This window comes from Cellulomonas sp. ICMP 17802, assembly GCF_041295535.1.
Taxonomy (GTDB): Bacteria; Actinomycetota; Actinomycetes; order Actinomycetales; family Cellulomonadaceae; genus Cellulomonas.
Window position 1 is genome coordinate 1 of sequence record NZ_JBGFQZ010000017.1, and the last position, 56453, is coordinate 56453.

Consider the following 56453-nt stretch of genomic DNA (forward strand, 5'->3'; position numbering starts at 1 on the left):
GCCGATCACACCGGCCGAGCCGGCCGCCGACGACGACCGCCTGTTCCCCGACCCGAACGCGCCGCGCACCACGTCGGTGGGCTCGCACATCCTCGGCATCCTCGTCGGCCTGATCCTGGGACCGGTCGGCGCCGGCGTGCTCCTGCTGGGCGAGTCGCGGATCCTGGCGGCCCAGGTGGACGGCTGGGACGCGTCGACCGAGGTGCTCGGCATCGTGCTGGTCTCGCTCGGCCTGCTGCTGCTCGGTTGCGTGCTGCTGCTCGCCCTGTGGACGCCGGCCGTGCCGATCACCGCGGGGGCCGCGCTGTCGCTCGCCGGGCTGGTCTACCTGTACGCCCCGTCGATCGCGCGCGAGCAGACGCTCAACATCCTCACGTCGTCGGGCTGGCGGCTCACGGTCACGCAGGTGACCGTCGCGGGCACGTCGGGCATGGTGCTGGCGGTCGGCTTCCTGCTGCTGCTCGCCGGACTCGTGGCCGCGTCGGCCCGTCGGCGCGGCGTCCACCTCGGGGAGTTCCGCGAGCGTCACCGCGCCTGAACGCAGGAGCGTGGGGGTGCCGGTCTGCGGCTAGAGTGCGGAACCGGGCCCCCGGGCTCCACCTGCACCGACGTCGCTGCACAGGAGGTCGTCAGTTGACCGACACCACGCCCGAGCCTCACGAGCCGGGCCTCGAGAACCTGCTCACGGAGGACCGGCGCTTCCCGCCGAGCCCCGAGTTCGCCGCCCAGGCGAACGCCCAGCACGACCTGTACGCGTGGGCCAACGCCGACCGCCCGAGCTTCTGGGCGGACCAGGCGCGCGAGCTGCTCAGCTGGGAGAAGCCGTTCGACGAGGTCCTCGACTGGTCGAAGGCCCCGTTCGCCCGCTGGTTCGCCGACGGCACGCTCAACGCGGCGTACAACGCGGTGGACCGGCACGTCGAGGCGGGCAACGGCGACCGGGTCGCGCTGCACTTCGAGGGCGAGGGCGGCGACACGCGCACGGTCACGTACGCGGACCTGCAGCGCGAGGTGTCCCAGGCGGCGAACGCCTTCACGGCGCTCGGAGTCGGCACCGGCGACCGAGTCGCCATCTACCTGCCCCTGATCCCCGAGGCCGTCGTCACCATGCTCGCGTGCGCGCGGATCGGCGCCCCGCACTCGGTCGTCTTCGGCGGCTTCTCGGCCGAGGCGCTGAGCAGCCGGATCAACGACGCCCAGGCCAAGCTCGTGGTCACCGCCGACGGCGGCTACCGCCGCGGGGCGCCCAGCGCGCTCAAGCCGGCGGTCGACGAGGCGCTCGCCAAGGGCACGCCGTCGGTCGAGCACGTGCTCGTCGTGAAGCGCACGGGACAGGACGTGGCCTGGAACGCCGACGTCGACGTCTGGTGGTCCGACGCGGTCGACACCGCGAGCGACCAGCACGAGCCGGTCGCGGTCGAGGCCGAGCACCCGCTGTTCATCCTGTACACCTCGGGCACCACCGGGAAGCCCAAGGGCATCTTCCACACCACGGGCGGCTACCTCACGCAGGCGGCGTACACCCACCGCAACGTCTTCGACCTCAAGCCCGAGACCGACGTGTACTGGTGCACGGCCGACATCGGCTGGATCACGGGCCACACGTACGTCGTCTACGGGCCGCTGATCAACGGCGCCACGCAGGTGATCTACGAGGGCACCCCGGACACGCCGCACCGCGGTCGCTGGTGGGAGATCATCCAGAAGTACAAGGTCTCCATCCTGTACACGGCCCCCACCGCGATCCGTACGTGCATGAAGTGGGGCGAGGAGATCCCGGCCCAGTTCGACCTGTCGAGCCTGCGGGTGCTCGGGTCGGTGGGCGAGCCCATCAACCCCGAGGCGTGGATGTGGTACCGCCGCGTGATCGGCGGGGACAGCGCGCCCATCGTCGACACGTGGTGGCAGACCGAGACGGGCGCGATCATGATCAGCCCGCTGCCGGGCGTGACCGAGACCAAGCCGGGGTCGGCGCAGGTGCCGCTGCCGGGCATCGGGGCGGACGTCGTCGACGACGAGGCGCACTCCGTGCCCAACGGCGCCGGCGGCTACCTGGTGCTCACCGAGCCGTGGCCGTCCATGCTGCGCGGCATCTGGGGCGACCCCGACCGCTACGTCGACACGTACTGGTCCCGGTTCCAGGGCCTGTACTTCGCGGGCGACGGCGCCAAGAAGGACGACGACGGCGACATCTGGCTGCTCGGCCGCGTCGACGACGTGATGAACGTGTCGGGTCACCGCCTGTCCACCACCGAGATCGAGTCGGCGCTGGTGTCCCACCCGTGGGTCGCCGAGGCGGCGGTCGTGGGGGCCGCCGACGAGACCACCGGGCAGGCCGTCGTCGCCTTCGTCATCCTGCGGGGCGACGCCGGCGGCGGCGACCAGGACGCCGACGCGGTGCAGACCGAGCTGCGCAACCACGTGGCCAAGGAGATCGGGCCGATCGCGAAGCCCCGGCAGATCCTCGTGGTCGCGGAGCTGCCCAAGACGCGGTCCGGCAAGATCATGCGCCGCCTGCTGCGGGACGTCGCCGAGAACCGTCAGGTGGGCGACGCCACGACGCTGGCGGACTCGTCGGTCATGGACCTGATCGCTCGGGGGCTGTCCGCCCCGGGCGCGAAGCAGGAGGACTGAGCCGGAGCGGAGCCCGACATCAGGACCTGAGGACTGAGCCGGAGCGCGGCACCCGCCCTCTCACGTCCGCGGACTGACCGCCTCCGCCGCGGCGTTCGCCGGGCTCGTCGCGAGAGCGATGCACCCGGCGAGCGCCGCGGCGATGCCGACGACGGCGGCGACGTCCCAGCCGTGGCGCACGACGTCGCCCAGCACGACCATGCCGACGATCCCGGGCACGACGACCTCGAGCACCGAGACCGTCGCGGCGGCGGCCCCCACGGGCCCGCGCTCGAGCGCCCGCAGGTAGGCGAGCGCGGCCACGACACCCGTCACGACGATGACGAGCACGAGGGGCTGCAGGACGGTGTCGACCAGGCCGCCGGAGGCGTGCGCGGCGCGGGCGGCGATCGCGGCGGCCGAGTACCCGAGCCCGGCGATCGTCGCCAGGAGCAGCGGGGGCCCGTGCCGGTAGGCCGCCGCGAAGGCCCCCGCGAGCACGACTGAGACCACCAGCATTGTCGGCACGAAGCCGTCCGGCGGGGTTACCGCGGGCTGGTCGCCGCCCGCCAGGGACAGGACGACCAGCGCGGCCACCACGACCACGACGGCGACCCGGTCGACCGGCCGCATCCGGGTGCCCAGCACGACCCGCGCCAGGACCACGACCACCACCAGCGACGACGCGATGATCGCCTGCACGACGAACAGCGGCAGCCGGTGCAGCGCGACGAGCGAGAGCAGCCACGCCAGCACGTCGACGGCGAACGCGGCGATGACCAGCGGCTGCCGGACCACGGCGAGCCCGGCGGTCCGGCGCGTCGCCACGGCCTGCATGATCGTGCTGACGCCGTAGGCGATCGAGGCGACGACCGCCGCCAGGACCGCGAGCGTCACGGCGCTGCGCCGATGGTGCCCAGGAACCGTCCGATCACGGGGATCTCGGTCACGCCCTCGGCCCCCGCCAGCACCAGGGCCTGCGTGGCGACGAACTCGACCGAGTCGAGCACCACGTACCGCGGCACCCAGCCGGGGTCGAACTTCTCGTTGAAGGTGCTGAGCGTGCCCATCTGGGTGCCCTGCGAGAGTCGCTGCAGGATCGGTCGGGCCAGCGCGTCCATCCGGGAGCCGCTCTCGGGGTCGCCCTCGAGCACCTCGCGCATCATCGCGAAGTTGAGCCCGAGCCCCCGCTCGCCGCGGCTCGCGAGGTGGGCGATCGTCGCGACGATCGTGGCGTCGATGAGCCCGTTCGGCAGGCCCTCGGTGTCGGTCCGCCGGCGCATCACGTCGAGCGACCAGCCGCCGATGTCGGTCGCGGGGACCCACTGGCAGAACGCGTCGACGCGGCCGGCGGGGTCGCGCGTGACGGAGAGCAGGAGGCCCGTGTCGGCGGGCTCGAACAGCCGGGAGAGCGTCATCGAGAAGCCCCGCTCGACGTCCCCCTGCCGGGACTCCTCGCTCATCGCCTGGATCTGCGCCCGCAGCTGCGGGTCGATCGTCGCCGGGTCGTGGAACGTCGTGACGTACCCGGCCCGGGTGATCCGGTTGACGGCCTGCCGCAGCGACTTGTGCGAGCGCCCCTCGAGCGTGAAGGTCGGGCAGTCGACGATCGCCTCGTCGCCCAGGTAGACCGTGCGCAGGCCGCTGGACTCGTACTCGGGCAGCCAGTCGGCGGCGGCCCCGATGACGGCGACCGACCAGCCGTAGTCGTCGGCGTAGTCGAGGAACTCGGCCCAGGCCAGGATCTTCTCCTCGGGCGGGCCGATCGGGTCGGGCGACACCAGGCAGACGCCGCCGCGGACCGAGTGCGCGACGACGGACGACCCGCTGAAGAACCAGTCCTTGTCGTCGCGCAGCGCGAAGTAGTCGAGCGTGCCCCCGCCGTGCGCCTGCACCACGAGCCGCGCGCGCTCGCGCTCCTCCCGGTGGTCCGCAGGGCTCAGCGGGTGCGGGCGGCGCGGCGAGAGCAGGGACCACAGCAGCGCCGCCAGCGACCCGACGGCCAGCAGGTAGGTCACCGGCGCCAGGATCCGGCCGAGGTGGTCGATCTCGCTGTCGGAGGGCTCCGCGACCACCACCCAGACGACGAGGGCGACGAGCAGGGCGACGGCGAGCACCACGGCCACGACCGCCCCGAGGATCGCCTGCCGGACCGCGTGCCGCGTCGGGAGCACCGGGAACGCCTTGCCGCGCGTCGCCAGCCAGCCGGCGCTGACCGCCACGAGCACCGCGGAGACGATGTCGGGCCCCTTCACCAGGTGCAGCACCGCGGACAGCACGAGGGCCACGATCGTGGCGATCCACGCGAGCCGGTGCCCGCGCCGCAGCCCGCGGGCCGTGAGCAGCAGCACCACCGAGACCAGGACGAGGGTGGGTCGGGCCGTGTGCTCGACCAGGCCGGGCACCAGGTCGCGCACGAAGCCCATCCGCTTCCAGAGCGGGTGCACCACCGCCGACAGCAGCCCGAGGAACGCCAGGACGAGCACGACGCGCGAGGCGATCGCGCGGACCCGGGCGCGGCGTCGTTGTTCCTCGATCGCGGCCCGTGCCGAGTGGATCGACAGGGCGGGGGCTGCCGTCATGCGCCCAGTGTGCCGGTCCGGCCGGTCCCGGCGGGAGGGTGCAGGCTGGTCCCCGAGCTGTGCGGAGCGCGAGGAGGGCACCGATGGTCCGAGCGGACGACCCGCCCGGCAGCCACCTGCCCGCCTCCGTCCTGCGGGAGCTGGGCGGCGGCGGGGACTGGATCAGCTCGTGGTGGACGGTGCTCGCGCTGGTGGTGCTCGCGGGCCTGGGGGTGCTGTGGGCGGTCCGGCGCCGGGCCGGGCACCGGGCCGCGTGGCCCCAGTGGACCGCCGCGGCCCTCGCCGTGGCGCTGACCGCGGGGTTCGTCGCCAACATCGTCGTGGGTTACGTGCCGAACGTTGCCGGCGCGCGCGTGACCCTCTCCAGCTGGGGGATCGGCCCGGCACCGGCGGCGCTGCGGCACGGGACCGCGTCGGCGCACACCGGGGACGCGCACGCCGGCCGCGTCGAGTCCGCGCACGTGCCGGCGCCCGGTGCCGACCGCATGCCGCAGGACAGCCTGACCTGGGTCTACACGCCGCCGGGGTACCAGAGCGGGACGACCCGGTACCCCGTGGTCTACCTCGTCCACGGCACGCCGGGCGCGAGCGGCGACTGGTTCGCGGCGGGCGACGTCCCGCACGTCATGGACGTCCTGCTCGCCCACCACCTGGTGCAGCCCATGATCGTCGTCGGCGTGGACGTCAACGGCACGGGCCGCGGCGCCGCGGACACCGAGTGCCTCGACTCCACCACGGGCGGCTCCCAGGTGCAGACCTACCTGTCGGACACCGTGATCCCCTGGGTCGACCGGGAGTTCCGGACCGAGGCGGACTGGCAGCACCGGACGATCGGCGGCTTCTCGTCGGGCGGGTTCTGCGCCCTCGACCAGGGCTTGCGGCACCCGGACCTGTACGGCACGATCCTCGCGATCGAGCCCTACGGGAATCCCGGCGCGGGCGGGCGGGTCATGCTCGCCACCCAGGCCGAGTGGGACGAGCACGACGTCGTCCGCTACGCCCCGACGGTTCCGCTCCCCCACGACGTCGCCCTGTTCGTCGACATCGGCGGCCTCGACCACGGCGACCCCCGGCGCCACGGGACGGCCATCGCCGAGGACCTCGCAGCGCGCGGGCAGGACGTGCTGCAGCGCGAGGAGCCCGGGCAGCGGCACACGTGGAACATGGCCCGGGCGGCGATCCCCTACGGGCTGGTGTTCGCGTCCTCGCACATGGGGTGAGCCCGGGGCGGCCGGGCTGTGGGCGCTCGAGAGGGCGGCCTGTGGGTCAGGCCTCCCAGAGCCCCCGGAGGTTGCGGGCTGCCTCGCGGCCGGCCCGGTTGGCACCGACGGTGGAGGCGCTCGGGCCGTAACCCACCAGCTGGACCCGGGGGTCGGCGACCACCTGGGTGCCGTCCATGACGATGCCGCCGCCGGGCGCGCGCAGGCCGAGCGGAGCGAGATGGTCGAGGGAGGCCCGGAACCCGGTGCACCACAGCAGCGTGCGCGCCTCGACGCGGGCCGGTCCGCCCACCCAGCCGTCGCCGGGGGCGTCGGGGGCGTCCCACTCGACGGCGTCGGGCGTGATCCGGTCGAACACGGGCCGTGCGCGCAGCACGCCGGCGGTGATGCCGGCCCGGTACGCGGGGGTCAGCGGCAACCCGGTGACGCTCACGATGCTCTGCGGGGGCAAGCCGGCGCGGGTGCGCTCGTCGACCCGCGCCACCGCGTCGCGGCCGACCTCCGGGGTGAACGCCTCGTCGCGCCACTGGGGCGGTCGGCGGGTGACCCAGGTCGTCGTCGTCACGCGGGCGAGCAGGAGGGTGAGCTGCACGGCCGACGTGCCGCCGCCGATCACCACGACGTGGCCGTCGGCGAGGTCCTCGGGGAGCCGGAAGTCGTGCGAGTGCAGCTGGCGGCCGCGGAACCCGCCGCGCCCGGGGTAGGCGGGCCAGAACGGCTTCTGCCAGGTCCCCGACGCGTTGATCAGGCCCCGCGCGCGCCAGACGACGGCCTCGTCGGGCCGCTCGACGCTGCGGGACCGCACGAGGAGGCGGTCCCCGGCGGGCTCGGGCTCGACGCGCTCGACCCGGACGGGCCGCTGCACGTGCAGGTCGAAGGCCTCCTCGTACTGCGCGAAGTAGTACGGCACCGCGAACGCGGCCGGCTCGTCGAGGTCGGGCACGAGCAGCGGCATGCCGGGCAGGTCGTGCACGCCGTGCGCGTCGGCCATGGTCAGGCCCGGCCACCGGTGCTGCCACGCGCCGCCCGCCTGCGGGGCGTCGTCGAGCACGACGAACGTCGCGCCCGCGCGCTCCCAGCCGGCCTCACCGACCGCGACGAGGCCCGCGCGACGCAGGTGGTAGGCCGCGGACAGGCCGGCCTGGCCGGCGCCGACGACCACGACGGTCACGTCCACCGGCTCCTGGTCGGCAGCGGACCTGCGCGCCCGCCGGGACCGGCGCGTGTCCGGGGTCCCGTCGGTCGCGATCGGGGAGCTCGGGGAGGGGTCCATGGCCCGACCAACGTACCCGCTCGGCCCGCCAGGGCTCCCGGCGACCGCGACGCTCACCCGACGGGGAGCCCCGCACCGGAGCCGCCGCGTGGTGGGATGGGGCCCATGGTCGACGAGGTGTCCACGCGGGTCGTCGTGAGCGGGACGGCGGGGCCGCTCACCGCGGATACCGCCGCCTCGGTCCGTGCCCTGGCCGAGCGGGCCGCGGCCGCCGACGGGGTGGCGCCGCTGTCCGAGCAGCCGTTGCTGTGGCTGACCGAGCCGGAGGCGCCGGTGATCCACCTGCGCGCCGAGGGACCGGACGGCCTGGTCGGGTACGCGCAGCTCGACGTCGGCTCCCAGTCCTCGGTCCGGGCGGAGCTGGTGGTCGACCCCGCGCACCGCCGGGCGGGAGTCGGCCGGGCCCTGCTGGCCCGCGCGCACGCCGAGGCCGCCTCGGTGCGGGACCGGACGCTGCGGGTCTGGGCGCACGGCGACCTTCCGCCGGCCCGGGCGTTCGCCGAGGACGCGGGGATGCCGGTGGTGCGCGAGCTGCTGCAGATGCGGCTCGACCTCACCGCCCGACCGGTCGTGGCGCCGGTGCTGCCACCGGGCGTGACCGTGCGCGCCTTCGTCCCGGGTCACGACGAGGACGCGTGGCGCCGTGTGAACTCGCGCGCGTTCGCCCACCACCCCGAGCAGGGCCGCATGACGTCGGCGGACCTGCGCGCCCGGGAGGCGGAGCCGTGGTTCGACCCGGCGGGCTTCCTGCTGGCCGAGCGGGACGGGATCCTGCTGGGCTCGGTGTGGACCAAGGTGCACCCGGCGGGCGAGCACGGCGACCATCCGGTCGGCGAGATCTACGTGGTCGGCGTCGACCCGGACGCGCAGGGCCTCGGGCTGGGTCGCGCGCTCACGGCGCTGGGGCTCGACCACCTGGCGGCGCGCGGCCTGGCGACGGCGATCCTCTACACGGGGGCCGAGAACACGGTCGCCGTGCACACCTACGAGCGGGCGGGATTCGTGCGGTCCGCGGTCGACGTCATGTTCGGTTCAGATACCAAGAGTTCACCTGCGGGTGTCACGATGGGCGCATGACGGACGCCACTGCCATCGACCCGTCCCTGGCGGCTCACATCGCCGAGCACGTGCACCCGGCCCCGGTCCTCGAGCTCGACGAGGCGGTGATCGAGGCCGAGCCCCTGCCCGACGACCGGTTCCTCGACCGGGAGCTCTCGTGGCTCGCGTTCAACCAGCGCGTGCTCGAGCTGGCGGAGGACCAGGACATCCCCTTGCTGGAGCGGGTGCGCTTCCTGGCGATCTTCGCGTCCAACCTCGACGAGTTCTTCATGGTGCGCGTGGCCGGCCTCAAGCGCCGCATCGCCACGGGGATCGCCGTGACGGCCGCGTCGGGCCAGTCCCCGCGCCAGGTGCTCGAGTCGATCAGCGAGGAGGCGCACCGGCTGATGGCCCGGCACGCCGCCGTGTTCTCCGAGCAGGTGCAGCCCGCGCTGGCGAACGAGGGGATCACGCTGGTCCGCTGGGACGAGCTGGGCGAGAGCGAGCAGGACCGCCTGCGCAAGTTCTTCCGCCGGCAGATCTTCCCGGTGCTCACGCCGCTCGCGGTGGACCCGGCGCACCCCTTCCCGTACATCTCGGGGCTCTCGCTCAACCTCGCGGTCGTGGTCACCAACCCCGCCACGGGCAAGGAGCACTTCGCGCGCGTGAAGGTGCCGCCGCTGCTCCCCCGGTTCATCGCCGTCGACGCCTCGGGCCGCCCGAGCGCCCCGGACGTGCAGGCCGCGTCGCCCGAGAAGGGGCCGATGTCGTTCGTCCCGGTCGAGGACGTCATCTCCGAGCACCTCGAGCAGCTGTTCCCCGGCATGGTCGTCCAGGAGCACCACACGTTCCGGGTCACCCGCAACGAGGACGTGGAGGTCGAGGAGGACGACGCCGAGAACCTCCTCAAGGCCATGGAGAAGGAGCTGCTGCGCCGCCGCTTCGGCCCGCCGGTGCGGCTCGAGATCGCGGACAGCATCAGCCCGCGCATCCGGCACCTGCTCATCCGCGAGCTGGGCATGGCGGAGGACGAGGTCTACCAGCTGCCCGCTCCGCTGGACCAGACGGGCCTCAACCTCATCGCGGACCTCGACCGCGCGGCGCTGCAGTTCCCGCGCTTCGTGCCGTCGACGCCCCGCCAGCTGGCCGAGGTCGAGAGCGCGACGCCGGCGGACATGTTCGCCAAGATCCGCGAGCGCGACATCCTGCTGCACCACCCGTACGACTCGTTCTCCACGTCGGTGCAGACGTTCCTGCAGCAGGCCGCGGCCGACCCGCAGGTGCTCGCCATCAAGCAGACGCTCTACCGGACGTCGGGCGACTCCCCCATCGTCGACGCCCTGATCGACGCCGCCGAGGCGGGCAAGCAGGTGCTGGCGCTGGTCGAGATCAAGGCGCGGTTCGACGAGCAGAACAACATCTCGTGGGCACGCAAGCTCGAGCAGGCCGGCGTGCACGTGGTCTACGGGATCGTCGGGCTCAAGACGCACTGCAAGCTGTCGCTGATCGTGCGCCAGGAGGCCGACGGGCTGCGCCGCTACTGCCACATCGGCACGGGCAACTACAACCCGAAGACGGCCCGGCTCTACACGGACCTCGGGCTGCTCACCAGCGACCCGGAGGTCGGCCAGGACCTCACCCGCCTGTTCAACCAGCTGTCCGGGTACGCGCCGAAGTCGCGGTTCCACCGCTTGCTCGTCGCCCCCCGCTCGGTGCGGGCCGGCCTGATCGAGCGCATCGACCGGGAGGCGGCCGCCGCACGCGCCGGCCACCCCGCGTGGATCAAGATCAAGGTCAACTCGATGGTCGACGAGGCGACGATCGACGCGCTCTACCGCGCGTCGCGGGCGGGCGTGCCGGTGGACCTGGTGGTCCGCGGCATCTGCGCGCTGCGCCCGGGGGTGCCGGGCCTGTCCGAGACCATCCGGGTCCGCTCGATCCTCGGCCGGTTCCTCGAGCACTCGCGCATCTTCGCTTTCGCGGCGTCGACCCTGCCCGAGGAGGCGACGTTCGAGGGGCCGGAGGTCTACATCGGCTCGGCGGACCTCATGCACCGCAACCTCGACCGCCGCGTGGAGGCCCTGGTCCGCGTGTCGGACCCGGACCAGGTGGGCGAGCTCGTCGAGCTGCTGGACGACTCGATGGACGTCGGCACGTCGTCGTGGCGCCTCGAGCAGGACGGCACCTGGGAGCGGCACCACGTCGGCCCCGACGGACCGCTGGCGGACCTGCAGGCCGTGCTGATCAACCGGCAGCGTCGCCGGCCGGGCACCGGACGGTGAGCCCGATCCAGGCACCGGCCCTCGTCGAGGCGGCCGGGGCCCTCGTGTGGCGCGTCCGGCTCGGGCGGCTGCAGGTGGCGCTGGTCCACCGGCCCCGCTACGACGACTGGTCTTGGCCCAAGGGCAAGGTCGACCCCGGTGAGACCCTCCTGTCCGCGGCGACGCGCGAGGTGGCCGAGGAGACCGGGCACGACGTGGTCCTCGGCATCCCGCTGCCCGGGCTGGAGTACCCGCTGTCCGACGGCCGCCGCAAGCGCGTGCACTACTGGGCCGCGCAGGTGGCCGGCCGACCCGACGCCGCGGCCCTGCGCGCCCGGCCGCCGGTGCCCCCGGCGTCGACCAAGGAGATCGACCAGCTCCGGTGGTTCGACGTGGCGACGGCGGCCAAGCGGCTGACGCGCGACGACGACCGGGAACCGCTGGCCACGCTGGTCGAGGCCTACGACAAGGGCCGCCTGGACACGCGCGCGCTCGTCGTAGCCCGCCACGGCACGGCACGTCGGCGCGCGGACTGGAAGGGCACCGAGCTGGACCGGCCCCTCACGCCCGAGGGCGCGCGGCAGGCGCGGGCGCTGGTCTCCGTGCTGTCGACGTTCGGCGTGGGCCGCGTGGTCACCAGCGCGTGGGCGCGCTGCGTCTCGACGATCGCGCCGTACGCCGAGGCCGCCCAGGTCATGCCCGAGGTGTCGCAGATCCTCACGGAGGCGCAGCACTCGACGTCGCCCGCGCGCGTGGCCGCCGAGGTGCTGGGGCTGCTGCAGTCGGCCGGCGACGTCGTCCTGTGCACGCACCGCCCGGTGCTGCCCACGGTCGTCGACGTGCTGGCCCAGCACGCCACCCGCCCGGTCGCCGACGCGCTCCCCGCCGCCGACCCGTTCCTGCACCCGGCCCAGGTGCTGGTCGCGCACGTGGCCCAGACGCCGAAGGGGCCGCGCGTGGTGGCCACGGAGACCCACCGGCCGCACGAGCTCTGACCGAGGCGTCAGCCGAGGATCGGGTTGAGCACCCAGTAGACGCAGGCGGCCGTGAGCGCGGACGCGGGGATGGTCAGCACCCACGCCGTGCCGATGTTCTTGGCGACGCCCCAGCGGACCGCGGACAGCCGCTTGGTGGCGCCGACGCCCATGATCGCGGACGTGATGGTGTGCGTGGTCGAGATGGGCGCGTGCAGCCAGTAGGCGCTGGTGTAGAGCACGGAGGCGGCGACCGACTCGGCGACGAAGCCGCGCGCGGGGTCGAGCTCGATGATCTTGCGGCCGAGCGTGCGCATGATGCGCCACCCGCCCGAGTAGGTGCCCAGCGAGATCGCGAGCGCGGACGAGAGCTTGACCCACAGCGGGATCGTGGTGCCGGTGGCGTACCCGCCGGCGACGAGGGCCAGGACGATGACGCCCATGGTCTTCTGCGCGTCCTGGAGGCCGTGCCCGAGGGCCATGGCCGCCGCCGACGCCGTCTGCGCGAGCCGGAACCGCCGCATGGTGCGGGCGGGCGCGGAGTTCCGCACGAGCCACAGCACGCCCACCATCAGCAGGAACGCCAGCAGGAACCCGACGAACGGCGAGAGCACCATCGGGATGACGACCTTGTCCAGGATCGCGTCCCAGTGCACGGTCACGCCCGACGCGATGCCGACCCCGGTGAGCCCGCCGATGAGGGCGTGGGTCGACGACGACGGCAGGCCGAGCCGCCACGTGATGAGGTTCCAGGTGATCGCACCGATCAGCCCGGACAGCACGATGACCAGCGCCTCCTGGGAGCTGACGTCGCCGATGCTGATGATGTCCTCGGCGATCGTGGTGGCCACCTGCGTGCCCAGCAGCGCGCCGAGCAGGTTGAACACGGCCGCCATGATGAGCGCGGCGCGGGGCGTGAGCGCCCGGGTCGACACGGACGTCGCGATCGCGTTGGCCGCGTCGTGGAACCCGTTGGTGTAGTCGAAACCGAGCGCGAACGCGACGACGATGATGACGAGCGCGAGCTCCACCTGCTCAGGACTCCTTGAGCGCGATGGTCTCGACGGTGTTCGCCACCTTCTCGAACGCGTCCGCGGCGTCCTCGAGCTTCTCGACGATCTCCTTGACCTTCATCAGCTGGATGGGGTCGGTGACCTCGTCGAACAGCTGCGCGAGCAGCTTGCGGTGGATCTTGTCGGCCTGGTTCTCCAGGCGGTTGACCTCGACCCAGTACTCGGACAGGGAGTCCATCGAGCGCAGCCGCGGCATGGCCTCGGCGGTGAGCTCGGCGGCGCGCTGCAGCACCTGGACCTGGTCGGACACGCGCGCGGGCAGCGCGTCGACCTTGTACAGGACGATGAGGTCCGCGGCCTCCTCCATGAAGTCCATGCAGTCGTCGAGGCTCGAGGCCAGCATGTAGATGTCGTCCCGGTCGAACGGGGTGACGAACGTCTGGTTGAGCCGACGCATGATCGAGTGGGTCGCGTCGTCGGCCTCGTGCTCGGCGTCGGCGATCCTCTTGCCGATCTCCTTGCGGGTGGAGCGGTCGGCCCCGAGCATCTCGCCCAGCAGGTTCGCGCCGGTGACGAGGTGGACCGCCTGAGCGGCGAAGAGGTCGAAGAACGTGGTGTCGCGCGGGGTGAGGCGCAGGCGCACGGCAGGCTCCGGAGGGCAGGGCGGGAGGTGGGAGAGACCAGGGTGGGAGGACGGGAATCAGGCTAGGTCACGGTCGGGGTAATCCCTAACGCACGCCGACGTGCGCATGGACACATGGTGACAGCCGGATGACCTCCGCGGGACGCACTCCAGCCGGGGAGCGCGTGCGACGCCGGACCGCGGAGCGCCTCTCGGCGCGTGGCCGCTCGAAGCGGCTTGAGATGGAGCCCGGGGCTACCGCGGCCCGACGTCGAGAGCGATCGTACGCCCGGCGACGGCCCCGCGAGCGGCGGTCGGCGGCCGACGCGCGGCCCAGCCGCGCCCCACCTGCAGGTTCACCCCTGCGCGATCACTCGAGCCGGTCCGCCCGCCACAGGGACGCCGCGTGCTCGAGCTCCTCGGCGGTCCGCACCAGCGACGCCGCGCCGCGCGTGAGCCGCACGGCCCCGGTCGGGTCGACGTCGTCGAGGTGGTCGGCGTCGAAGGCGGCGCCCGTGGCCAGCACCCGGCAGAAGGCCGCCGCGCGCTCGAGGGCCACGTCGAGATCACCCGTGTAGACGCCGGACAGCACCGCGTCCGCGACCGCCCGCACGTCCGCGGGGCCGGCCATGTCCGCGACGCCCGCCACGACGTCGTGCACCGGCGCGGCCGTCACGCCGAGCCGGTACCGGTCGGCGATGGTCGCCGGGTCGCGCCGCACCCACTCGCGCAGCACGTACAGCCGCCAGAGCGCGCCGGGCAGCGTGTCGGCCGGGCTCTCGGACCACAGCGCGGCGACGACGTCGAGGCCCTCGGTCTCGACGAGCGACACGAGCCGGGCGACGACCTCCGGGTCGGTGTTCGCGCGACCCCCGTGCACCAGCGCCGCGGCGGTGGTGTGCGCGGCCTCGTTGCGCAGCGCGGGGTCGTACCCGCCCGGCAGCTCGTCGGCCTGCGCGGGGTCGAGCATCGCCGGTCGCCGGGGTCGGCGTGCCCCGCCGTCGCCTGTGCCGCTCATCGCACGATGATCCCCCGGACCCCCGCCGTCGGCCAGCACGCCGCACCGGTCGGCCTCCCGACGTGCGCGCCCCCCGTGGCAGGGCCAAGGTGGGAATCGATCCCCGGGAGCGGCCCGGGGCGACGGAGGTGCAGGTCATGTCCCACGCGTCTGGGTCGCCGCAGGGGGCGGCCGGAGGGTCGGCCGTCCCGCCGCATCCCTACAAGAACAAGGCCATCGGGCTCGCGGTCGCGGCCGCGGTCGGCGGCTTCCTCTTCGGCTTCGACAGCTCGGTCATCAACGGCGCGGTCAACGCGATCCAGGACCAGTTCGAGATCGACCCCGCCGTGACGGGCCTCGTCGTCGCGATCGCCCTGCTGGGCTGCGCGTTCGGCGCGTGGCTCGGCGGCAAGCTCGCCGACCGCTGGGGTCGCACCCGGGTGATGTTCCTCGGCGCGGTCCTCTTCTTCGTGTCCTCGATCCTGTCCGGCCTCGCGTTCAGCGCCTGGGACCTGGTCCTGTGGCGCGTGATGGCCGGCATCGGCATCGGCATCGCGTCCGTCATCGCGCCGGCGTACATCGCCGAGATCGCGCCGGCCGCGATGCGCGGTCGGCTCGGCTCGCTCCAGCAGCTCGCCATCACGCTCGGTATCTTCGCGGCGCTGCTCTCCGACCAGCTGCTGCAGACGGCCGCGGGCAGCGCGGCGAGCGAGCTGTGGCTGGGCCTCGAGGCCTGGCGCTGGATGTTCATCGTCGCGGTCATCCCGGCCGCGGTGTACGGCATCCTCGCGCTGCGCATCCCCGAGTCGCCTCGCTACCTCATCGCGACCGGCAAGCGCGAGGAGGCCAAGGCCGTGCTCGCGACCACGCTGGCGGAGGGCGACGACGTCGAGGCGCACGTGGTGCAGATCGAGCACACCATCGCCTCGGACAAGAAGCTCGCGTCGCAGGCCAGCCTCAAGGGTCCGCGGTTCGGCCTGCTGCCCGTGGTGTGGATCGGCATCCTGCTGTCGGTGTTCCAGCAGTTCGTCGGCATCAACGTGATCTTCTACTACTCGACCACGCTGTGGCAGGCCGTCGGGTTCGAGGAGAGCCAGTCGTTCATGGTCTCCACCATCACGTCGATCACCAACGTGCTGGTCACGTTCATCGCCATCGCGCTCATCGACAAGGTCGGCCGGCGCCCGCTGCTTCTCACCGGTTCGGCGGGCATGGCGGTGACCCTCGGCATCATGGCGGTCGCGTTCACGCAGTCGTCGGGCTCCGGCAGCGACGTGACGCTCAACGGCTCCTGGGGCGTCATCGCCCTGATCGCCGCGAACCTGTTCGTCGTCTTCTTCGGCGCGACCTGGGGCCCGCTCGTCTGGGTGCTGCTGGGCGAGATGTTCCCCAACCGCATCCGCGCGGCCGCACTCGGCGTGGCCGCCGCGGCGCAGTGGGTGGCCAACTTCCTCATCACGATCTCGTTCCCGCCCATGCTGGCCGCGTTCGGCGCGTCCATCCCCTACCTGATGTACGCGATCTTCGCGGCGCTGTCCTTCTTCTTCACGCTCTGGAAGGTGCCCGAGACGAAGGGCATCGAGCTGGAGGACATGGAGGGCGTCAAGGTCGACCGCACCCGCCGAGGTGCCACGCCGGCGGTCTGATCCGCCTCTGGTCCAGCAACGACGCGGTCGGGCCCCTCCACGGGCCCGGCCGCGTCGGCGTCCGTCCGGGGGAATAGTCGGCGCCCTCAGTTGCTTGAAGCAAACATCAGACGTATGGTTGCGCTGAGCAACAAAAGGAGTCCCAATGCCGTCCGTCCAGCCCGAGACGCCCCCGCAGACGCTGCTGCGGTCGGTCGAGGCCTTCAACCGCGCCCTGCGCGAGTCCTCGCTGGGGGTGGCCCGCGACCTGGGCTGCTCCAAGGGCACGCTCGCGATCGTCCGGATCCTCCAGCGCCGCGGCACCCTCCAGGTGGGCGACCTCGCCCACGTGCTGCGGGTCGACATCTCGGTGGCCAGCCGCCAGGTGAGCCAGCTGGTCGACGACGGCCTGGTCGAGCGCGCGGTCGACGACGAGGACCGCCGGGCCCGCACCATCCGCCTCTCCGCGGACGGCCGTGCGCTCGCGGACGAGATCGGGTCGGCCCTGGACCGGCGCATGGGCGAGATCTTCAGCGACTGGTCGGCCGCCGAGATCGAGGCGGCGACCGTCACGCTCGACCGCCTCACCACGACCATCGCCCGGTTCCCGGAGCCGGTCCCCACGGAGCCCGCCGCGCGCGAGCTCACCCACGCCTGACCCGCCACCCCCGACCTGCCGACGACGCCGGGCCACCCTGCCAGCACCACGAGAGCGAGACCATGTCCAGCGCCACCACCGCCCCCGAACCCACCAGCACCGCTGAGAGCGCCGCCGTCCCCAAGATGTCCCGCCGCGAGGTGCTCGAGTCCCTCTCGGGCATCCTGCTCGGGATGTTCGTCTCGATCCTCGCGACGAGCGTCGTCTCCTCGTCGCTGCCGCGGATCATCTCCGACCTGAACGGCACGCAGTCGGCCTTCACCTGGGTGGTCACGGCCACCCTGCTGACCACCACGATCTCCACGCCGATCTGGGGCAAGCTGGCCGACCTGGTCGACCGCAAGCTGCTCATCCAGCTGGCGCTCGCCATCTCCGTGGTCTCCTCGGCGCTCGCCGGCTTCTCCCACAACACCGGCACGCTCATCGGCATGCGCGCGCTGCAGGGCATCGGCGCCGGCGGCCTGACCGCGCTGGGCACCGTCCTGATCGCCGACATCATCAGCCCGCGCGAGCGCGGCAAGTACATGGGCCTCATGGGCGCCGTGATGGGCATCGGCATGGTCGGCGGCCCGCTCCTGGGCGGCGTCATCACCGACGGCCCGGGCTGGCGCTACAACTTCTTCATCGGCCTGCCGTTCGCGATCGCCGCGATCATCGTGCTGCAGCGCACCCTGCACCTGCCGCACCGCACCGCGCGCAAGGTCAAGATCGACTACGCCGGCGCCACGCTGCTCTCGCTCGGCATCGCGACCCTGCTGCTCTGGATCACGTTCGCCGGCACGTCGTTCGACTGGGCGTCGTGGCAGACCGCCGCGATGGTCGGGGGCTCGGTCCTGCTGCTCGCCCTCGCCGTGTGGGTGGAGTCGCGCGCCGCGGAGCCGATCATCCCGCTGCACCTGTTCAAGAACCGCACGCTGGTCCTCGCGGTCGTCGCGAGCATCGCGGTCGGCGTCGCCCTGTTCGGCACCTCGGTCTTCCTCAGCCAGTACATGCAGCTCGCCCGCGGCAAGACGCCGACGCAGTCCGGCCTGCTGACCATCCCGATGATCGTCGGCCTGCTGGTCTCGTCGACCATCTCCGGGCAGATCATCAGCCGCACGGGCCGGTACAAGAAGTTCATGATCGCCGGCGCCGTGCTGCTCACCGCGGGCCTCGGCCTCATGGGCACCATCCACTTCGACACGAGCTTCGCGCTGGTCGGCCTCTACCTGGTCGTCATCGGCGCGGGCGTGGGCATGCTCATGCAGAACCTCGTGCTCGCGGTGCAGAACACCCTGGACGTCAAGGAGATCGGGTCCGGCACCTCGACGGTCGCGTTCTTCCGCACCCTCGGCGGCGCGCTCGGCGTGTCCGCGCTCGGGGTCGTCCTCTCGCACCGCGTGACCTCGCTGATCGCGAGCGGGCTCTCGGGCATCGGCATCGACCCGTCCGCCATGGGCTCGAGCGGCGCGATCCCCGACCTCTCGACCCTCCCGGACGCCGTCCGCACCGTGGTCGAGCAGGCCTTCGGCAACGCGATCGCGGACCTGTTCCTCGTCGCCGCGCCCGTCGCGCTGGTGTCGCTGATCGCCGTGCTGTTCCTCAAGGAGGTCCCGCTGGGCAACCGCTCCGGCATCGAGCAGCTGCTCGAGCAGGAGGGCGCGATGCTCGCGCCGGCCACCGCGGAGGAGTCCGTGTCGGCCGTCGACGCCGAGCTGGACGCCCTCACCGAGCAGGAGCGGGTCGCCTCGCGCGACTGACCTCCACCAGCACGAGCCAGACGCGCCGCCCGGCCCCTCCGACCGGGCGGCGCGTCTGTGCTCGGGGGCCGCAGGCCCGTCAGTGCGACGCGCGGCGCGCGGCGGCGAGGTCCTCGTTGAGGCGGCCCAGCTGCGAGGCCAGCGCCGCGATGTCGGAGTCGCTCCACCCGGTCAGCGCGCGGTGCAGGAACACGCGGCGGGCCTGCTGGGCGGTCTCGTAGCGGTGCCGGCCCTCGTCGGTGAGCTCGAGCAGCTGACCGCGGTAGTCGTCCGGGTCGGGCCGGCGGGACACCAGGCCGAGCGAGCCGAGCCGCGCGAGCTGCCGCGACATGGTGCCGCGCCCGACGCCGATGTGGGTGGCGAGGTCGCTCGCCCGGATGCCCGGGGTCGCGGCGATGAGCGCGAGGAGCGAGTACGCGGCGGGCTCGAGGTCGGGGTGCACGTCGCGCGAGATGGACGCCGAGGAGGCCTGCGCGCGCCGCAGGAGGAGGCCGAGCTCGCGCTCGAGCTGCCGGAACTGTTCGTCGACCACGGTCACATCCTGACGGCACCAGCACGGAAACGGCAGCATCGCCACCCCACGAACTGGGAGCGTTTCAGCAGATCACCGCGGAGAGAGGGGTGTCAACACCCAGCGCTCTCAGTGCGACCAGGTCGCGCGCTGCCGGGCCACGTGCGCGATGGCCGCGATGCGGCCCGGGTCGAGTCGCTCGGGCATGGCGCGGAAGACGGCCTGCACGTCCTGGCGCGTGATCGCGAACGCGTCGTGCTGCGGCTGCACGGTCCGCACCTCGAGGTCGCCGTGCACGACGACGACGCCGCGGACGGTGATCGCCGCGCAGGCCGCCGCGAGGAGCGCGCCCTGCACGCGGGTGGCCTCGAGCCGCGCGTCGCGCAGGTAGGACACGGACCGCCCGTCGACCGCGATGGTCCGGCCCTCGACCACGACGTGCTGGCCGGGGAGCAGGCGCTCGGCGATCGTGAAGATGCCCGCGGGCCCGATGAGCAGGTGCTCGACCGTGCTGCCCTGCCGGCCCAGCGGCACGTCGTGCACCACCTGCCAGCCCTCGTCGCCCAGGCGCTCGAGGCGCGTGCGCAGGGAGCTGCCCCGCTCGCTCCGGATGGCCGCGAGGTCGATGGTGTCCCAGTCCGCGCCGCCGAGCCACGCCTGCAGGGCCGCCTCGTCCGCAGGGGCCAGCGAACCGGTGCTCTGCGTCGGCAGGCTCATGGCCAGCTCGGCCACGTCGGCCCGCAGGTAGGCCTGGGCCGCGCGCCGCAGGCCGCTCTCGAAGTGGGGGTCGTCGACGACGACCTCGCCGGACTGCAGGTCGACGGATCCGACCCGGGCGCCGGTCTCCTGCGTGACGTAGAGACGGTCGGCGCCATAGCGTCGCCATCGCCGCACTGTCAGGACGTCTTCCACGTACGCATTATCGGCACGGCACCCCGCGGACTTCAGCCGTGTCGACCAGATGGACGTCACCCGTCCGGGGTGTCGGGTCCGGCGCGCCGGAGGACACCCCGAACGGGTGCGTGTCAGACCCCGCTGGTCCCGTCGGCCTCGAAGGTCAGGCTCACCGAGTTCATGCAGAACCGGTCGCCCGTCGGGGTCTGCGGGGCGTCGTCGAACACGTGCCCGAGGTGCGAGCCGCACCTCGCGCAGCGCACCTCGGTGCGGACCATGCCGAGGCTGCGGTCGCTGATCAGCTCGACCCGGTCGCCGGCGAGCGGCGAGAAGAAGCTGGGCCAGCCGCAGTGCGAGTCGAACTTCGTGTCGGAGCGGAACAGCTCGTTGCCGCACGCGCGACAGCGGTACACGCCCTCACGCTTCTCGTCGAGCAGCTCTCCGGTCCACGCGCGCTCGGTCCCGGCGCGGCGCAGCACCGCGAACTCCTGGGGCTCGAGCTCCAGGGCCCACTGCTCGTCGGTCTTGGTCACCTCGTACGTCATCAGATCCTCCTGAAAGATGTGGCGTCCCCTGCAACCCCGCCGCCCTCGCGGACGTTCCCGACGCGCCGGGACAATCCTCTGACCTCGGGTGTCGCTCCGGAGCGGGACGACCGCATACTCTCGGCTCAGCGCGGACCCCCTCCCGACCCGCGCTCGCCCAGCCCGTGAGGTCCCGCGTGCCAAGAGGAACCCGCCGTCGGTGGCCGCTGACCCGCTCGTTCGCGGTCATCAGCAGCGTGGCCATGGCCGTGCTCGGCTGTGCCCTGGTGTTCGTCACGTGGAGCGTGATGGGGCAGCAGTCGATCCGGGACGGGGTCGCCACCGCGCAGACCGCGCAGGAGTACGCGACAGCCTCCGTGCCGACCACCTCCTTCCTGGCGCCGGACGTGCTGACGCCGGCCCAGGCGCAGGAGGTGACGGCCGCAACGTCGGGGTTCGGCGACCGGCTGGTCGAGCTGCGCCTGTGGGGGGTCGACGGGTCACTGATCTACAGCTCGGCCGCGGCCACCACGACCGGGTTCCCCGACGGCGACCGGCTGGACCTGGTGACCACCCAGGGCAAGCCCGACGCGCAGGTCATCACCGACGTGCGCGGCGAGAAGGGGCAGGACACCGGCGGCACCGAGCGGCAGGTGCTGGACGTCTACGTGCCCGTGCGCGCCGACAAGACGGCCGACGCCGATCCGTCGGAGCCCGGCTCGCGGATCGTCGGCGCAGCCGAGGTCATGCTCGACCACACGGCGGCGAGCACCGCGCTGACGCACGCCGTCCAGACGGTGTCGCTGGTGGTCGCCGTCGGCCTGCTCGCCCTGTGGCTCGTGCTGTTCCGGACGGTGTTCACGGCGTCGCACCGGCTGCGGGCCACCGCGCTGGAGAACGCACGGCTGGCGCTGCTCGACTCGCTGACCGGGCTGCCCAACCGCCGCATGCTCGCCGAACGGATGCGCCGCACCATCCTCGAGGCCGAGGAGACCGGCTCGCGGGTCGGGCTGATGCTCCTCGACATCGACCGGTTCAAGGACATCAACGACTCGCTCGGCCACGACCGCGGCGACGAGCTGCTCGAGCAGGTGGCCGAGCGGCTGCGCGGCGCGCTGCGGGACGACGACATCGTCGCGCGGCTGGGCGGCGACGAGTTCGCGATCCTGCTGCCCGACGTGCGCTCCGTGGCCAACGCCGAGCGCCTGGCCCGGCGGGTGCGCGGGCTCTTCGTGCCGCCGTTCATGCTCGGCGAGCTGCCGCTGCACGTGGACACGTCCGTCGGGGTCGCGTGCCTGCCCGACCACGCCACCGACCCCTCGTCGCTCATGCGCACCGCCGACGTCGCGATGTACGCCGCCAAGCACCACCGCACCGGCGTCTCGGTCTACTCCGCCGACGAGGACGACTCGTCGCCCGCGCGGCTCGTGCTGCTGGGCGACCTGCACCGCGCCCTGACGCCCGCGCCGGACGGGCCGCGCGAGCTGCGGATGCACTACCAGCCGAAGATCGAGCTCGACACGGGCCGGACGGTCGGGCTCGAGGCCCTCATGCGCTGGGTGCACCCCACGCGCGGCGTCCTGCCGCCCACCACCTTCATCCCGCTGGCCGAGCAGTCCGGCCTCATCCACGACGTCACGCGGTACGCGCTCACGGAGTGCGTCGTGCAGCTCGCGGCGTGGCGTGCGGAGGGCCGGGCGACGCCCGTCGCCGTGAACCTCTCCGCGCACGACGTCACCACGGTCGCGGTGGTCGACCTCATCGAGGCGCTGCTCGAGGAGCACGCCGTGCCGCCCGACCTGCTCGAGGTCGAGATCACGGAGACGGCGCTGGTGGCCGACCCGTCGCGCGTGGTGCCGGTGCTCGAGCGCCTGGGCGCCCTCGGCATCCGGGTGGCCATCGACGACTTCGGCATCGGCAACACGTCGATCTCCCAGCTGCGGGACCTGCCGGTGGACGAGCTGAAGATCGACCGGCTGTTCGTCGCGGACCTCGGCGTCGACGGGCGGGAAGGCTCGGAGGTCGTCGTCCAGGCGATGGTCGACCTGGCCCACTCGTTCGACCTGCGGGTGGTCGCGGAGGGCGTCGAGGACGAGGCGACGGCCGTGATCCTGCGCCGGCTCGGCGTGGACCAGGCCCAGGGCTTCCTCTACTCGCAGGCCGTCCCCGCGGGCGATCTCCCGCTGACCCAGTCGGGGCCGCGGCCGCGGCGGGGCCGCACCAGCCGGGTCGGCGCGGCGGTGGCCGGGCCGCGGCCGAGCACCCGGCACGCGCGGCCGCCACGGACGCCGAGCGCCGATCCCACGAACGAGTGAGTATCATTCGCTCGGCTCAAGTCGGACCCAGGGGTGCCGATGCAGTAATGCGTACTCCAGGCCCAAGGAGGGTTTCGCCATGATGGACGACCTGCTGCAGGAAATGATCGACCCGGCTCCGGTGCACCGCGACGCGCCTCGTCGTCGGCGACTCTGGACGACGGTGACGATCGTGGGCCTCGCGGCCATCGGCGCCACCACCCTCACGACGTCGGCCATCTTCACGGACAACGACTCGACGTCGGCCAAGATCGAGACGGGCACCGTCGACCTCGCGATCGGCCAGTCCGTGCCGTTCGCCTTCACGCCCCAGAACCTGGCGCCCGGCGACTCGACGTACGTCCCCCTCCAGGTGCAGAGCAACGGCTCGCTGGCCCTGCGCTACTCGATCTCCTTCGACGCCACGACGGCCGTCGGCAGCACGACCGACCCGACCCTGAGCCCGGCGGCGACGACAGGCGACCTGCGGGACGTGCTCGTGCTGAGCGCCTACGACCTGCCCCAGGCGCAGTGCTCCGCCACGACGTTCCCCGCGACCGCACCGACCGCGCTGGGCACAGCGACGAGCTGGACCTCCGCGGTCACCCCGTTGGTCGGCAGCGTCGCCCAGGGCCAGGACGCCGGCGACCGGCCGCTCGCCGCCGGCGGCAGCGAGTGGCTCTGCTTCAAGGTCGACTTCCCGCTCTCCGCGGACAACTCGTACCAGGACACCGCGGTGACGCTCGGCCTGACGTTCAACGCCGAGCAGACGGCCAACAACGGATGAGTTGATGGCCTGGTCGGACGGGCAACGAGAGGCCCCCGCCGTCGATCGGCGCGCACCGCGCGTGCCCGGTCGGCGGCGCTCCCGTGCCCCGAAGCCGACGTGGCGCCGGCTCGTCGGCGTCGCGCTCTGGACGATCGTCGTCGTCTGCGGGGCCACCTACGCGGTGTCCCTCGCCGTGCCGCTGTGGTTCCAGGCGCACCACCAGCGCCTGCTCATCGTGACGTCCGGCTCGATGGCGCCCAAGTTCGACGCCGGCGACGCCGTCGTGCTGCGCGCGATCTCCGACGAGTCCGACCTCAAGGTCGGTCAGATCATCTCGTTCTGGCCCATGGGCTCCAGCGAGCTGGTGACGCACCGGATCGTCGCGCTGCGCAAGCTGCCGGACCTCCGGCAGGACGAGGCGACCGGCAAGATGGTGCCCAAGCTCGACCCGAACGGCAAGGAGCTGACGAAGTCGTACGTCATCACGAAGGGCGACGCGAACGACGAGCCCGACGTGAACGCCACGCCGATCACACGCATCCGCGGCGTGCAGCTGGCCGTCCACCGGGGCTGGGGCTGGGTGCTGCAGTGGGCGGGATCCGCGCAAGGACGCGCGACGATGCTGGTCCCTCCCCTGCTCGCACTCGCTACGCTCGAGCTGCTGGCGATGGGCGACGGCCGACGGGGCCGCCGCGAGCGCCCCGCGCCCGACGGGACCGACAGGAGGGTCGATGAGCTCCTCCTCGACTGAGCCTGCCGAGGACCTCGACGACGTCGACCGGCCCCGCGGGTTCTTCTCCATCGACCGCGGCGGGCTCATCCGCCTCGGCGTGGTGCTCGCGTTCGCTGTCGCGGCGCTGCTGAGCCCGCTCGTCGGCTCGACGTCCGCGATGTTCACCGACACCGCCGACGTCGAGATCACCTTCTCGGTGGCGCCGACGCCCTGACGCACGAGGACCGCGCCGACCCCGCGAGGAGCCGGCGCGGCCGGTGTCGGTGCCTCAGGAGCGCACGCCCCGGGCGGAGAGCAGCACCGCATCGGGGTCGTAGACCATCGAGAGAGCCTGCAGGCGGCGCGCCACCTCGGGGGTGAACACCCGCTCGGCCCACTGCGGCCCCGCGGTGTCGGTGAAGTTGGGCAGGCCGCCCTCGCGCAGCCAGGGCGTCATGCCGGTGTGCACCCGCGCGGTGTCCCGCGTCACGATCTGCGCGATCTCCGGGATCATCACGCCGAGCGTGAAGAGGGAGAACGCCGCGTCCCGGTGCGCGAACGCGCTGGGCACCCCGCGGTCGTCGCGGACCTTGCCGCCCAGCTGCCGCACCTCGACCATGGCCTGCGCGCACTGCGCGTCGGGTCCCACCAGCTCGAGCAGCCGGTCGGCGGCGTCGAGGCCGAACGAGTGCAGCAGGCTGTGCTGCTCGTGCAGCGGCATCGGGTCGATGGGGTCGGTGTGCACCGCACCGAGCGCCGCGTACGGCATGACCTGCACGGTGTCGATCAGCGGCGACGCCAGGCAGCGGATCGCCCGGATCATCTCCTCGCCGACGGCCGGGTCGCCGGTCCACGCGAAGCGCACCGAGACGGAGGTCTTCCCCCGCAGCGGCTCGGGGAAGATCGGCATGTCGGGCAGGCGCATGACGGCGATCGACGTGGTGCCCTCCTCCGGTAGCAGCTCGCACCACTGGCTCCACGTGCGGACGACCGCGGCGGCGTCGGACCCGTCGAACCACAGGGCGCCGGCGTACAGCGTGGCCTGCTCGACCAGGTCGATCTCGACCGCCGTGACGATGCCGAGCGTGCCCTTGCCCCCGCGCAGGCCCCAGAACAGGTCCGGGTGGCTCGTCGCGGTGACGCGGCGGGCGACGCCGTCGCCGGTGACGACCTCGAACGCGCGGACCGTGTCCGACGCGAGCCCGTGGGTCCGGGCCACCGGGCCCAGGCCGCCGCCCGTGAGGTAGCCGACGACGCCGACGTCCGGCGACGAGCCGGCCAGGCCCGCGAGCCCGTACGGCGCGCACGCCTCGAGGACGGCGGCCCACTTCACGCCGGCGCCGATGCGCGCCCAGCGCCGGTCGGCGTGGACGGTGACCTCGTCGAGCGCGACGGTGCTCACCAGGATCGCGTCCTGCATGGTCTCGGTGGCGCCGTGGCCGGTGCCCTGGACGGCGACGCGGAGGCCGGCGGTCGCGGCGAGGCGCAGGGTGCTGCTGATGTCGTCGGCCCCCCGGGCGGCGACGACGGCCGCGGGGCGGATGGCCTTGGTGAGGTTGCTGGTGCCCGTGAGGGCGGCGTACGCCTCGGTGCCGGGCAGGTGCACCGGGACGCCGGAGTCGGCGAGCGCGTGCACGGCTGCGGCGGTGGCCGGACGGTAGTCGGCACCGGTCGGCGAGCTGAGGATGGTCATGGTCGAGCCCTTTCCTGTCCGCGCCGTCTCTCGGCGCACGGGCAGAAGGGGTCACGGCACCACGGGCCAGATACATCCCGAGATGTCCGATGTGACGGACCGGTACGTCAGCCCGGCGGCGTGGCCGGCAGGGTGATCGTGAACGTGGTGCCCTCGCCGAGGGTGCTCGCGATCTCCAGGGTGCCGCCGTGGGCGTCGACCACCGCCTTGGTGATCGACAGGCCGAGGCCGACGCCGGGGATGGCGCGGCGGGTGGCCGAGGACGCCCGGAAGAACCGCGTGGTCAGCTGGGACAGCTCGTCGGGCGGGATGCCGATCCCGCTGTCGGCGACGACGATCACCGCTCCCCCGGTCGCCTGCCCGTCGCGCGGGGCGACGCCGACGCGGACCCGGCCGCCGGACGGCGTGAACTTGATCGCGTTCGAGACGAGGTTGTCGACGGCCTGCGCCAGGCGGACCGGGTCGGCGTCGAGCACCGCCGACGACGTCTCGGGGACCAGGGTGACGCCCGCCGCCTCAGCCGCCGGCATCGCCGCCTCGATCGCCGCCCGGACCACGACGCCGGCGTCCGTGCGCTGGGGCGAGATGGCGAAGCGACCGGCGTCCACCTGCGCGGTCAGCAGCAGGTCGCCCACCAGCCGCAGCTGGCGGCGGGCGTTGCGCTCGATCACCGTGAGGTACTCGCGCTGCTCGTCGGTCAGGGGGTCCGTGCCGTCGGTCAGCAGCTCGAGGTAGCCCAGCACCGAGGTCAGCGGCGTGCGCAGCTCGTGGCTGACCAGGCTGACGAACTCGTCCTGCAGGCGCGAGGCCTCGCGCTCGGAGGTCACGTCCGTGGCCACCACGACGTACCCGGTGGTCGGGCCCTCGAGCTCGGCGCGCCGGGTCACCGCGAGCCGGACCGTCATCCGCACCCCGTCACGCGCGATGTAGGTCCAGTCGCGCACCTCCGGCCGCCCGGCCAGCGCGGGCGCCACGAGGGCGTCGACCAGCGCCTGGGGGTTGTCGACCGGCGACTCGTCGTTGAAGAGGAGCTTGCGGCGCGCCTCCAGCTCGTCGCGGTCGTGGAACTCGGTCAGGCGCATCCGGCCGACGACCTCGCCCTGCCCGTAGCCGAGCAGCCGCTCCGCCCCGGCGTTGAAGACCTCGACCAGGCCGGTGGCGTCGGTGGCGATGATCGCCTGCTCGGTGGCGGAGTCGATCACGGAGATCAGCTGGTCGCGCGCGGCCCGGCGCGCGTTGGCCACGCGCGCGAGCTCCGCGGCGTCGGCCCGGGCGCGGTCGAGCAGCACGGCCTGGTCCATCTGCAGTGCGAGCAGCGCGCTGCTGCGGGCCCGCAGCCGGTCGGTGATCTCGTGCACGGTGATCGCGATGACCGTCGCGGCGAGCGTGACGAAGAACGTGCGGATGCCGGTGTCCGCGGTGTACTCCTGGTCGCCGATCAGCACCGGCGAGATCACGACGCCCGCGACGCCGGCCGACGCGAGGACGACCCGGCGCCGGCCGGGCAGCGAGGCCAGCGCGATGACCGGCAGGAACACCATCGTCGTGTAGGGCGAGCCGGGCCCGCCGGTGCCCGCGCGCATGAGGGCCACGGCCACCAGCTGGAGCAGCGGCAGCACGTCCTGCGCGCCGTCGGGCCAGCGGCTCCACGGCAGCAGCCGGGCGGCGGCCAGCTGCCCCGCCACGAGCGCGGCCGCCAGACCCACCTCGAGGGCGCTGGTCATGCGGGCGCCCGGGACCAGCAGGGTGAGCATGGCGGCGGCGAACACCCCGACGAACGGCAGCTGCCGCTCGACCACGCCGGCGTCGGGGCCCAGGTGGCGGACCACCCGGCGCAGGTAGCGCGAGCTCGAGGACAGCAGGTTCTCCGGCTCGGTGGCCCACAGGCTCGTCATCAGGCCGTCACGGTGTCGCGCCGAGCGCCCGCGCCAGCGCGGCCTGCACGCCCTCGCCCGTGAACGGCTTCGGCAGGGACGCCTCGACGGTCGGGTAGTCGTCGGCGTCGAGCACGGACGTCACGATGATCGGGAGGCTCGGGCGGCGGGCACGGAGCACGTCGACCAGCTCCCAGCCGCCCATGCCCGGCAGCCGCAGGTCGACGATCGCGACGTCCACCTCGAGGTGGTGCGCGTCCGCCAGCGCCTCCTCGGCGCTCTTCACCGCGACGACGTCGTGGCCGAGCCGCACGAGGTGCCGGGCGACCAGCGCGAGCTCGTCGGGCTCGTCGTCGACGACCAGCACGCGCGGGCTCACGCGAGACCCCCGTGCAGCAGCAGCACGGCGACCGTGATCGCCGCGGCGACCAGGACGACCACGAGCAGCAGCCGTCGCTCCGACCGCGCGTTCGACCGGATCTCGTCCTGGAGCGCGTCGTGCGACAGCGTGGCCCACCACCGGACCTCGTCGCCGGCGCCCGCACGGTGCGAGCCGCTCATCCCATCACCCGTCCCGTCTTCTCCGTCTTGTCCCACACGGCCGCGGCACCCCGCCACTGCTTGACGTACGCGTCCAGTGTGATCGCGCACAGCACCGGACCGAAGCCCACCACGTAGAGCAGGGGCAGCGCGAGCCACCGCACCGGCCGGGTGCGCTCGAGCTGCTTGACCACCCAGGCGAGCAGCATCGCCAGCACCGACCACGAGTAGAGCGTCAGCGTCCACACCTCGCGGCCGACGTCGCTCATCTCCAGGCCGAGCAGGTGCGGGATGCGCACCTCCCAGAGGTTCGGGAACCAGGCCGCGCTCATGACGACGAGCGCGCCGAGACCGGGGAACACCAGGCCCTGGAACCACGACCGGCGGGCGGTCTCGCGGTCCAGCAGCAGGGTCGTGGCGGTGATGAAGACGTAGGCGGTGACCGCCACCCACCAGAACCCCTGGAACACCGAGGTCGCCGTCACGCTGGCGACGAAGTACAGCCCGACCAGGCCCACGGCGGCGAGCGTCATGGCGACCGGGAGCAGGTAGATGGCGAACCAGATGATCCCGAAGTCGAGGTTGCCCAGGTGGTGCTGGCGCGACGGCCGGAACCAGACCCGGCGGAAGTTGCGCGTGATCTGGACGTTCCCGCGGGCCCAGCGCACCCGCTGCTTCCAGAGCGCCGTGATGGTGTCGGGCTCCTCCGCCAGCACCACCGACGCCGGCTCGAACACCACGCGACGGCCGTTCAGCTGCGTGAGGAAGGTGGTGTACGTGTCCTCCGCGAGCGTCGAGGTGTCCACCTGACCGCCCACGGCCAGCAGGTTCTCGCGCGAGTGCAGCTGCGCCCCGCCCGCGAGGCACGCCATGGCACCCATGACGTTCTGCGCCCGCCGCGCCGCCGCCTGAGCGGTCACGTACTCGTAGCCGATGAACCGCGCGACGCTGCCCGGCCGGCCGCTGCCCTCCCGGATGAACGCGGTCACGGCGCCGACCTTCGGGTCGGCCAGGTGGCGCGTCATCCGGCGCAGCGAGTCCGGGCGGTAGATGACGTCGGCGTCCATGATGAGCAGCGCCTGCATCCAGTCGTCCGCGAGCGCGTGCCGGATGCCGTGGTTGAGCGTGTGGGCCTTGCCCTGGCCGCCCTGCTCGCGGCGCAGGTGCACGATCCGGTCGTCGTACTGGGCCGCCTTGGCGCGGACGACGTCCGGGGTGTCGTCGGTGCTCGCGTCGTCGACCACGTAGACACGCAGCCGGTCCGGCGGGTACTCGAGGCGCATGAGCCGGTCCAGCGACGCGGCCAGGACGGCCCCCTCGTTCCACGCGGGCACGATGACGACGACGTTCGGCAGGTGGGGTCCCGCGAGCCGGAGGTGGTTGCGGAAGGCGTGCACCGGGACGAGCACGTACTGGTACAGCCCGGCCAGCACGGGGATCACGCCGATGCCGACGAACGCGACGAAGAGGGCGACCAGCGCGTCGTGCCCGACCCCGCTCACGCGCCCACCCAGTCGTACACGCCGACGTCCGAGGCCACGTGCGCGTCCGTCGACGCCACCAGCAGCACGCCCGCCGCGCGCAGCCGGTCGGTGGTGCGGGGGCCGGGGCAGCGCCACTTCTCGTTGACCTCGACCGGGGTGCCCGTGGCCACCGCCGCGGCGGCCAGCGCGTCGAGCAGGTCGTCCGGGACGTCGTCCTCGGTGAGCCCGATCTTCGGCAGGACCGAGAACGGGTGCGCCAGCTGCGCCCGGCCGACCGCGTGCATCGCGCGGATCGTCGCCGTGACGAGCATCTCGACGACGTCGGCGGGCTCCAGTCCGGCGTCGATCCGCTCGCGCGTGGCCCGCGGGCTCCACGGGCCGTCCGGCCCGGGCACCTGGTGGTCGGCCAGGAGCACGCGGTCCGCGCCCCGGGCCGAGCCGAGCGCGGCGAGCACCTCGGGCGGGGCGTCGACCGCGCCGGACGCGTCGAGGATCTTGGCCTCGACTCCGCTGAGGACCGTCAGCCCCTCCAGGCGGGGCAGCGCGCGCACCACCGAGAGGAACTCGGGCACGTAGGTGGTGGCGACCCGGACGTGGTCGACCATGCGGACCTCGCGCAGGCCCGCGCGCTGGGCGGCCGCCAGGTTCTCGGCGGGCGTGCTGACGGCGTCGTCCGAGAAGGTCGAGTGGACGTGGTGGTCGCCGTCCCTCGACGGACCCGCGCTCATCGTGGCGGCAGCACGTCGGCGATCGGCAGGAAGACGTCCTCGAGGTAGCGCACGTTCGCGATCTCCTGGAAGTCGACGTGGTCCGGGACCGGTCGGCCGAGCACCGCGTCGAGCGTGAGCGAGGGCATGTCGACGCCGGCCGCGATGGTCAGCGGCATCGCGCCCGGGAACCGGGGGTTGACCTCGAGCAGCGCGGGCCGACCGTCGGCGTCCCGCTTGAGCTGCACGTTCGCCACGGTGGTCAGCCCGACGGCGCGGGCGACCGCCGACGCCGTCTCGATGAGCTCGTCGTCGTGCACCGTGACGCCCGCGACGGCCACCCCGGAGTCCACGCGCAGCCGCGCGCGGGGCACGGCCGCGATCACGGTGCCGTCGAGGCCGGCCAGCACGTCGACCGAGTACTCGTCGCCCGGCAGCAGCTCCTGGACCAGCAGGTCCTCCTCGTCGTCGTGCACCGCGTCGAGCTCCGCCTGCGTGCCGACCAGCCGGACGCCGCGCGAGCCCGCGCCGCGGCGGGGCTTGACGATGACCGGGAAGTCCCAGCCGGAGACGGCCTGGGGCGTGCCGACGAGCTCCGTGCGCGGCACCCGGACGGTCCGCTCGCAGGCCCGGGCCAGCGTCAGCTTGTCCAGGCAGGTCTCGAGCGTGCTCAGCGCCGGCGAGGCCAGGACCGTGCCGTCGGCCAGCAGCTCGTCGCGCGCGGCCGCGAGCTTGGGCAGCTCCACGTCGACGGTCGGGAACAGCACGTCGATGCGCTCGTCGCGACAGATCCCGCGCACCACGTCGACGAAGTCGTCGGCGCGCCCGGCGGGGACCAGGTGGCGGTTCGGCGCGTCGACCAGGTACAGCGCGCTGGCCCAGCGGTCCATGTCGGCCGCGATCACCTCGACGTCGCCCCGCCGCAGCAGCGAGCGGATCACCGCGACCCCGGCCGGTCCCCCGGCACCCGTGACCAGGACCCTCATGCGTGACCTCCGTGCTCGTCGACGTGGATGTTCTCGGGGGCGGCGGCCACCCCCGCAGCTCGTGCCTTGCCGCTCAGCATCGCGGCCGCGCGCACCATCTCGAGCGGCTCGGCGTACTGCCCGGAGCCGAAGCGCGACCAGTAGCGCGCGGTCGCGCGGACGAGCTCGGGGTCCATGTAGTCGCGGTGCGACTGCGACTCGAACGCGGCGAGCATCTGCAGCTTCGCCTCGAGGAAGCCGTCGACCGGCACGAACCGCGTGGGCCGGAAGTCGATGGTCGACGACGGGCTCTGGAAGCACGCGAGGGACGGGACCCGGCGGGCGGCGACGTCGACGGCCTGCCGCACGGCCCGGTGGTCCTGGTGCCGGTCGTGCTCGCTGTGCGTGTAGACGATGCTCGGCCCGACCTCGCGGATGAGGTCCTCGATGGTCGTGATGAGCCCGCCCGCCGGATCGAGCCGGGTGTCCTCGTAGTCGTGCAGGTAGAGCCGCGCGCCGATGATGCCGGCGGACGCCAGCGCCTCGTGGCGACGGGACTGCACGTCGCCGCCGATGGCACCGCTGGACAGGGTGAGGATGACGACGGCGTCGCCGGCCGCCCGGTGCGAGGCGAGCGTGGCGCCGACGCCGATCTCCACGTCGTCGGGGTGGGCGCCGACCGCGAGCACGGTCTCCGAGGGCACGACCGCCTCGCGCTTGACCCGGCCCTCGCGGGCGAGCGCGGTGATCCGCTCCAGCAGGGTGGCGGCGGCGACCGGCTTGACCAGGAACTCGTCGGCGTCCCGGCGCAGCGCCTCGACCGCGTAGTCGACGCTCGCGAACGCGGTCATCACCGCCACGGGCGTGCCCGCGGCCCGGGACCGCAGCTCGCCCAGCAGCTCGAGCCCGCTCATGCCCGGCATCTGGATGTCGGTGAGCACCACGTCGAACTGGTGCTGCGCCACCTCCGCCAGCGCGGACATCGGCTCGTGCACCACCGTCACGTCCATGCCGCCGCGGCGCTCGAGCACCGTGCGGACGTACTGTGCCGTGTCGGCGTCGTCCTCGACGACCAGGACCCTGATCTGCTCGTTCGTCACCCCGTGTAGCCCTCCGTCGCCGGCCGGTGGCCCCACGCTATAGGCACTTCGTTCAGGTCCGCCCCTCGGGGAATAGGGACGATGGTCACCCTGTTGAGCGGCAAGTACATGCAAACGCATGAACCTCTGACCTTGTGAGGCGTTGAGATGCAGTTCGGGATCTTCACCGTCGGCGACGTGACCACCGACCCCACCACCGGCCGGACGCCGGACGACACGGAGCGGGTGCGCAACATGCTCACCATCGCCCAGCACGCCGACCAGGCGGGGCTGGACGTCTTCGCCACCGGCGAGCACCACAACCCGCCGTTCGTCCCCTCGTCGCCCACCACGATGCTCGGCTACCTCGCCGGCACGACGAAGAACATCGTCCTGTCGACCGCGACCACGCTGATCACCACCAACGACCCCGTCCGGCTGGCCGAGGAGTACGCGATGCTCCAGGTCATCTCCGACGGGCGGATGGACCTCATGATGGGCCGCGGCAACACCGGCCCCGTGTACCCCTGGTTCGGCCAGGACATCCGCCAGGGCATCCCGCTGGCCATCGAGAACTACGCGCTGCTGCGCCGCCTCTGGGAGGAGGAGGTCGTCGACTGGCAGGGCAAGTTCCGCACGCCGCTGCAGGGCTTCACGTCGACCCCGCGCCCTCTCGACGGCGTCCCGCCGTTCGTCTGGCACGGCTCGATCCGCAGCCCCGAGATCGCCGAGCAGGCCGCCTACTACGGTGACGGCTTCCTGCACAACGCGATCTTCTGGCCGCTCGAGCACGCCGCGCAGATGGTGAACTTCTACCGCCAGCGCTTCGAGCACTACGGGCACGGCCAGGCCGACCAGGCGATCGTCGGGCTCGGCGGGCAGGTGTTCATGCGCAAGAACTCGCAGGACGCCGTCAAGGAGTTCCGCCCCTACTTCGACAACGCGCCCGTCTACGGGCACGGTCCGTCGATGGAGGACTTCATGCGCGACACCCCGCTGACCGTGGGCAGCCCGCAGGAGGTCATCGACCGCTACGGCAAGTTCCGCGACCAGGTCGGGCACTACCAGCGCCAGATGTTCCTCATGGACCACGCGGGCCTGCCGCTCAAGACGGTGCTCGAGCAGATCGACATCCTCGCGACGGAGGTCGTCCCGGTGCTGCGCGCCGAGGCCGAGTCCGCGCGTCCCGCGCACGTGCCGGCGAACCCGCCGTCGCACGCCGAGCGGGTGGCGAAGGCCGTGGCCGCGGGTACCGTGCGTGAGCAGACGGTCGGCGCGACCGACGAGTACACCGGCCTCCGGGCCGAGGACTCCCTCTCTTCCTGATCGACTTCTTCGGGCTTTGGAAAGGACCACGATGAGCGACCGCTCGATCGTCGTCATCTCGGCCGGGCTGTCCCAGCCCTCGTCGACGCGCCTGCTGGCCGACCGCCTCGCGGACGCGACCGTCTCCGAGCTCGCCGCCCGCGGCATCACCGCGCACGTCGAGAACGTGGAGCTGCGCGACGTCGCCCACGAGATCGTCAACATGACGCTCTCGGGCTTCGCCTCCGGCGCCCTCAAGGACGTCATCGACAAGGTCACCGCGGCCGACGGCGTCATCGCCGTCACGCCGATCTTCTCGGCGTCGTACTCCGGCCTGTTCAAGTCGTTCGTCGACATCCTCGACAAGGACGCCCTCGTCGGGCGGCCCGTGCTCGTGGGCGCCACGGGCGGCACCGGGCGTCACTCGCTGGCGCTCGAGTACGCGCTGCGCCCGCTGTTCGCCTACCTGCGGGCCGACGTCGCCGGCACGGCCGTGTTCGCGGCCACCGACGACTGGGCCGACGGTGGCGGCGACGACGTCAACCCGCTGCCGAACCGCATCCGCCGCGCCGGTCGCGAGCTGGCCGAGATGGTGGCCGACCGCGAGCCGTCGGCCCCGGCGGGGCTGTACGACGCGGTGCCGTCGTTCGACCAGCTGCTGGGCGGCGCCTGATCCCACGCGCGCGACGGGGCCCGACGACTCGTTCGTCGGGCCCCGTCGTCGTCCCGCCTACCGGACGCGCAGGGAGACGACCTTGCCGTCGCCGAACACGTCGGTGGAGACGAACAGCCTGCCGTGCGACCACTCCAGGCCCGCCGGCTGCGTGAGCGAGACCAGCGGGGTCACCACCCCGCGGCGGCTGACCGACGACACCTCGTTGGCGTACAGCTCGGCGACGAACACCGTGCCGTCCGGGGCGACCGCGACGTTGGTGGCACCCGAGAACCCGGTGGCCAGCAGCTTCACCGCGCCGGTCCAGGGGTTCACCTTGTACACCGAGCCCAGGGCGCCCAGGCTCCCGTCCTCCGGGCCGCCCGGCAGGCTCGACACGTAGAGCCAGCCGTCGGTGCCCAGCTCGACGTCGGTGGGCACCGGCTCGAGGTAGTACCGGTGGCCGACCACGCAGGCGGGCAGCCCGAAGGCCCCGGCGATGTCGGCCGTGACCTCGAACGACGCCGCGGGGATCACCGCGACGGTGCTCACGTGACCCCAGCGGTCCACCTTGAGGACGGCGTTGGCGCCGGCGTCGGCGACGTACGTGACGCCGGGCAGGCTGAGCGAGCCGTACCCGTGGCTGTCGACCGCGCCCGTGTATGGCGCGAACATCGGCGGCAGGCCGGCCGCGCACGAGGCGTCGAGGTCGCGGAAGGAGTAGGAGACGCCGCCGTCGGGGTTGGCGCCCTGCTCGTAGGCCAGCAGGTCGGCCAGCACGCGGACCTGGCCGTCGGGCGAGCGACGCTTGAGCACCGACGACGAGACCTGCGTCTGGTCCCCCACGCGCTCCGCCCAGGTCACCGAGCCGAACAGCGTGGACACGGCCGCCACGTCCACGCCCGGGGACGAGGACAGCTCCTCGGGCGCCTGGCCCGGCGGGATGCGCACGACGGACCCGCTGAACGCCTGGCCCACCACGAGGGCGCCGCGCTCGTCGACCGCGAACGTCAGAGGTCCGGCGAGGTGCTCCGCGACCGTCGTCGGATCCCCCGCCGTCGGCGGCTTCGGGCCGTGGCCGTGGCCGGGGTGCCAGCCGCGAGCCAGCCCCTGCGTCGTCGCGTCGCGATGACCGAACCCGCCTGTGTCGGTGGCGGACGCCGGCAGCGCGGCGACGAGCAGACCTGCGGCCGCGAGCGATGCGACGGCGATGGACCTGGTGACCCTCATGCTTCCTCCTCGTCGAAGAAACACGCCCGGATCTCGCGGGACATTCGCCCCGAATCGGACGTCGGTCCACTATGTCCCCGCTGTGAGTCGGCTGTCCATGTCCCGGCACGGCGACGGCGGGGAGCCGAAGGGGAGGCTCCCCGCCGTGCGTCCCGGGTCTACTGCGGGCTGAGCGTGAACGCCGAGCCCGTCGAGGCGGGCTCGACGTCGAGGCGCTGGTCGGCCAGGGTCACCGAGGCCTCCGGGTCGACGTACACGCGGGTCGACCCGTCCGTCACCACGTCGTCGCCGGGCATCGGCTCGGGCACGAGGGCGAGCTCGTAGCCGCCGGCCTCCTGCTGGGCGATGCGCAGACCGCCGGTGTCGTCGGGCAGACCGGCCTTCTCGGTGAGCGTGTGGACGGCGGTGCGGGCACTGTCGGTCAGGGTGAGCACGACGGCTCTCCTTCCGTTGCCGGGGGCGCCACCCGTGCGGGCGGCTCGTCGGACGCCTCTACCGTGTCCACGGACGGGCGGGTGTCGCAACTCGGGGTCCGCTGGGCGAGACCCCTTAGCCTGCGCGCCTCGCGGCGCTAGCGTCGGGACCATGCCGATCCCGCTGTGGGTCACGCGGGTCAACCGCCGGGTGACCAACCCGGTCCTGGGGACGGTCTCCGACCGCGTCCCCCCGCTCGCGACGCTGCACCACACCGGACGCCGCACCGGTCACCGGTTCCGCACGCCCGTGTTCGCGTTCCCCTCGCGCCGGGGCGTCGTCATCGCCCTGACCTACGGGCCGGACGTGCAGTGGCTGCGCAACCTCGAGGCCGGCGGCGACACGCGCCTGGTCCGCCGGGGACGGGTGCTGGCGCTGTCCCACCCGCTGCGGCTGCACGGCGAGGTCGGGGCGCGGCTGATGCCGACCGTGATCCGATGGGGCCTGGGCCTGCTGCGGGTCGACCAGTTCGTCGAGCTCGTCGCGACGCCGCTGCCCGACAGGAGGAGACATGGTGCGTGAGGGATATCCCGCGGCGAGCGTCGAGGAGTACCTCGACCTCGTCCCACCCGACCAGGGCGCCGCGCTGCGCGTGGTGCGCGACCGGCTGGTGGCCGTCGTGCCCGATGCGGAGCAGGTGATCTCCTACCAGGTGCCGACGATCAGGTACCGCGGCGCCGGCCTGGTGGCCCTCTCCGTCGCGAAGGAGCACTGCAGCCTGCACCTCATGAGCCCGCCGCTGGCGCGGTCGCTGGCCGGGACCCTCACCGAGGGGCGCCTGTCGGGCGCGACGCTGCACTTCGACGCCGCGACGCCGCTGTCCGAGGCGACCGTGCGGCTCGTCGCGACCCGCCGGATGGCCGAGGTCGACGCCCGGCTCGACCACTGACGTCCGCCGTCAGCGGCCCGACGGCGAGAAGTGCTGGTAGTCGGTCGGGGAGGCCCAGTCGCCGCCCCACTGCCAGCCCACGCTCGCGAACGCGCGCACGACCTCGTCGTCGGCGTGGATCACGCCCGGGGCGTCCGGCCGGTCGGCGAACTCCCGGCCCGCGTCCGGTGCGACCGACCCGCCCAGGACGTACGGGTTCTCGACCGGGTTGAGGTCGATCGCCCGGCCGTACGCGTGCTCCGACCAGCCCGTGCCGCCGGTGATGGCCCGGCAGTTGAAGGCCGACGTGTTGTCCGCGGCCATCGACGCGTCGTCGCTCGCGCCGAAGTCGTCGACGAGCCGCAGCGAGCGGACCGGGTAGCTCGCGTCGAAGAGGGCGTGGAAGACGGTCACGACGTCCTCGGCGGCGTCCGCGTGGACCACGAGCTCGCCCTGCACCGCGGCGCCGGCGAAGTCGCGGTAGGTGACGGTGACGTACCGGAGGTCCTCGAGCGGCACCGGGCAGCCGGGTCGCCACGAGGCCCTCATCCGGTCGGCCAGCTCGAGGGTGATCGGCGAGATCGTGGACGTGAACGCCGGGGCCAGCGCGACCACCGGCGGCTCGTCCGCGGCCGGCACCGGCGGTGCAGTGACTGGTGCGGGCGCGCTGGACGGCGTGCTGCTCGGTGCGGACGCGCGGCTGGGTGCCGACGACGCGCAGCCCGCCAGGGCCACGACGACGGCGACCATCGCCACGACGGCTCGTCCCACCCCGCCACTATCCCGCGGTCACACCACCCCGCGGCGGTTGCCGACGATTCCCGACGACACCGTCGTGCCCGCCCACATCGCCGGATCGGTGCAGCCCTCCGCGCAGTGCATGCCGCACGTCGGGCACACCCAGAGCGTGTGGTGCCGGTCCACCGTGCACCCGCACGTGACGAACCGCTCCGACGGGCGACCCGGCCCGCTCGTGGTCCAGCGGTGGCCCGCCGGGCAGCCCGGCGGCGGCACCCGCACCCAGCCGCGTGGCGTGCGCTGCCACTTCGACCAGTCGATGTCGCGGACCATCGAACTAGTGTACGAACGGCTCCGGTTGCCTTGCCTGCGCGCGGGGTGTTCGTCCTGGTCAGGGGTGAATGTCAGTGGTCAGTCGTACACTTGTTCGATAGCAGGGTCGGGTGGTGAGCGGAGGTGGTCGCGGTGACGGCGGTGCTCGAGCGTCCGTTTGTCGATGACCTCGCCGTGGACGCGACCCGTGCCGTGTCCGCGGGCGCGGTCGACTCGCTGACGCCTCCCTCCGCTTCGGGCTGGTCGACGGGTTCACCGGTCCCTTCGCCCGCGCTGGTGTGGGCGGATTCGGGTCGGGGTGCGCGTCCGGGTGCGGCGCCCGAGCCGGTGCCCGGTGCTGCGGTGGTGGACCTGGCGGCGGTGGAGGAGTTCCCGCTGCCGGTGGACCTGGCCGCCCTGGTGGCGATGCTGGTCTCGATGCCGGTGGCGGAGGTGTCCGGGGCGGCCCTGGTGAATGGGGTCGCGGCGTGGCGGCAGGTGATCGCGATGGCCCAGGCGGCCCAGGCGGGGTGGGTGCGCGAACTGGTGGCGCGCACGGCGATGGATCCGTTGGTGCGGGTGGCCGATGAGGTGGCGTGCGCCCTGGTGTGCACCCGGCGCCTGGCCCAGGACCTCGTGCTGCGCGCCGACACCACCGCCAGCCACCCGGTGCTGGCCGACGCGTGGGCGGCCGGTGGCATCGAGGCGCGCAAGATCGACGTGATCCTGACCGAGGCCCAGGCCGGCACCACCCTGGGCAGCGCGGTGCGGGACGCGGTGATCGACGACGCCGTGCAGCGTGCCGGGGACCTGACCGCCCCGCAGCTGGCCCGGCACGTGCGCGCCATGGTCCTGGCCGCCGACCCGGACACCGCCGAGAAGCAGCGGCTGGCCGCCCGCGACCGGCGCGGGGTGGTCCTGGACCCGGCCCCCGACGCGATGGCCCGGCTGATCGCCTACCTCCCGGCCGCGGAGGCCACCGCGGCGTTCACCGCGATCGACGCCCTGGCCGGCAACGCCCGGGTGGACGGCGACACCCGCACGGTGGACCAGCGGCGGGCGGACGCGTTCGCGGACATCTTCACCGCCATCCTCGACCGGCAGACCACCCCGGACGGCACCCCGCTACCCCGCAAGCACGGGCAACGGGCCGCGCTGCAGGTCACCGTCGCCGCGTCCACCCTGGCCGGGCTGGACGACCACCCCGGGTTCCTGGGCTCCTACGGGCCGATCCCGGCCCAGGTCGCCCGCGAGCTGGCCCAGGACGCCACCTGGCGGCGCATCCTGACCGACCCCACCGGACAAGCCTGCGCCGTGGACACCCACACCTACCGACCCGGCGCCGACCTGACCCGCACTGTGCAAGCCCGCGACGTGACCTGCACCTTCCCCGGCTGCCGCCAACCCGCCACCCGCTGCGAAATCGACCACCGCACCCCCTATGACCACCACCGGTCAGACCACGAGCAGGGCCTCGAGCCTCAGACGTGCGCGGCGAACCTGCACGCCCTGTGCAAGCACCACCACCAAGCCAAGACGAAACGCTGGTGGCAGGTCACCTACAACCCGACCACCGGGGTCTCCACCTGGACCGACCGACACGGCCTGACCTACGCCCGCCACCCCACCCCCGTCCTGGTCCCCGACCACGCCCTCCACCACCGACCACCCCCACCCCACCCCGGCAACCCACCCTTCTGACACCCGCCACCTGCATCGGTCAGCCACAGGTTGGCCAGGCGCAGCACACCCCTGAGCCGATCACCCGCAGCACACCTCTGAGCCGACCGCCGGCATCGACGCGTCCGCCGACCGCCACCGCGCGCTCCCGCACCATCGCTCGCGCGCAGGCGGTCGACGGCTTCAGGATCGACCGGCGGCTGTCGACGGCTTCGGGATCGACCGCGGCTGTCGGTGGCTACCACCAGGATGGGGCGATGGACGAGGACGATGCTCGGCGGTCGGCGCTCGCGCTGCCCGAGGTGTCGGAGCGACAGAGCTGGGGGCGGCCGGCGTGGTTCCACCGCAACCTGGTCGCGCGGATGTGGGACGACGACCGGCTCACTGTCCGGGTCGAGGACGACGGGGAGCGGCTGGCGCTCGTGGAGCAGGAGCCGGACCTCTACTCGACGACCGACCACCACGCCGGCACGAACCTGGTCCTCATCACGCTCGAGGCCGCGGACGACGTCACCCTGCGCGCGCACCTCGCGGAGTCCTGGTGGTGGGCGGCTCCGCCCGTGCTGCGTCGCCGGTACCCGCAGCTGGGGCCGACGCACGACAGCTGATCCGTCAGGTGGCGTCCGGACGCGGTCCGTACATGATCAGCGCGACACCGAGCAGGCAGACGAGCGCGCCGGTGACGTCCCACCGGTCGGGCTTGAAGTCGTCGGCCACCATGCCCCACGCCAGAGACCCGACGACGAAGACCCCGCCGTAGGCGGCGAGGATGCGACCGAAGTGCGCGTCGGGCTGCAGGGTGGCGACGAACCCGTACAGACCCAGGGCGACGACGCCTGCACCGATCCAGGCCCAGCCGCGGTGCTCGCGCACGCCCTGCCAGATGAGCCACGCGCCACCGATCTCGAGGAGCGCCGCGGCGACGAACAGCACGATCGACCTGGTCACGGTCACGGGTCCTCCAGGCAGGTCGAGGGCTGGTCGCGAGGCAAGGCGAGAGCCAGGTCGGGGTGTGCCGAACCTACCCGGGCACCGGCTACGGGATGCGCCTGAGGAGCGCAAAGCGAACCGGCGACCCCTAGACCGCCCCACGGAGAGAACGCGTCGAGCTCCACCACCCCGACGTCCGGGAACCGCGGCCGCGCCCACCGGCCGTCGTCTCACGCGCCGGACCGCCGGGCCTAGGGTCGGACCATGGCGACGACCGAGCCGGACTGGGTCCGGCACGCGATCTGGTGGCACGTGTACCCGCTCGGCGCGGTCGGCGCGTACCCCGGGCCGCCGCCGGGTCCCGAGGAGCACCGGCTGCTCCGGCTGGTCGCGTGGCTGGACCACGTGGTGGCGCTCGGCGCCTCGGGGATCCTGCTCGGACCGGTGTTCGCATCCACCACCCACGGCTACGACACCGTGGACCACCTGCGCATCGACCCGCGCCTGGGCGACGGGAGCGACTTCGACGAGCTCGTCGCGCAGGCGCACAGCCGGGGCCTGAAGGTGCTGCTCGACGGGGTGTTCAACCACGTCGGGCGCGACTCGGCGATCGCGCGCCGCACGGTGGACGCGCTCGAGGGCCGGTCCGACGACGAGGTCTGGCTGCTCCGCGACGCCGACGGCGGGTTCGTCGGCTTCGAGGGCCACGACGCGCTGGTCACGCTCGACCACGAGCACCCGTCGGTCGTCGACTACGTGGTCCGCGTGATGACCCACTGGCTGGCCCGCGGCGCGGACGGCTGGCGGCTGGACGCGGCCTACGCGGTGCCGACGAGCTTCTGGGCGCAGGTGCTCCCGCGGGTGCGCGCCGAGCACCCCGACGCGTGGTTCGTCGCGGAGGTCATCCACGGCGACTACCCGGCGTTCGTGCAGGAGTCGACCGTCGACTCCCTCACGCAGTACGAGCTGTGGAAGGCCGTCTGGAGCTCGATCCACGACGCCAACCTGTGGGAGCTGGCCTGGTCGCTCACGCGGCACGACGAGTTCCTCGAGACCTTCGCGCCCCAGACATTCGTCGGCAACCACGACACCACCCGCATCGCGAGCACGATCGAGGACGCCCGCCACCGGGCGCACGCGGTCGTCGTGCTGTGCACGGTCGGCGGCACGCCCACGGTCTACGCGGGCGACGAGCTGGGCCTCACGGGCGTGAAGGAGGAGCGCGAGGGCGGCGACGACGCCGTGCGGCCCGAGCTCTCCGCCGACGGCCCGGGCCTCTCGGACAGCCCGGTGCTGCGGCTCTACCAGGACCTCATCGGGCTCCGCCGTCGGCACCCGTGGCTGCACCGCGCGCGCACGCGCCAGGTCGAGCTCACCAACACGACGTTCGTGTACGAGGTCCGGGACGGCGACGACGCCCTGCTGGTCGCGCTCAACCTGGCCGACGAGCCGCTCGCCCGACCGGCCGGAGAGGTGCTCGCGGCCGACGACGACACCCGGGGTCGCGACGACGTCGCGCCGCACGGCTGGGCGGTCGTCCAGCCGTAGCCGCGGGAAGGGCGGCGCACCGGTACCCAGCCGGCACGCCGCCCTCCCCTCACCGCACCCCCGGCGGTGGTCCTGCTACCAGGTCGACGGCGCCGGCGGCACCACGACCGAGGGCCGGTCGTCGCAGGTGATCGTGTTGGGCAGCTCCCACGGCGCGAACCACGGGCCGGTGGTGCCCCCGCCGTCGTTCCCGCCGAGGTCGACGGACGACCACTCGGAGCCGGCCGGCGTGAAGTGGAACGTCCCGCAGTTGTTGATGCCGACCGCACCGACGTTGCGCGCGTCCACGTTCTCGAAGGTGGCCGATCCCGCCGCGCGGGCGCTGAGCACCGAGGTGCCGGTGCCGTCGACGCGGATGTCCTTGAAGTGGACGTCGGTGACCGAGTACAGGTCCTTCACCGGCCAGTCGGCGACGACCATGATCGCGTTGTAGGTGCTGTCGAGGAAGTGGTCGCCGACCACCTGGATGTCCGCGTCGATGCTCTTCTCCAGCGCGAAGAACCAGATGGCGCCGAGCCCGATGTTCCAGTTGAGCTCGTACGTGCCGGCCCGGACGGTGGTGTTGTCGGTGATCCAGAGGTGCCCGGTGAAGGCCTCGGCGCCGAACCGGGAACCGACCTGGATGCCGGAGCCCTCGCGGATCGGGTCGGCGACCAGGTTGCCGACGACCGAGTTGTCGGTGCCGCCGTAGATCGCGATGCCGTTGGCGAGGGTCGGCGTCTGGACCGTGTTGTGGTCGAACGTGTTGCCGGAGTTGGTGGTCTTCTCCGCCCACATCGCGAGCCCGTCGTCGCCGGTGTTCCGCACGACGTTGTTCGACGCGACCGAGTTGGTCACGCCCGTGTGGAAGTTCAGGCCGTCGGCGATCTGGTCGACGATCACGCTGTTCTTGACGACGAGGTTGTTCATCGGACCGTCCACCCACACGCCGACCTTGGTGTGCTGGATGTAGAGGCCGTCGATCGTCGAGTCGCTCAGGGCACCACCGATGCCGTTGACCTGGTCGGTGTCGATGCGCTCGCGCACGTCGCCCTGGATGGCGAACCCGGACAGGTGCACGTTGTGGCTGCCACCCTCCGCGGCGGACTTCCCGTAGAACCCGACGCCAGTGTGCACGGAGCCGTCGGGCGCGGGGGTCGAGAGGGTCACCTGAGAACCGCGGATGATCGTGTACCAGGACCCGGCGCCCTCGATCGTCACGTCGTCCACGACGATGTGCCGGTTCACCTGGTAGACGCCCGGCGGCACGTAGACGGGCAGGTGCTTCGCCTTGGCGAACGCGATGGCCTTGTCGAACGCGGGTGCCGCGTCGCGCCGCCCGGTCGGGTCGGCGCCGAAGAGCAGCACGTTCGCGGCCATCACGCGCACGTGCGGCAGGCCGACCACCTCGGAGTCGAGCAGGTCGACGACCGTCCACGCCGCCGCGGTGCCCACGGGCGCGGTCAGTCGGACCTTCGCGCCGGCGGGGTACGTGCGGCCCAGGAGCAGGCGCTGCTCGTCGTAGAAGTGCATGGGCCGGAACGGCGTCGTCACGGTCGGGGTGGGCGTGGTCGCCGCGGGCACGCAGCCGCACTCGGTGATCCACCAGTCGGGGTGCAGCAGCCCGGCGTTCGGGTCGTTGCTGAACGGGTACTGGTTGTAGAGCCACGAGTACTGCGAGGTCAGCGTCATGGTCCGCCTGTCGCGGCCGTCGACCGTGACCGCCAGCGGAGCGGTGAGGCCGCCGCCGGTGGCCGAGTCGGGGATCGAGTACCGCACGGTGAGCGCGTTCGCCGCCTTCGGCAGGGTGAACTCGACGTACTGCCCGGGCGCGAGCTGGACGGCCGACCGGCCCGACGCCTCCGCGGGCAGCGTGTACGCCGTGCGGTCGGGGCCGATGACGGTGCCGTTGGTGACGGCCCGCTCGGCCTCCTGCTCGAGGAAGCCGACCGAGGCACCACGGCCGGCCACCAGGGCCGGGTCGAGCGCGGCCCGAGTGACGGGCGTGGCGGGCGGGGCGGGCGGACGCCCGTGGGCCGACGCGGCGCCCGCGGTGCCGACGACCACCGCGAGGGCGAGCGCGAGAGCCGTGGCAGGCCTGATGACTGTGTTCCTCACGGGAGCGCCTCCTTGCGCAGCCGGGACGGCGCCGGGTGACAGAGGGACCCGGCGCCGCGTGGACGGAACACACCGTACGGACTGGACAAAGGCGACGACAAGAGCGAATCACACATTGCAAGAACTTACGTGCAGCGCCGCAATATCCGGCACTAGTCGAGCACGGAGATCTCTTCCGAGGTGTCCGACCAGCCCATGAGCAGCCCCTCGTAGGCCTCCACGTCCGTCACTCCCGGCGGGTACGGGATCCGGCGCACCTCGGCCCCCGTCGCGAGGTCGTAGGCGGTCAGACGACCCCCGTCGGCGGCGCCCCACGTGGACGGCACCAGCACGTGGCGGCCGTCGGTGGCCAGCGGGCCGCCCAGCCCCAGGTCCGCAGGCGTCTCCCAGTCGGTCTCGCCCGTGCGCCCGTCGAGAGCGACGAGCGAGCTCGCGGTGGTGACGTAGACGCGGCCCCGGACCACGAGCGCGTCGTCGCCCGGCAGCACGTCGGCGGTCCACCGCGGCCGGCCGGTCGCGCGGTCCCACGCGTGCAGCCGCCCGTCCGCGGTGAGCACCAGGCCGGGCACGGTCCCGTCGTCGACGACCGTCGCCAGCAGCCGCCCGTCGAGCATGCGGTCCCCACCCGGGTCGCCGTCCGTGGACAGCAGGACCGTGGTCTCGTGGTCGTCCGTGCCGGCGTACACCGTCATCACCAGGTCCCCGGTGGTGGGGTCGGTGCTGAAGGCCCTGCCCCCGTCCCCCGGGCGCAGGTCGTCGCGCACCTTCTCGCCCGTGGACGACAGGAGCGCGAGGGCGCCGCCGTTGCTGAACGCGAGGACGTCCCCCGCGGCGAAGAAGGTCCAGAACCGCTCGGGCGCCGCGCCCGGGCTTGCGCCGGGATCCGGGACCAGCGGCTCGGCGTAGCGCCACCGCTCGTCGCCGGTGCGGGGGTCGTGCGCGACCACCTCGATGCCGCGGGCATCCCGGTGGCCCACCAGCAGCTGGTCGGCCAGCACGGCGAGCGGGGAGCCGGCCTCGACCGGCCACCGGACCACCACGTGCCCGTCGGCGGGGTCGAGCACCTCGATGCTGGCGGTCGGAGCCGGGAGCACGAGCGCGGCGCCGTCGTCGTCGATCCGCTGGAAGCCGTCCGTGACCAGGCACGCGACGAACGTCGACACCCGTCCGCTCGGTGCGCTCCCCTGGCACGTGGCGCCCCAGGAGGAGCTCGACGGGACGGCGCGCTCGGCGTCCGGCCCGAGCAGCGGCGTCGACCACACCGTCCCGCCCGACACCGTGTCGGTCGCGGTGAGGGCCCGCGACCCGTCCTCGGCGACGACCACGCTCGCGGACGCGGCGCCGAGGTCGATGCCGGTCCACAGAGCCTCGCCCTCGTCCGGCGAGAGGGTCCGCACCACCTCCAACGAGTCTCCCGGCGGCGGCACCACGCCGGGCACCGCGGCGAGCCGGGCCCTGACCGCGTCCTCCCGGTGGTCGACCACCCACTGCGTGCCGGCGAGCGCCAGCACCGCGACGGCCGCCGACCCCACTGCCCACCGGCGCCGCCGTCGGCGCGGCGGGGTCGGGCCGGGACCAGGCTCGAGGTCCCCGGCACCCTCGAGCAGCTCGACCTGCTGCATCCCTCCGCCGCGCGCCACGACTCAGCCCAGGACCACGAGGCGGCCGTCGTCGCCCCAGCCGAGCAGCAGGTGACCCACCGCCACGCTGGAGCGCAGGCCGTCGGGGAAGGGCACCCGCCACGCCGCGGTCCCGTCGTCCAGCCCCAGCGCCACCAGCTCGCTGCGCGGGCCGCCGACGACCGGTTGGTCGGCGACCACCAAGTGCTCGCCGTCCGTCACCACGAAGCCGGGCACGTTGCCCTCGGTCGTCGCGCCGCGCCAGGCCACCTCGCCCGTGCGTCCGTCGAGCGCGACGACGCCCGCCTGCGTGCTGAGGTACACCCGACCGCGCAGCACCATGGCGTTCACCGAGGCGACGACGTCGGCGGTCCACCGGCGCTCCCCGGTCACGGAGTCCCACGCGCGCAGGGACACGTCCGACGTGAGCACGAGGCCGGGGACGCTGCCGTCGTCGACGGTCAGGGGCAGCAGGCCGCCGGGCAGGTCGACGTCGTGCCTGCCGCGCTGCACCAGCGTCGAGCGCAGCGCGCCGGACCCCGTGCTCGACAGCAGCGCGAGTCGGCGGCTGACGGGGTCGACCACCACGTCGGCGTCCCCGGGGGCGCTCGCCCGCAGCACCGCGCCGGACGGCGAGAGCAGCGCGGCCGTCCAGCCCGGGACGGCGACCGCGACCACGCCGTCGACGGCGAACAGCCGGGTCTCGCCGGCGAAGGACCGGCGGTCGGCGCCGGGCGACGGGGGGCCGTACGTCCAGCGGACCGCCCCGGTGCGCAGGTCCCGCCCGGTCACGGCCGCGTCGGGGACGCTCACGACGGCGAGGCCGGGCAGCACCGCGAGCGCCGTGGCCCCGGGAGCGGCCGTGTCGGCGACGACCCGGCCGTCGCCGGTGTCCAGCACCACGACGCGCGTGGTGGTCGCGGGCTTGCGGGTCTCGACGCCCTCGTCGCCGTACTGCACGAAGCCGTCGCTGACCAGGCACGCCGCCTGCGTCGGGGGCCCCGCGTCGACGGGGACGGGCAGGCAGGTGCCCGCCGCGCTGCGGTCCAGCGACCTCGCCCGCACGGCGTCGGGCCCGAGCAGCGGCGTCGAGAACCGCTGCTCCCCCGTACGCGGGTCGAGCCCGACGAACGCCTGCGAGCCGTCCGCCGCCACGGCCAGACCGACCATGGCCGGGCCGGTGTCGATCCCCTGCAGCAGCACCGCCTGCTCGGTGGGGTCGGGCCGCCACAGCACGCCGATGTCCGGGTCGATCGGGCGAACGACCCCGGGCGTCGCCGCGAGGCGCTGCCGGGCGGCGCGCTCCCGGGCGTCCAGGACCGACTGCGTCACCACGAGCGCGGCGACGACCGCCGCGGCGATCCCGGCGACCGCCCACCACGCGCCGCGCCGCCGGGCGGGAGGGTCGGCGACGACGGCCGGGGCGGCGACCACCTCGTCCAGCTCGACGTGCTGCATCGCGCTGCGCACGCTCACGGGGCTCCCAGCACCGCCGTCGACCCGCCCGAGCCGGCCACCAGCAGGCGGCCCTGCGTCCACGCCGCGTTGAGCCCGTCGGGCAGCGGGTCCTGCCAGAGCGGGTGGCCGTCGGCCAGCGAGAAGGCCGCGAGCGACCCGGCGGTGGTGCCGTCCACCGGGGTCAGGCCCACCAGCAGCACCTGCCCGTCGGTCATCAGCCGCGCCAGCTGGTCGTACGTGCCGGCGGTCGCCGTCCACGCGGTCGCACCCGTGCGGCCGTCGAACGCGACCAGTCCGCCGGGCCCCTCGCCGCTGGTGCAGTACACGCGCCCGTCCAGCACCAGCACCGGTCCGCTGGTGTGCACGTCGGCGGTCCAGCGCAGGGCACCGGTCGCGGCGTCGCGCGCCTGCATGCGGGAGCCCTCGGTGAGCTCGAGGTCCGGCAGGCTCCCGTCGTCGACTGCCCGGTGGACCAGCCGCCCGGGGATCTCGACGTCGGCGCGGTCCGGCCGGACGATCGTCGTCACCACGCGGTCCGTGCCGTAGCCCGACAGCAGCTCGAGGCGGGTCGCCGCCTCGTCGCGGGACAGCCGGTCGAACCGCACGCGCTCGCGCGCCACCGCGCCGTCGGACGCCAGCAGGGTCACCTGCGCACCGGACTCGACCACCCCGACCAGGTCCCCCAGCGCGAACAGGCCGAAGCCGGCGACGTCCCCGGCCGGGTCCACCGCGGGCCGCGGCGACGTGAGCTCCCACCGGACCTCGCCCGTCGTGAGGTCCTGCGCGGTCACCCGGGCGTGCCCGTCCGTGGCGGGCGACGCCACCACGGCGAGCCCGGGCAGGACCGCGAGGTCGAGCGCGGCGGGCGCCGGGTGGTCGGCCAGCACCCGGCCGTCGGTGGCGTCGACGAGCACCACCCGCGACCGCGACGGAGGCCGCGAGTACGTCAGCCGCCCGCCGCCCCCGATGCTGAGCACGACGTCGGTGACCAGGCACGCGACCTGCGCGGGCGCCTGCGGCACGGGCTCGCACGCGGTGGTCGACGCGCGCGCGCCGCGGACCGCGAGCACCGGGTCCGGCTCGGTCAGCCTCGTGGTCCAACGGGCCCCGCCCGTCCGCGGGTCGAGCGCGGCGACGCTCTGGGCGCCGTCGGGCCCGGTGCGCACGCCGACCAGGCTCCCGGCGACGTCGGTGCCGGAGGTCAGCAGCCCGAGGTCGGCGTCGTCCACCCGCCAGAGCTCGACGACGTCCGGTCCGACCGACGGGAGCACCCCGGGCAGCTCGGCGACGCGCGCGAGCTCGGCACGGTCGCGGGCGCTGAGCACCGCCTGGGCGCCGACGAGCCCGACGACGACCGGGACGAGGACGAGCACCCACCACCGCCGGGGTCGCGGGGGCGCGGTCGGTGGCGCCGGCGGCTGCACGTCGTCGAGCAGCTCGACCTGCGCCATGTGACGCCGCGGTCCCATCCTCCGACGCTACCCGCGGGCCGCGCGCAGCGCGCTGCCGCGTCGCTCACCACCGGTGCGCGACGTCCACCACCAGGCGGGACGAGGTGCCGGGGCCGGCGAGCGTGAACACCCGGAACGGCAGCCGCGCGCGGACCCCGAGCCCGACGCTCGTGTACCCCTCGAAGGATCCGGCGAACACCACCTGCCGGAAGGTCCGGTAGCCGGTGACGTTGCGGAGCTCGCGCGGGTTGGCCGGGCTGTAGGTCGGCACGCCGGCGGGGGTGTAGGCGGGGTCGTTGACCGTGATCTCCAGAGCCGCGCCGCCGCGGGTCGGGATCACCGCCCCGGAGCCGTCCTGCGTCACCTGCGGCACGTAGCGCACGGTGTAGCCACCGACCCCGCCGGCCACGTCGATCACGAGCCGGTCGTAGCACGCATGCCGGCCGGTGCGGACGTTGACCACGGGCGCCTGCGACAGGCCCGGCGCCGACTTCTCGAGCGAGCCCCACACCTGGCCGCAGAAGGGCGCCGCCGACGCGGAGGACGCCGGGACCACGAGCAACGCACCCACCAGCAGCACGATCGTCCAGAATGCACGCCTCATCGCACGACCTCCTCGTCGCGCGGGCACCCCCTCGATGCCCGATCCTTCAGGTTACGCCGGAGACCCATGACATAACGGGTGAAACGGGTGCATCCTCGACACAGCGAAGCCCGGCCGCCGGGTGGAGAGGAGCCGGCGGCCGGGCGTCGTCGTCCGGGCCTACCTCAGCCCGTTGGAGAGCGAGCTGATCAGCTCGCCGTTGGACGTGTCACCCGACAGCTCCCAGAAGAAGGTGCCGCCGAGGCCCTTGTTCTTGGCCCACGTCATCTTCCCCGCGAGCGTGCTGGGCGTGTCGTAGCTCCACCACTCGGAGCCGCACTTCGCGTACGCCGTGCCACCGACGGTCCCCGTCGCCGGGCACCTCGTCTTGAGCACCTTGTAGTCCTCGATGCCGGCCTCGTAGGTGCCGGGCGCGGCGCCGCTGGCCGAGCCGCCCGGCGCCGACTGCGTGACCCCGGTCCAGCCGCGGCCGTAGAACCCGACGCCGAGCAGGATCTTGTTCGCCGGGATGCCCTTGCCGATGAGCTTGGTGATGGCGTCCTCGGAGTCGAAGCCCTGCTGCGGGATGCCCGGGTAGGACGTGAGCGGCGAGTGGGGCGCGGTCGGCCCGGTGGGGTTGAACGCGCCGAAGTAGTCGTACGTCATCGGCATGATCCAGTCGAGCTTCTGGGCCCCGCCGGCGTAGTCGGCGAGGTCGATCTTGCCGCCGGACGAGCCGTCGGCCGTGATGGCCGCCGTTACCAGCGCGCTGCTGCCGAACGTGGTGCGCAGCGCGGTCACGACCGCGGTGAACGCCGCCGGGCCGCTCGAGTCGCACTGCAGGCCGCAGGCGTTCGGGTACTCCCAGTCGATGTCGATCCCGTCGAACACCCCAGCCCAGCGCGGGTCGTTCACCAGGTTGTAGCAGGAGGTGGCGAACGCCGTCGGGTTGGCGGCGGCCTGCGTGAAGCCGGACGACCAGGTCCAGCCGCCGAACGACCAGACCACCTTCAGGCCCGGGTGCATGGCCTTGAGCTTCTTAAGCTGGTTGAAGTTGCCGCGCAGGGGCTGGTCCCACGTGTCCGCGACGCCGTCGACCGAGTCTGCCGCCGTGTAGGCCTTGTCGTAGTCGGCGTACGAGTCGCCGACCGCGCACTGCCCGTTCGCGGGGTTGCCGAACGCGTAGACGATCGTGGTCAGCTTCGCTGCCGACCCGCTCGTCTCGATGTTCTTCACGTGGTAGTTGCGGCCGTACACGCCCCACTCGGTGAAGTAGCCGACCACCTTCTTGCCACCGGGGGGCGGGGGCGTCGTGGTCGTCGGCGTCGGGGTGGGGGTCGGGGTGCTGGTGGGCGTGGTGGTCGGCGTCGGCGTGCTGGTGGGGGTGCCACCGGTGCAGGCGACGCCGTTGATGGTGCACGCCGTGGGCGTCGCGAACGGACCGGTGGCGATGTAGCCCCAGGTCTGCGAGGCGCCGGCCGCGAGGTTCGCGGCCCAGCTCTTGTTCACGGCCCGGTAGTGGTTGCCCGTCCGGGTGATGTCGGCGTCCCACGAGCTGCTGATGGTGTCGCCGGCCGGGAGGTCGAACTCGAGCGTCCAGCCGGTCACGACGGCGGACCCGGAGTTGGTGACCTTGACGTTGACCTGGTGGCCGGTGCCCCAGTCGCCGGCGGAGGTGAAGGTGGCGGAGATCGTGCCGGCCGCGAACGCCGGCTGGGTCACGACCAGCGCGGCGACGAGCGTCGCCAGGGCGGCGAGCGCCGCGGCGAGGAGGGCGGGACGTCGTCGTCCCGCCGGTGTCCGTGCGGAGTGTCGAGCGAAGGCCATCGTGCGGTCCCCTGTCCATGATCGGAGCGTCGAATATGTAAGGAGTGTGTACTAATGGTTCACAAGGGACGCTAACAAGAGTCACAGGGTGGAGTCAATGCCTCGCGGCGCATCCGTCGGGCCGTGGGGAAATGGCACGGCGTCGGAGGAATTCCGGGAATGCGCTGCCCGGGCCCGGGTCGACATCACCGTGGACTGAGCAGATCGACACGTGTCACTGCGCCGACGGAAGCCTCCCGGCCCGCTCGGGCGACGACATCGGAAAAGCACCCCACGGCCATCGACATACGGGCGAGACGAGCATTTCTCGGGGGGCGAAGAATGCCCGGGAAGCCCGCGGACCGGTGCCGGGGTTGAGAGGAGTGAGGGTGTCCGTGCCGCGCGCGACGCGCGTGTCGCCCGGCATCTGTCGGTGGAGGCGCGCACGATGGACGACAACCGGATCGAAGGAGCGACGGAGATGACGGTCGTCGACCAGCACCACCAGGTCGATCCCGCGCTGGAGGCGCAGGTGCGCCGCGAGCTCGCGGGGGCGCCCTGGTTCGAGCTCGCGGCGGCCGCCAGCCGCGCGCACCACGAGTACGACGAGGCCGTGCACCACCACGACGACGCCCGCGCCCGGGTGGCGCGCGACCGGCACACGGTGCTCGAGCGGCTGCTCGCCGACGAGGCCGCCCGGCGCCACCGGGGGGCGTAGGCCTCAGCGGCGGACGCGGTCGTCCGACGGCGCCCAGCCCGGCCGCTGGGCCCGGCTCCCGGTCCGGTCGGGCCGGCTGCGGTACACGACGTACGGGCGCCACAGGTAGAACACCGGCACGCTCAGCACGTGCACCAGCCGGGTGAACGGCCAGAGGGCGAACAGCAGCATCGCGACCATCGCGTGCGCCTGGAACCCGAACGGGGCGTCCGCCATGAGGTCGGGCTGCGGCTGGAACAGGAAGATGCTCCGGAACCACTCCGACACCCCGGTGCGGTAGTCGTAGTCCCCGTTGAGGTTGAGCACGGATCCGGCGACGGTGTTCCAGACGCCCAGCACGATCACGAGCGCGAGGAACAGGTACATCACCTTGTCCATCCGCGTCGTGGCGCTGAACACGGGCCCCACCGTCCGGCGGCGGTAGATCAGGAGCGTGAGGCCGACCAGCGTGCAGAACCCCGCGACGGCCCCGACCGACACCGCCACGGCGTGGTACGCCTCGTCGGAGATGCCGACGGCCGACGTCCAGCTCTCGGGGACGCCCAGGCCCATCACGTGGCCGAAGAACACCGCGAGGATCCCGAAGTGGAACAGCGGGCTCCCCCACCGCAGCAGCCGGCTCTCGTAGAGCTGCGACGAGCGGGTGGTCCAGCCGAACTTGTCGTACCGGTACCGCCACACGTGCCCGCCGACGAAGAACGCCAGGCACACGTACGGCACCACGACCCAGAGCAGCACGGCGCTCATCGGGGCATCCCCGCCATCGCGCCGTACGGCTCGAGCCCGACCTGCTCCCCGGGCGGGCCCTCCGCCGCCAGCCGCGCCACGGCCTCCCGCTCGTCCCCCCGCAGCGGCGGCAGCGTCGAGCAGACCGCCGTCAGCGCACCCGCCCACGGGGAGCCACGGTCCACCAGCGCGAGCCGCAGCAGCTCCAGCCCGGCCCGGTGCTCGAGCAGCAGCCGCGTGCCCGCCTCGACGTCGGCGGTCGCGCTGAACTCCAGCACGACGCACAGGTGGTCGGGGAGCTCGTCGGCGCTCACCTCCAGGCCGGCCGCCCGGAACGCGCGCTTGAACGCGAGCAGCGCCATGCCGCGCTCCCGGGTGTCGCCGTACGCGTAGTACGTCAGGTAGAGGCAGATCTTGCGGCGCAGGTCGAACGTGTCGACGTACTCGGCGGTCAGCGCGTCGAGCGGGGTCGCGGCAAGGTGGTCGAGCACCGGGTCGAAGGCCGGCGTCGGGGAGATCGCGCGCAGGTCGGGCACCCGCGCGACGAGCTCCTCCGTCGGGTACTCGAGCAGCAGCGCGGCGATCCGGTGGGTGAGCGCCCGGGTGCGGGCGTCGTCGGGCCTCATGACGGGTCCTTCCGCTCGGGGAACACGCCGGGCGGCGGGGAGCCCTTGCCGTCCCAGTTGAGCAGGTTGACCCGCGCGCCCGGCCGGCCGGTACTGGTGACCTCGTCGGCGGTCTGCCGGTCCTTGAGCGCCCGGAAGTTCTCGACGGCGAGGGGCGTGCCGGCCCCCGAGCCCTCGCCGAACGGCCCCGAGCCGCCCATGCCCGGGCCGCCCTCGTAGTCGAGGCTGCACTCGGTGGCCAGCTCCTCCAGGTCGTGCGCGGCCTCGGCGTGCGCGGGCGGGATGACGTAGCGCTCGTCGTACTTCGCGATGGCCAGCAGCCGGTACATGTCGAGCATCTCCTGCTCGGACATCCCGACGGCGGCGGGGATGGTCGGGTCGGCGTCGCGACCCATCGAGATGTCCCGCATGTACGACCGCATCGCGGCGAGCTTCTTGAGCACCCCCGTCACCGGGACGGTGTCCCCGGCGGTGAACAGCTCGGCCAGGTACTCCACCGGGATCCGGAGCTGGTCGATCGCGGCGAACAGGTTGCCGCGGGACTCGGCGTCCTCGCCCGTCTCCGCGACCGCGTCCACCACGGGCGACAGCGGCGGGATGTACCAGACCATCGGCATCGTGCGGTACTCCGGGTGCAGCGGGAGCGCCACCTGGTAGGTGCTGATCAGCGCCCAGATCGGCGAGCGCTGCGCGGCCTCGATCCAGTCGCGAGGGATGCCGGCGCGCTCGGCCTCGCGGACCACCTCGGGGTCGTGCGGGTCGCAGAACACGCCGCGCTGCGCCTCGAGCAGGTCGTGCTCGTCGGTCACCGACGCGGCCGCCAGCACCTTGTCGGCGTCGTAGAGCACCAGCCCCAGGTAGCGCAGACGCCCCACGCACGTCTCCGAGCAGACGGTGGGCAGGCCCACCTCGATGCGCGGGAAGCAGAACGTGCACTTCTCGGCCTTGCCGGTGCGGTGGTTGAAGTAGACCTTCTTGTACGGGCAGCCCGTCACGCACTTGCGCCAGCCCTTGCACCGGTCCTGGTCGACCAGCACGATCCCGTCCTCGGCCCGCTTGTAGATGGCGCCCGAGGGGCACGACGCGGCGCACGACGGGTTGAGGCAGTGCTCGCAGATGCGGGGCAGGTAGAACATGAAGGTCTGCTCGAACTCGAGCTTGATCTTGGTGGAGACCCTGGCCAGGATCGGGTCGCTGACGGCCGTCGCGGCGCTGCCGCCCAGGTCGTCGTCCCAGTTGGCGCTCCACCCGATCTGCATGGGCTCGCCGCTGATGAGCGAGCGCGGCCGGGCCACCGGCGTGTGCTCCTGCAGGGGCGCGGTGGTCAGCGTCGCGTAGTCGTAGGTCCACGGCTCGTAGTAGTCGTCGAGCGACGGCATCTTGGGGCTGACGAAGATCGTCGCCAGGTTCTTCAGCCGGCCGCCCGCCTTGAGCTTGAGCCGGCCGCGCTTGTTCAGCGTCCACCCGCCCTGCCAGCGCTCCTGGTCCTGGTACGTGCGCGGGTACCCCTGCCCGGGGCGCGTCTCCACGTTGTTGAACCAGACGTACTCGGTGCCCGCGCGGTTGGTCCACGCCTGCTTGCAGGTGACCGAGCACGTATGACAGCCGATGCACTTGTCGAGGTTCATCACCATCGACATCTGCGCCATGATCCGCATCAGTACTCCACCTCCTGCGAGCGCCGACGGATGACCGTGACCTCGTCGCGCTGGTTGCCCGTGGGCCCCAGGTAGTTGAACGCGAAGGTCAGCTGCGCGTAGCCACCGATCAGGTGGCTCGGCTTCATGAGGATGCGGGTCAGCGAGTTGTGGATGCCGCCCCGCTTGCCCGAGGTCTGCGAGCGCGGCACGTCGATGAGCCGGTCCTGCGCGTGGTGCATGTAGACCGTGCCCTCCGGCATCCGGTGCGACACGATCGCGCGGGCGACCACGACGCCGTTGCGGTTGACCGCCTCGATCCAGTCGTTGTCCGCGACCCCGATCTTGTCGGCGTCCTTCTGGCTCATCCAGATGCCCGGGCCGCCCCGCGAGAGGCTGAGCATCAGCAGGTTGTCCTGGTACTCGGAGTGGATGGACCACTTGTTGTGCGGGGTCAGGTACCGCACCGCGATGCCGAGCTCGCCGGTCGACCCGATCTGCGGCTCCCCGAACAGGGCCGCCATGTTCAGCGGCGGCCGGAAGACCGGCAGGTTCTCCCCCAGCTCGGTCATCCAGTCGTGGTCGAGGAAGAAGTGCTGCCGGCCGGTGAGGGTGTGCCAGGGCTTGAGGCGTTCGACGTTGATGGTGAACGGCGAGTAGCGCCGGCCGCCCGACTCCGAGCCGGACCACTCCGGCGAGGTGATGACCGGGGTCGGTGCGGCCTGGGTGTCCGCGAACGTCACCTGCTTGCCCTCGTGCTCGGCGGCCAGGTCCGCCAGCTTCCGGCCCGTGCGCTTCTCCAGCGCGTGGAACCCCTCGGTGGCCAGGTGCCCGTTCGTGGTGCCGGACATCGCCAGGATCGCCTCGCACACGTGCACGTCGCGCTGCAGCGACGGCCGCCCGTCGCCCGCACCCCCGCGCACGAGCCCGTTCTTCTTGCCCAGGTACTCGATGGGCCTGGTCAGGTCGAACGTGATGCCCTTGGTGGTCGCGCCGAGGGAGGAGGCCAGGGGACCGAGCGCGCCGAGCTTGTCGGCGACCGCGGGGTAGTCGCGCTCGACGACGACCAGCCTCGGCATCGTCACGCCCGGCACCGGGTCGCACTCGCCGGCCTTCCAGTCGCGCACGATCCCGGACGGCGTCGCCATGGCGTCCGGGGTGTCGTGCGTGAGCGGCACCGCGACGACGTCCTGCCGCACGCCCAGGTGCGTCGCCGCCTGCGCGCTGAACGCCTTCGCGATCTCGTGGAACGCGTCGAAGTCGGTGCGGGTCTGCCACGGCGGCGCGATGGCCGGGTTGAACGAGTGCACGAACGGGTGCATGTCGGTGCTGCT

At 73.1% G+C, this 56453-nt stretch carries 53 protein-coding genes (1 of these 53 running past the window's edge); 21 read left to right on the forward strand and 32 right to left on the reverse strand.

The annotated features are described in order from the left end of the window. A partial coding sequence (locus tag AB5970_RS12995) for a hypothetical protein (protein WP_370504368.1) occupies positions 1-538 on the forward strand: 538 nt, incomplete at its 5' end. Positions 539-633: 95 nt separating this feature from the next. Further along, complete coding sequence (gene acs, locus AB5970_RS13000; RefSeq protein WP_370504369.1) at positions 634-2634, forward strand: acetate--CoA ligase; 2001 nt, start codon at positions 634-636, stop codon at positions 2632-2634. Positions 2635-2694: 60 nt separating this feature from the next. Here the strand turns inward: acs and AB5970_RS13005 are convergent, their stop codons facing one another. Beyond that, entirely contained in the window at positions 2695-3510 is an 816-nt protein-coding gene (locus AB5970_RS13005) for a hypothetical protein (protein WP_370504370.1), read from the reverse strand. After that, positions 3507-5195 carry a bifunctional lysylphosphatidylglycerol flippase/synthetase MprF gene (locus AB5970_RS13010; RefSeq protein ID WP_370504371.1) on the reverse strand — a complete coding sequence of 563 codons (1689 nt, stop codon included), beginning with the start codon at positions 5193-5195 and terminating at the stop codon, positions 3507-3509. Before AB5970_RS13010 ends, AB5970_RS13005 begins: the two co-directional genes overlap by 4 nt. Positions 5196-5278: 83 nt before the next feature. Here AB5970_RS13010 and AB5970_RS13015 point away from each other — a divergent pair, with 83 nt between their 5' ends. Further along, the gene (locus AB5970_RS13015) at positions 5279-6415 is read left to right on the forward strand and encodes an alpha/beta hydrolase (RefSeq protein ID WP_370504372.1); all 1137 of its coding nucleotides are present in this window, start codon (positions 5279-5281) and stop codon (positions 6413-6415) included. 46 nt (positions 6416-6461) lie between these two features. Here the strand turns inward: AB5970_RS13015 and AB5970_RS13020 are convergent, their stop codons facing one another. Next, positions 6462-7688, reverse strand: coding sequence for an NAD(P)-binding domain-containing protein (locus AB5970_RS13020; protein WP_370504373.1), 1227 nt, complete (start codon positions 7686-7688; stop codon positions 6462-6464). 105 nt (positions 7689-7793) lie between these two features. On the opposite strand from AB5970_RS13020, the gene mshD reads away from it, so the two are divergent. The 3 genes from mshD to AB5970_RS13035 are packed head-to-tail and all read left to right on the forward strand — an operon-like array spanning position 7794 to position 11982. Beyond that, entirely contained in the window at positions 7794-8765 is a 972-nt protein-coding gene (mshD, locus tag AB5970_RS13025; RefSeq protein ID WP_370504374.1) for a mycothiol synthase, read from the forward strand. After that, on the forward strand, positions 8762-11008 hold the full coding sequence (locus tag AB5970_RS13030) for an RNA degradosome polyphosphate kinase (protein ID WP_370504375.1): 2247 nt from the start codon (positions 8762-8764) through the stop codon (positions 11006-11008). Before mshD ends, AB5970_RS13030 begins: the two co-directional genes overlap by 4 nt. Next, the gene (locus AB5970_RS13035) at positions 11005-11982 is read left to right on the forward strand and encodes an NUDIX hydrolase (RefSeq protein ID WP_370504376.1); all 978 of its coding nucleotides are present in this window, start codon (positions 11005-11007) and stop codon (positions 11980-11982) included. Before AB5970_RS13030 ends, AB5970_RS13035 begins: the two co-directional genes overlap by 4 nt. A gap of 8 nt (positions 11983-11990) precedes the next feature. Here the strand turns inward: AB5970_RS13035 and AB5970_RS13040 are convergent, their stop codons facing one another. The 3 genes from AB5970_RS13040 to AB5970_RS13050 form a co-directional block, all read right to left on the reverse strand. Next, positions 11991-12992, reverse strand: a complete 1002-nt coding sequence (locus AB5970_RS13040; RefSeq protein ID WP_370504377.1) for an inorganic phosphate transporter — start codon at positions 12990-12992, stop codon at positions 11991-11993. A gap of 4 nt (positions 12993-12996) precedes the next feature. Further along, positions 12997-13617: a DUF47 domain-containing protein gene (locus AB5970_RS13045; RefSeq protein ID WP_370504378.1), complete on the reverse strand. Its 621-nt coding sequence runs from the start codon at positions 13615-13617 to the stop codon at positions 12997-12999. A 349-nt stretch (positions 13618-13966) separates the two neighbouring features. Next, positions 13967-14566, reverse strand: a complete 600-nt coding sequence (locus tag AB5970_RS13050) for a hypothetical protein (RefSeq protein WP_370504435.1) — start codon at positions 14564-14566, stop codon at positions 13967-13969. 185 nt (positions 14567-14751) lie between these two features. On the opposite strand from AB5970_RS13050, the gene AB5970_RS13055 reads away from it, so the two are divergent. The 3 genes from AB5970_RS13055 (at position 14752) to AB5970_RS13065 (ending at position 18615) form a co-directional block, all read left to right on the forward strand. Next, a complete protein-coding gene (locus AB5970_RS13055) occupies positions 14752-16239 on the forward strand; it encodes a sugar porter family MFS transporter (protein ID WP_370504379.1) in 1488 nt (495 codons plus the stop codon). A 145-nt stretch (positions 16240-16384) separates the two neighbouring features. Beyond that, positions 16385-16876 carry a MarR family winged helix-turn-helix transcriptional regulator gene (locus tag AB5970_RS13060; protein WP_370504380.1) on the forward strand — a complete coding sequence of 164 codons (492 nt, stop codon included), beginning with the start codon at positions 16385-16387 and terminating at the stop codon, positions 16874-16876. Positions 16877-16938: 62 nt separating this feature from the next. After that, positions 16939-18615: an MDR family MFS transporter gene (locus AB5970_RS13065; protein WP_370504381.1), complete on the forward strand. Its 1677-nt coding sequence runs from the start codon at positions 16939-16941 to the stop codon at positions 18613-18615. A 79-nt stretch (positions 18616-18694) separates the two neighbouring features. Here the strand turns inward: AB5970_RS13065 and AB5970_RS13070 are convergent, their stop codons facing one another. The 3 genes from AB5970_RS13070 to msrB all read right to left on the reverse strand — a co-directional run bounded on the left by AB5970_RS13070 (position 18695) and on the right by msrB (position 20565). Continuing rightward, complete coding sequence (locus tag AB5970_RS13070; RefSeq protein WP_370504382.1) at positions 18695-19147, reverse strand: MarR family winged helix-turn-helix transcriptional regulator; 453 nt, start codon at positions 19145-19147, stop codon at positions 18695-18697. A 108-nt stretch (positions 19148-19255) separates the two neighbouring features. Next, positions 19256-20038, reverse strand: a complete 783-nt coding sequence (locus AB5970_RS13075; RefSeq protein WP_370504383.1) for a nuclease-related domain-containing protein — start codon at positions 20036-20038, stop codon at positions 19256-19258. A gap of 113 nt (positions 20039-20151) precedes the next feature. Further along, a complete protein-coding gene (gene msrB / locus AB5970_RS13080; RefSeq protein ID WP_370504384.1) occupies positions 20152-20565 on the reverse strand; it encodes a peptide-methionine (R)-S-oxide reductase MsrB in 414 nt (137 codons plus the stop codon). 176 nt (positions 20566-20741) lie between these two features. On the opposite strand from msrB, the gene AB5970_RS13085 reads away from it, so the two are divergent. The 4 genes from AB5970_RS13085 to AB5970_RS13100 all read left to right on the forward strand — a co-directional run bounded on the left by AB5970_RS13085 (position 20742) and on the right by AB5970_RS13100 (position 24554). Then, complete coding sequence (locus AB5970_RS13085; RefSeq protein WP_370504385.1) at positions 20742-22859, forward strand: putative bifunctional diguanylate cyclase/phosphodiesterase; 2118 nt, start codon at positions 20742-20744, stop codon at positions 22857-22859. A 79-nt stretch (positions 22860-22938) separates the two neighbouring features. Beyond that, positions 22939-23625, forward strand: a complete 687-nt coding sequence (locus AB5970_RS13090; RefSeq protein ID WP_370504386.1) for a TasA family protein — start codon at positions 22939-22941, stop codon at positions 23623-23625. Between the two features lie 61 nt (positions 23626-23686). Then, complete coding sequence (locus AB5970_RS13095; protein WP_370504387.1) at positions 23687-24358, forward strand: signal peptidase I; 672 nt, start codon at positions 23687-23689, stop codon at positions 24356-24358. Then, on the forward strand, positions 24339-24554 hold the full coding sequence (locus AB5970_RS13100) for a hypothetical protein (protein ID WP_370504388.1): 216 nt from the start codon (positions 24339-24341) through the stop codon (positions 24552-24554). The genes AB5970_RS13095 and AB5970_RS13100 overlap by 20 nt, the downstream gene beginning before the upstream one ends. A gap of 54 nt (positions 24555-24608) precedes the next feature. Here the strand turns inward: AB5970_RS13100 and AB5970_RS13105 are convergent, their stop codons facing one another. The 8 genes from AB5970_RS13105 to AB5970_RS13140 form a co-directional block, all read right to left on the reverse strand. After that, positions 24609-26012, reverse strand: coding sequence for an FAD-binding oxidoreductase (locus tag AB5970_RS13105; RefSeq protein WP_370504389.1), 1404 nt, complete (start codon positions 26010-26012; stop codon positions 24609-24611). Between the two features lie 107 nt (positions 26013-26119). After that, positions 26120-27907 carry a sensor histidine kinase gene (locus tag AB5970_RS13110; protein WP_370504390.1) on the reverse strand — a complete coding sequence of 596 codons (1788 nt, stop codon included), beginning with the start codon at positions 27905-27907 and terminating at the stop codon, positions 26120-26122. Between the two features lie 7 nt (positions 27908-27914). Next, positions 27915-28265, reverse strand: a complete 351-nt coding sequence (locus AB5970_RS13115) for a response regulator (RefSeq protein ID WP_370504391.1) — start codon at positions 28263-28265, stop codon at positions 27915-27917. Further along, complete coding sequence (locus tag AB5970_RS13120) at positions 28262-28447, reverse strand: hypothetical protein (protein WP_370504392.1); 186 nt, start codon at positions 28445-28447, stop codon at positions 28262-28264. The genes AB5970_RS13115 and AB5970_RS13120 overlap by 4 nt, the downstream gene beginning before the upstream one ends. Next, positions 28444-29928, reverse strand: coding sequence for a glycosyltransferase (locus tag AB5970_RS13125; protein WP_370504393.1), 1485 nt, complete (start codon positions 29926-29928; stop codon positions 28444-28446). The genes AB5970_RS13120 and AB5970_RS13125 overlap by 4 nt, the downstream gene beginning before the upstream one ends. Then, the gene (locus AB5970_RS13130) at positions 29925-30638 is read right to left on the reverse strand and encodes a PHP domain-containing protein (RefSeq protein ID WP_370504394.1); all 714 of its coding nucleotides are present in this window, start codon (positions 30636-30638) and stop codon (positions 29925-29927) included. Before AB5970_RS13130 ends, AB5970_RS13125 begins: the two co-directional genes overlap by 4 nt. Continuing rightward, positions 30635-31603, reverse strand: coding sequence for an ATP-grasp domain-containing protein (locus tag AB5970_RS13135; RefSeq protein WP_370504395.1), 969 nt, complete (start codon positions 31601-31603; stop codon positions 30635-30637). Before AB5970_RS13135 ends, AB5970_RS13130 begins: the two co-directional genes overlap by 4 nt. Next, positions 31600-32682: a response regulator gene (locus AB5970_RS13140; protein ID WP_370504396.1), complete on the reverse strand. Its 1083-nt coding sequence runs from the start codon at positions 32680-32682 to the stop codon at positions 31600-31602. The genes AB5970_RS13135 and AB5970_RS13140 overlap by 4 nt, the downstream gene beginning before the upstream one ends. A 147-nt stretch (positions 32683-32829) precedes the next feature. On the opposite strand from AB5970_RS13140, the gene AB5970_RS13145 reads away from it, so the two are divergent. Next, positions 32830-33987 carry an LLM class flavin-dependent oxidoreductase gene (locus AB5970_RS13145; RefSeq protein ID WP_370504397.1) on the forward strand — a complete coding sequence of 386 codons (1158 nt, stop codon included), beginning with the start codon at positions 32830-32832 and terminating at the stop codon, positions 33985-33987. Positions 33988-34018: 31 nt separating this feature from the next. Next, positions 34019-34639, forward strand: a complete 621-nt coding sequence (locus AB5970_RS13150; protein ID WP_370504398.1) for an FMN reductase — start codon at positions 34019-34021, stop codon at positions 34637-34639. 57 nt (positions 34640-34696) lie between these two features. Here AB5970_RS13150 and AB5970_RS13155 read toward each other — a convergent pair whose 3' ends face one another. After that, positions 34697-35848, reverse strand: coding sequence for a ScyD/ScyE family protein (locus AB5970_RS13155; protein WP_370504399.1), 1152 nt, complete (start codon positions 35846-35848; stop codon positions 34697-34699). Positions 35849-36006: 158 nt separating this feature from the next. Then, positions 36007-36282, reverse strand: coding sequence for an adhesin (locus AB5970_RS13160; protein WP_370504400.1), 276 nt, complete (start codon positions 36280-36282; stop codon positions 36007-36009). 151 nt (positions 36283-36433) lie between these two features. Here AB5970_RS13160 and AB5970_RS13165 point away from each other — a divergent pair, with 151 nt between their 5' ends. After that, entirely contained in the window at positions 36434-36844 is a 411-nt protein-coding gene (locus AB5970_RS13165; protein ID WP_370504401.1) for a nitroreductase family deazaflavin-dependent oxidoreductase, read from the forward strand. Continuing rightward, positions 36834-37211, forward strand: coding sequence for an iron chaperone (locus tag AB5970_RS13170; protein WP_370504402.1), 378 nt, complete (start codon positions 36834-36836; stop codon positions 37209-37211). Before AB5970_RS13165 ends, AB5970_RS13170 begins: the two co-directional genes overlap by 11 nt. A 9-nt stretch (positions 37212-37220) precedes the next feature. Here AB5970_RS13170 and AB5970_RS13175 read toward each other — a convergent pair whose 3' ends face one another. After that, the gene (locus AB5970_RS13175; RefSeq protein WP_370504403.1) at positions 37221-37961 is read right to left on the reverse strand and encodes a M15 family metallopeptidase; all 741 of its coding nucleotides are present in this window, start codon (positions 37959-37961) and stop codon (positions 37221-37223) included. An 18-nt stretch (positions 37962-37979) separates the two neighbouring features. Then, positions 37980-38261, reverse strand: coding sequence for a hypothetical protein (locus tag AB5970_RS13180; RefSeq protein WP_370504404.1), 282 nt, complete (start codon positions 38259-38261; stop codon positions 37980-37982). A 342-nt stretch (positions 38262-38603) separates the two neighbouring features. Between AB5970_RS13180 and AB5970_RS13185 the strand changes: the two genes are divergently transcribed. Both AB5970_RS13185 and AB5970_RS13190 read left to right on the forward strand, forming a co-directional pair. Continuing rightward, positions 38604-39941: a DUF222 domain-containing protein gene (locus tag AB5970_RS13185; protein ID WP_370504405.1), complete on the forward strand. Its 1338-nt coding sequence runs from the start codon at positions 38604-38606 to the stop codon at positions 39939-39941. A gap of 236 nt (positions 39942-40177) precedes the next feature. Beyond that, complete coding sequence (locus tag AB5970_RS13190; RefSeq protein WP_370504406.1) at positions 40178-40528, forward strand: MmcQ/YjbR family DNA-binding protein; 351 nt, start codon at positions 40178-40180, stop codon at positions 40526-40528. A gap of 4 nt (positions 40529-40532) precedes the next feature. On the opposite strand, the gene AB5970_RS13195 is transcribed toward AB5970_RS13190, so the two are convergent. Continuing rightward, positions 40533-40874 (reverse strand): YnfA family protein, encoded by a 342-nt coding sequence (locus tag AB5970_RS13195; RefSeq protein ID WP_370504407.1) that lies wholly within the window; start codon positions 40872-40874, stop codon positions 40533-40535. Positions 40875-41114: 240 nt separating this feature from the next. Here AB5970_RS13195 and AB5970_RS13200 point away from each other — a divergent pair, with 240 nt between their 5' ends. Beyond that, positions 41115-42398, forward strand: a complete 1284-nt coding sequence (locus AB5970_RS13200; RefSeq protein WP_370504408.1) for an alpha-amylase family glycosyl hydrolase — start codon at positions 41115-41117, stop codon at positions 42396-42398. A gap of 75 nt (positions 42399-42473) precedes the next feature. Here the strand turns inward: AB5970_RS13200 and AB5970_RS13205 are convergent, their stop codons facing one another. The 6 genes from AB5970_RS13205 to AB5970_RS13230 form a co-directional block, all read right to left on the reverse strand. Then, positions 42474-44495 (reverse strand): glycosyl hydrolase family 28-related protein, encoded by a 2022-nt coding sequence (locus AB5970_RS13205; protein WP_370504409.1) that lies wholly within the window; start codon positions 44493-44495, stop codon positions 42474-42476. 152 nt (positions 44496-44647) lie between these two features. After that, a complete protein-coding gene (locus AB5970_RS13210; RefSeq protein WP_370504410.1) occupies positions 44648-46117 on the reverse strand; it encodes a PQQ-binding-like beta-propeller repeat protein in 1470 nt (489 codons plus the stop codon). A gap of 21 nt (positions 46118-46138) precedes the next feature. Beyond that, the gene (locus AB5970_RS13215) at positions 46139-47590 is read right to left on the reverse strand and encodes a PQQ-binding-like beta-propeller repeat protein (protein WP_370504411.1); all 1452 of its coding nucleotides are present in this window, start codon (positions 47588-47590) and stop codon (positions 46139-46141) included. Further along, positions 47587-49041 carry a PQQ-binding-like beta-propeller repeat protein gene (locus tag AB5970_RS13220; protein ID WP_370504412.1) on the reverse strand — a complete coding sequence of 485 codons (1455 nt, stop codon included), beginning with the start codon at positions 49039-49041 and terminating at the stop codon, positions 47587-47589. The genes AB5970_RS13215 and AB5970_RS13220 overlap by 4 nt, the downstream gene beginning before the upstream one ends. A 46-nt stretch (positions 49042-49087) precedes the next feature. Then, on the reverse strand, positions 49088-49627 hold the full coding sequence (locus AB5970_RS13225; protein ID WP_370504413.1) for an AMIN-like domain-containing (lipo)protein: 540 nt from the start codon (positions 49625-49627) through the stop codon (positions 49088-49090). A 159-nt stretch (positions 49628-49786) separates the two neighbouring features. After that, on the reverse strand, positions 49787-51433 hold the full coding sequence (locus tag AB5970_RS13230; protein ID WP_370504414.1) for a glycosyl hydrolase family 18 protein: 1647 nt from the start codon (positions 51431-51433) through the stop codon (positions 49787-49789). A 460-nt stretch (positions 51434-51893) separates the two neighbouring features. Between AB5970_RS13230 and AB5970_RS13235 the strand changes: the two genes are divergently transcribed. Then, positions 51894-52130 carry a hypothetical protein gene (locus AB5970_RS13235; protein ID WP_370504415.1) on the forward strand — a complete coding sequence of 79 codons (237 nt, stop codon included), beginning with the start codon at positions 51894-51896 and terminating at the stop codon, positions 52128-52130. A gap of 3 nt (positions 52131-52133) precedes the next feature. On the opposite strand, the gene narI is transcribed toward AB5970_RS13235, so the two are convergent. The 4 genes in view from narI to AB5970_RS13255 are tightly spaced (each overlapping or abutting the next) and all read right to left on the reverse strand, a layout consistent with a single transcriptional unit that may run on beyond the window. Beyond that, positions 52134-52877 (reverse strand): respiratory nitrate reductase subunit gamma, encoded by a 744-nt coding sequence (narI, locus tag AB5970_RS13240; RefSeq protein WP_370504416.1) that lies wholly within the window; start codon positions 52875-52877, stop codon positions 52134-52136. Further along, positions 52874-53482 carry a nitrate reductase molybdenum cofactor assembly chaperone gene (narJ, locus tag AB5970_RS13245; protein ID WP_370504417.1) on the reverse strand — a complete coding sequence of 203 codons (609 nt, stop codon included), beginning with the start codon at positions 53480-53482 and terminating at the stop codon, positions 52874-52876. The genes narI and narJ overlap by 4 nt, the downstream gene beginning before the upstream one ends. Beyond that, complete coding sequence (gene narH, locus AB5970_RS13250; RefSeq protein ID WP_370504418.1) at positions 53479-55140, reverse strand: nitrate reductase subunit beta; 1662 nt, start codon at positions 55138-55140, stop codon at positions 53479-53481. Before narH ends, narJ begins: the two co-directional genes overlap by 4 nt. Next, positions 55140-56453, reverse strand: partial view of a nitrate reductase subunit alpha gene (locus AB5970_RS13255; protein WP_370504419.1) — the final stretch only. Its footprint extends 2379 nt past the window's final position; only the last 1314 of its 3693 coding nucleotides appear in the window; the start codon falls outside the window, past its right edge; the stop codon is at positions 55140-55142. Before AB5970_RS13255 ends, narH begins: the two co-directional genes overlap by 1 nt.

Coding starts and splice junctions, on each gene's coding strand:
- mshD (WP_370504374.1), top strand. CDS start 7,794: ATGGTCGACGAGGTGTCCACGCGGGTCGTCGTGAGCGGGACGGCGGGG.
- AB5970_RS13130 (WP_370504394.1), bottom strand. CDS start 30,638: ATGAGCGCGGGTCCGTCGAGGGACGGCGACCACCACGTCCACTCGACC.
- AB5970_RS13010 (WP_370504371.1), bottom strand. CDS start 5,195: ATGACGGCAGCCCCCGCCCTGTCGATCCACTCGGCACGGGCCGCGATC.
- AB5970_RS13065 (WP_370504381.1), top strand. CDS start 16,939: ATGTCCAGCGCCACCACCGCCCCCGAACCCACCAGCACCGCTGAGAGC.
- AB5970_RS13165 (WP_370504401.1), top strand. CDS start 36,434: ATGCCGATCCCGCTGTGGGTCACGCGGGTCAACCGCCGGGTGACCAAC.
- AB5970_RS13225 (WP_370504413.1), bottom strand. CDS start 49,627: ATGAGGCGTGCATTCTGGACGATCGTGCTGCTGGTGGGTGCGTTGCTC.
- AB5970_RS13060 (WP_370504380.1), top strand. CDS start 16,385: ATGCCGTCCGTCCAGCCCGAGACGCCCCCGCAGACGCTGCTGCGGTCG.
- AB5970_RS13135 (WP_370504395.1), bottom strand. CDS start 31,603: ATGAGGGTCCTGGTCACGGGTGCCGGGGGACCGGCCGGGGTCGCGGTG.
- AB5970_RS13145 (WP_370504397.1), top strand. CDS start 32,830: ATGCAGTTCGGGATCTTCACCGTCGGCGACGTGACCACCGACCCCACC.
- AB5970_RS13210 (WP_370504410.1), bottom strand. CDS start 46,117: ATGCAGCAGGTCGAGCTGCTCGAGGGTGCCGGGGACCTCGAGCCTGGT.
- AB5970_RS13090 (WP_370504386.1), top strand. CDS start 22,939: ATGATGGACGACCTGCTGCAGGAAATGATCGACCCGGCTCCGGTGCAC.
- AB5970_RS13170 (WP_370504402.1), top strand. CDS start 36,834: ATGGTGCGTGAGGGATATCCCGCGGCGAGCGTCGAGGAGTACCTCGAC.
- AB5970_RS13150 (WP_370504398.1), top strand. CDS start 34,019: ATGAGCGACCGCTCGATCGTCGTCATCTCGGCCGGGCTGTCCCAGCCC.
- narH (WP_370504418.1), bottom strand. CDS start 55,140: ATGCGGATCATGGCGCAGATGTCGATGGTGATGAACCTCGACAAGTGC.
- AB5970_RS13200 (WP_370504408.1), top strand. CDS start 41,115: ATGGCGACGACCGAGCCGGACTGGGTCCGGCACGCGATCTGGTGGCAC.
- msrB (WP_370504384.1), bottom strand. CDS start 20,565: ATGACGTACGAGGTGACCAAGACCGACGAGCAGTGGGCCCTGGAGCTC.
- narJ (WP_370504417.1), bottom strand. CDS start 53,482: ATGAGGCCCGACGACGCCCGCACCCGGGCGCTCACCCACCGGATCGCC.
- AB5970_RS13100 (WP_370504388.1), top strand. CDS start 24,339: ATGAGCTCCTCCTCGACTGAGCCTGCCGAGGACCTCGACGACGTCGAC.
- AB5970_RS13120 (WP_370504392.1), bottom strand. CDS start 28,447: ATGAGCGGCTCGCACCGTGCGGGCGCCGGCGACGAGGTCCGGTGGTGG.
- AB5970_RS13015 (WP_370504372.1), top strand. CDS start 5,279: ATGGTCCGAGCGGACGACCCGCCCGGCAGCCACCTGCCCGCCTCCGTC.
- AB5970_RS13105 (WP_370504389.1), bottom strand. CDS start 26,012: ATGACCATCCTCAGCTCGCCGACCGGTGCCGACTACCGTCCGGCCACC.
- AB5970_RS13230 (WP_370504414.1), bottom strand. CDS start 51,433: ATGGCCTTCGCTCGACACTCCGCACGGACACCGGCGGGACGACGACGT.
- AB5970_RS13055 (WP_370504379.1), top strand. CDS start 14,752: ATGTCCCACGCGTCTGGGTCGCCGCAGGGGGCGGCCGGAGGGTCGGCC.
- narI (WP_370504416.1), bottom strand. CDS start 52,877: ATGAGCGCCGTGCTGCTCTGGGTCGTGGTGCCGTACGTGTGCCTGGCG.
- AB5970_RS13190 (WP_370504406.1), top strand. CDS start 40,178: ATGGACGAGGACGATGCTCGGCGGTCGGCGCTCGCGCTGCCCGAGGTG.
- AB5970_RS13020 (WP_370504373.1), bottom strand. CDS start 7,688: ATGGACCCCTCCCCGAGCTCCCCGATCGCGACCGACGGGACCCCGGAC.
- AB5970_RS13050 (WP_370504435.1), bottom strand. CDS start 14,566: ATGCTCGACCCCGCGCAGGCCGACGAGCTGCCGGGCGGGTACGACCCC.
- AB5970_RS13180 (WP_370504404.1), bottom strand. CDS start 38,261: ATGGTCCGCGACATCGACTGGTCGAAGTGGCAGCGCACGCCACGCGGC.
- AB5970_RS13030 (WP_370504375.1), top strand. CDS start 8,762: ATGACGGACGCCACTGCCATCGACCCGTCCCTGGCGGCTCACATCGCC.
- AB5970_RS13110 (WP_370504390.1), bottom strand. CDS start 27,907: ATGACGAGCCTGTGGGCCACCGAGCCGGAGAACCTGCTGTCCTCGAGC.
- AB5970_RS13155 (WP_370504399.1), bottom strand. CDS start 35,848: ATGAGGGTCACCAGGTCCATCGCCGTCGCATCGCTCGCGGCCGCAGGT.
- AB5970_RS13235 (WP_370504415.1), top strand. CDS start 51,894: ATGACGGTCGTCGACCAGCACCACCAGGTCGATCCCGCGCTGGAGGCG.
- AB5970_RS13220 (WP_370504412.1), bottom strand. CDS start 49,041: ATGGGACCGCGGCGTCACATGGCGCAGGTCGAGCTGCTCGACGACGTG.